We start from the raw sequence: 57,671 nt of genomic DNA, 5'->3' as shown, positions 1-57,671 counted from the left end.
AAGGAGTAACTATTAAAGAGATAAGTCCGAGGCTGGATGTTATTAATGACATATTTGGTGTTTCTCCTGAAAAATGCTGTGAAACACTTCCAAAAATATCATATGAGCCAAAAGCACCTGTAGTTTTTGTTGGTGGAACTTCTCAAGAGTGTGGTAAAAGAACCACTACTCGATTATTGGGTAAAGAAGCAAATAATAGGGGATTAACTTCTCTTGTAATATCAACTGATGAAATGGGGTTAGAAGAGCCATCTGATTTAAATTTTAGAGCTGGAAGTTTATCTGCAATGGATATTCCTTCTTCAATTCTTGGTTCAATCAAATATTTAGAAGATAAGAAAAAACCAGATATAATATTTGTTGAAGGTCAATCTAGCTTAACTGAAAAAGGAAATCCTCATCCAAGAGGTTTATCAGCAGCTATTTTAATAGGTGCATCACCAGACGCTACAATAGTTTGCCACAGGCCTAATCATCCTTATCGTGAGCCAAGAGGTGTTAATGAGGAAATAACTGCAATTGAAGCCATAGAGCCAACAAAGGTTGTAGGTCTTTCAATTAATTTGAGAAATGTAGATAAAGATGTTGAAGTTGGAGATTTTGAGTCTGAGTTCAATTTACCTGCTGCTGATGTTTATAATGAGGGTGCTTCAAAATTATTAGATTCTATTTTAAAATATTTAAAGGAAAATAAATTTAAAGGAGAATAATGAATGAGTTTTATTGATACTTTAAAAAGAAGTCTTGGTTTTGATGAAGAAACAAAAGAGCCTGTAACTAGTGATTATGCTGAGGATATTCTAGAAAATGATTTTTACATTGCTCCAGAACAACCGTTTTATGAAATTATTTTAATAAGACCAAGAACCGTAGATGATATGGATTATGTATTTGATCAAGTTGTGGAAGAAAACAATCCAGTTATTGTTGATTTAGCTTTTCTTGAAAATGAAGGTCCAGACCCATTTCAAATGGCAGGGGAAAAAATTAAAATTCTTAGAAAAGAGTATAAAGCAGAGGCAATTTCTCTCTGTAAAGGGCCTGATAAAAACATGATTATTTTAACTCCTTCAAGGATTAAAATAATTAAAAAAGAATAAATATCCTATTTTCTTATTAATTTACTTTTATTTTAATTAATATGGTTATTGGTTAATATTATTATTTTTATTATTATTTTTATTATTAGTTCTACTATCTTTTTTATTATTACTTCTATTATTATTCATTATTTTTATTATATTCTTTATTATTATTTTTATTAAAATAATAATTAAAATTAATTAGATTGTTATATATAACCATATTTTTTTTAAATATTGATCTTTTAAATTTTATAAATTGAATACTTTTTCAGCATTCTTAAAAGATACCTTATCAATATCTTTACTATCAAATCCTAATTTTTTAAGAGTTCTAATAGTTTTAGGTACAGATATTGGATCAGAGGGCATATTACTAATATCACTATTTAAAAGAAAGTTATCAAATCCATATTCCTTTAAAATAGCAACTGCTTCATCAACTTCCATTTTTTGGGGTTGAACAGTAAGACCTAATGTAAAATCTTCTTTAATAACTTCATCAATAACATCTAAGTTGATATGATCTATAATAACTAGATTAGGGTCTATTGTTTCCAATACCATTTTTTTTATTTCTTTTAAAACCTCTAATTTATTTTTTCTAGGTGTATGTATAATAACATTAGTATCTGTTTCATCTGCTATTTTTAGCTGTTTTTTGAATATATTTTTTTCTTCATTACTTAAATCTTCAAGACCAATTTCACCAATTGCTACTATAGATTTTTTTTCAATATATCCATTTAGCTTGTCATAAACAATTTTTGGTGATTTAATAATATTTGAAGGATGTATTCCTAATGCTACTTTGAGGTCAATACCATACTTTTTAGCTCTTTCTGTGTCGTAGTTCAATATTCTTTCTAAATGATTTAAAAGAACTATTTCACTCATTAGCTCGTATGGATAAAAAGCACAAGTAATTGCAGTATCTATTCCACTAATAAACATTTTTTCAAAATCTTCACTACTTCTTGCATCGGCGTGGATGTGAGTATCTATCAATTTCATTTCCCCTTGTTTTTATTCCATGTTTATAATAATTAGACTTGTAGTTTATATAGACTTATAATTTATAATGATATTTAATATGTTATAATATGTTTTAACTATGACTTATACTTTTGTTTGGTCTTTTAATTGCTATGATTATATTTTTGAATCAATTAGTATTAATTTTCAATATTTTTTAAAAATATATATTTTTTAGATATTATTTTGACTAAATTCATATAAATTTTATATTAATTATAATTAGCTATAATTAATTTTAATAGATTTTAGCTAATTTTTAATTGATTATTTATTAATTCTTTATTAATTTTAGTTAATCTTTAGCTAATCTTAGCTAATTTTTAATTAATTTTTAGTTATTTTTCATTTTTTATCTTATTATTTTTTTATTCATCTTCTATTTATCTTCTGATTATTTTCTAATTATTTTCTAATTATTTTTTAATTATTTTTATATAATAATTAAAATAATTTGTATTAAAGTATTACTTTTTTTTCATACTTTTTCATACTTTTTTATTTTTTGAATATTGTTTTTATTAGCCATATTTAATTATTTTATATTTTTTTTATTACTTTTTTAATGAAATTTTTTAAATACACAATTTTATTATATTTTCTATTGTTATTTTTTGTATCTTTATTTTTATATTTTAGATATCTAATCATTAAAATTTATTTAAAATTAAATATAATTTATTTTAAAATAGTTATATCTTATAAAATAGCTTAATTTATTTTATTTATTAGTTTTTACAATTTTAAAATCTTTTTTACAATTAGGCTTATTTTATTTTTTCATTTAAAATTTAATACTTTTTATCAATATTTTAAAGTAAAGTTTATATATCAAAAATATCAAATAAATAAATACAAATTTATTACAGTAATACTTATTGTTAATAAATTTTATATTATGAAAATGGAATACTAAGAATGAAATATTAAAAATGAAGTGCTAAAAATATAAAAATAGTTATAAAGTATTATTGCATTTATCATATATTTTAAAAATATTATTGGATTAATTTATTAGATTTGATCCTATTGATATGCTTAATCTCATTGGTTATGATTGATTTAAAAGTTATAATCTTTAAATGATGCTTATAATCTTTATAATTTAAACAATCTAAAATTGATTAGAAAAGGGGGAATCATTGGGCATTGAAAAGGTAGGTACCTGTTGGATAATCTAAAACTAGGCTTAGGGATAAAATGAATAGTAAAAATATTGATTATTTAAATATGTATGAAAACGTTAAAGATGAGCTTAAATTTTTAACTAGCTCTAAAATTCGGATAAAATTATTAGAATGCTTATCTGAAATACCAGTTCCTATGAAAATTTTGTGTGAAAATACTAATTTAAATTATAGTGCTATATCAAATAATATACACAGATTAAAAGATAATGGATATGTTGATTCAGATGATGGTAAATTTTGCTTAAATAATATAGCTATAATGAAACTTTTGAACTTTTATGATTTTAGTGAAACTGTAAGGATTATTAGATCCTATATTGATTTATGGATAGATCATGATATCAGCTGTATTTTATTAGATGGTTTAATAGATTTAAATTCTTTAAAAACTGGATACTTAATTGAATCTATTCCTACTGATATTTATAGACCACATAATATATTTAAAAATATTCTAAAAGATTCTAATAATATAAAATCTATTTTTCCATTTGTACATCCTGAATATCCAATAATATTTCAAGATTTGATAAAAAATGGGGTTAATATTGAAGTTCTTTGTGGAAAAGCAATCACATTAAACTTCATCGAATCAATGGATCTTAAAACATTGAAAAATGGGTCAAAAAATCAGAATTTTAAAATTAAATCTTCAAAAAGTGATATTAAAATATTTTTAACAGTTGCCGATGAATTTATGGCATTTGGTCTTTTTAAAGAAGATGGAACATATGATCAAAATAGGTTATTAATATCTGATGATTTAGATGCGGTTAAATGGGCTAATGGATTGTTTGACTATTATAATTCTATAGGAAATAGCCTTTATATATAATTTTTAAAATATTAAAGATTTTAAATATTTTAAACATAAATTTTTAGATTTTTTAATTTTTTAGCATTTGCTAAATCATTTATCTATAATAAGATTACTATAAAAAGTTTAGGTGAATAATATGGAATATAATAAAAAATCATCGATTAGTAACAACTTTAACTTGATGAATAAAGATGATATAAACAATGAAAATAAACTAAAAAATATAAGCAGTATCAAAAATGGAAATGATTTTAAATTATTTGATTTAGATAAAGATAATTATAAAATTACAGATATTGTCTCAAATAGTGTAAATGATGTAAAAAGTAATGAGATATTTATCAACATAAAGCATATTTTAACATCTACACTAAGGACAAGGCTATTGATCTGTCTTTTTTCAGGAAAAAAAGATTTAAAATCACTTAGAAACGATTTAGGAAAACCTTCAACTTCAATATTGCATGGAATAAAAGAACTTGATAAATTAAATCTAATAAAAAAAGAGAAGAAAAATTATGGTCTATCTTCTAATGGAACTATGCTGGCAATGAATATTATTAAATTAATCCAAAATATCTATTCGATTAACAATAATTCTCATTTTTGGGATTCTCATTGTATAAAAGATATACCTTATGAATCATTAAAAAAAATTCATTTAATTCAAAATGCTAAGTCAATAAGATCTTCTGAAAATGATTTAGCTAAAACTTCTAAAGAATATATAAGTTTAGTTTCAAAATCAAAGGATATTAAGGTTTTACTGCCTATATTTTCATCAATTCATTTAGATGCTTTATTAAAAAGTTTAAATGATGGTTCAAATTTAGAATTAATTGCTAGTAAAAATATTCTTGAGTTTATAAGAGATAATGGTTATGGGGAAAAGTTTTCATCATTTGTAAAAGATAATAACATGAATAATAATAAAAATAATAAGAATAATTCTCTTAAGATATGGGAATTGTCAAAAGAATTTAAATTATTTTTAAGTTCAGGCAATAATTTTTTATCATTAGGATTATTTTCTGATGATGGATATTATGATGATTCTATCATGCTATTGGATAACACGAAAGAAGGAATAAATTGGGGGCTTGAAGTATTTGAATATTATAAAGAATATTCAAAACAAATTAATATTTTAAAATATTTTAATATTAAGAATAATATTTAAAATAAGTTAAATAATAAAATAAACTAAAATAATAAAATAAGCTAAAATAATAAAATAAGCTAAAATAAAGAATTTAGAATAATTAAAAATAGAATATCTAAAATAAAATTGAAATAAAGTCTCTAAAATAAGTTGAAATAACTATCTGACATAATTTAAAAAAATAAAATTTGTAGAAAAGTAAGTTTTGGGATTTAAATTAATCTAATTAATTGAAATAATTCCCAACAACTTTTTTTAAATTTTTTATACTTACTCTTTCTTGTTCTTCAGTATCTCTATCTCTAATTGTCACAGAATTATCTTCAAGACTATCATAGTCAATAGTAATAGCAATTGGAACTCCTATTTCATCTGCTCTAGCGTATCTTTTACCAATTGTTCCAGAAGTATCATAATCAACCATGAATCCAGAATTTCTAAGATTAGTTGTAATTTCAGTAGCTAAGCTATTTAATTCGCTTTTATTCATTAATGGAAAAACACCTACTTGTATTGGAGCAATTGAATTAGCTAATTTGAAATATTCTTTATCTTCCTCAGTTTCTGCTGTATGGAATGAGTGTAAAAGTACTGAGTATAATATCCGATCAATACCAAATGAAGGTTCAATTACATGAGGTATGATCTTTTTTCCCTTAATTTCTTCTTCAACATCTTCAAAAGTAACATGTTCATTTTTTATTTCAAAAGCTTCTCCATCAATTAAGGCTTCATAGATTCCATCTTTTTTGATTGATGTTTTAATTTTTTCAACCATTACACTATCTATATTTTCTAGGAATGACTTCACTTTTGGAGCATTTTGCTTAAATGAAGGACCAAATTTAGCCATATTTGGCTTTGCTATTGTTTTAGATATTATTTTAGGTTCTTCGTATTGGATAAAAATGTTTAATTCTTCATTACTATGTTTGGAATGGGATTTTAAATCATAATCTCCTCTATCAGCTATTCCTATAATTTCAACCCATCCATATCTATCTGTTTTAACTTCAACATCCCAACAATCAATTGCATAATGAGCCATTTCATTTGGAAGATGTTGTCTGAATCTTAATACTTCATCAGGAATTCCAAGCTCTTTTAAAAACTTTTTAGCTAAATATATTTGATAAATTAAAATTTCATTAGCTACGATACCATTTTCAAGTGCTTCTTTAGCAGATATTGTTATTGGATCTTTTCCTTCGATCTGTGTTTTTTGGGAGTTTAGAACTAGTTTTTCATCAGCTATTGTGTTGAATTTAGGGTGTGTTTTATTTTCAGGGTCAACAAATATTTCTGCTTCTGCTTGTGTAAATTCTCTAAGTCTTATTACTCCTTGTCTAGGTGAAATTTCATTCCTATAAGCTTTTCCTAGTTGTACTGTTCCGAAAGGTAGTTTATTTTTGAAGAATCTTGAAAGTCTTTTGAAAAGTATAAATATTCCTTGAGCGGTTTCTGGACGCATATATCCAGTTTTATTTCCTTTAGCTCCAATATTAGTTTTAAACATAAGGTTATAGTTCCAAATTTCACTTAATTTATCTCCACAGTTTGGACAATTGACATTATGTTTTTTAACAATTTTATCTAACTCTTCATTAGTCATACCTTCTACTTCAAGGTTAGTTACTTCTTCTATTATATGATCTGCTCTAAAAACATCTTTACAACCATCACATTGTGCCATAGGGTCTGTAAAATTATCAACATGTCCTGATGCTTTTAAAACTTCTTCAGGAGTTACTGCTGGGCTTTCTATTTCATAGAATCCTTCTCCAGCTATATATTGTTTTCTCCATAGTTGCATAATATTATTTTTTAAAATAGCTCCAAGAGGTCCATAATCAGTAAATCCAGAAACTCCTGAATAAATTTCAAAGGACGGCCATAGAAAACCTCTTTTTGTACTGATATTTATCATTTTTTCATGATTCATTAATATTACTCCAATTTAATCGAAAAATTTTATATATACTTTTAGATACATCTTTTGGTATGCTTTAGATATCTTTAGATATATTTTTAGATTTGTTAATTAATTTATTATTAGATTTATTTTTAAATCTATTTTAAGTTTATTTTTTAGATTTGTTAATTAATCTATTATTAGATTTATTTTTAAGGTTATTACTCAATTTATTAAATCTTTCTAAGTTCATAATCTTGCTTTATTCGACTACTTTCTGGACGAGTCTGTCCCATATATTTGCTGTCTCTTTCAGGATGTCCATATGGTTTTTCTGCACTAGAGGTCATAGTTTCAAAAACTATCTGACAAGCTCGTTGTCCTGGATATAGGGCAACTGGCATCTTACCAATGTTTGAAATTTCTAGTGTGATTTTACCTTCAAAACCAGGATCTATATATCCTGCAGTTACATGCATGGTTATCCCAAGTCTTCCCATTGAAGAACGCCCTTCGACTCTAGCCACTAAATTATCTGGTATTTTAACAGTTTCATATGTTGTAGCTAATGCAAATTCATTTGGATGTATAATGAATGATTCTCCTTCTTTTATATGCATGGAATCCATGTATGAATCAAGGTCTTCAGGATCTTTTGGATCAATAAATGGCTTTTTAATAATTTTAAATCCTTTGAATTCATTTCCAATTCTTAAATCAACTGATGATGGTTGAATTTGTTTTTCAAAGTCTTCTAGAGGGTCTATGCTTATTTTTCCTTCTTTTAGATATTTTTTTATGTCTTTGTCACTTAAAATTGCCATTCATTAGTCTCCAATCCAGTAGTTTTTAATTCTTTTATATAAAATTTATTTATTATAATGATTATTAGTATTTTTGTTTTATATTAATCAATTTATGATGATGCTCGTGTATGATGATTTTTGTGATAATTATTTATATTTTTAATTTTTTTATTATAATTTTTATTATTATTTTTATTATTAAATTTTTTATTATTACTCTATTATTTTTTATTATTATTCTTATTATTATCTTTTTTATTATTACTTTTATTATTTTTTTTATTATTTCTACTATTTCTTTTTATTATTTTTATATTATTGAAATTTTCATATTTTTAGATATATTAACAACATTAATAAAATTAATAATATTAACAACATTGATAATATTAATAATATTAATAGATATACTTAAAATATGGATTATAGCTAAAATATTAATTATATTTAAAAAGGAATATTGATAATATATACTTATATATAAGATTTATAGATAAAAAAATTTAATTTTAGAATATTAATCTACTATTATAAAATTTAATAATGTAAATTATTCAAATTTCATTAATATTCTTCTTAAAATTCCTTTTAGAGTATGTGCTTCTCTTCCTGTGATAAATGCTCTATTGATTATATTTTTAAATGATTTTATTCCTGTTTTTTCTTTATGTTCTGGGATATTTAATTTTTTTATTATATCTTCCATATCTTTTAGAAGATATTCTTTTTCAATTCTTGTTGCTTCTTCTAATCCTTCTACTGGAAATTCATTTCTATTTTTAAATAATTCATAAAAAATAATGGCTGCTGCATGAGATATATTCATAATTGGATAGCTATGCTCTGTTGGAATGCTGACTATAATATCACACGTTTCTATTTCTTCATTATAAAGTCCATTACCTTCTCTTCCAAAAATTAAAGCGATTTTTTTGTTTAAATTTATAGATTTCCCTAATTCTTCTGGTTTTATTGGAATACGTGATAGATTATAGCTTCCTCCTGGTGTGCCTGTAGATCCAACTATAAAATCTATTTCTTTCTTTTTTAAAAAATCATCAAGATTAGGGTATGTGTTTGCAACGGCATTTTCTACAATATATTTTGCATGCATAGCTTGATAATAAGCATCTTCTTTTAGATTACAAGGATTTATTAGTATTAAGTTTTCCAATCCAAAATTTGCCATGGCCCTTGCTAAAAATCCAACATTTCCTGAAGATTCACACTCTACAAAAACAACAAATATATTATCTTTAAATCTATTATAGTTTTTTGAAAATCTAATTTCTTCTGCAGTTGAAAGTTTTTTACCTCTTTTTTTTGCAGTTGATTTTGCTTTAGAATTACTCTTTTCTTTTTCTTCATCTAAGACAGTAGTATCCTCTTTAATAACTACTATTTCTTCTGAGATTGTGTCTCCTACTTGATCACCTCCTCAATCTTATTTGTCATCATATGACATTTTTAGAAGTTCTAATATGTTCATAACTTTAATATTGTCTAAACCTTCTTTATTTAATGCATCTTGGATATTGTATTGACAAAATGGACATATACTAATTACTGCATCAACATCAAGTTCTTCAACCATTTCTGCTTTTTTCTTACCTAATCCAAATGCTATTTCTGGTTTTGCAGCTCTAACTCCACCACCAGCTCCACAACATTGGTCTGGTTTTTCCATTTCTATAAATTCAACACCTTTAATCTTATTAAGTATTTCTCTAGGTTCTTCTTTTATCCCTTGACCTCTATTGAGGTGACATGGATCATGATATGTGACTTTGAGATTCAAATCTTTCATTTGTTTTGTATCAAGATTTTTAGCTAAAAATTCACTTATGTCCATTACATTTAGATTTACTCCATATTTAGGATAATCATTCTTTAATGTAGCTCCACAACCAGCACACATTGTAATTATAGTATCATAATCAGATAATGCATCTTTATTTTTTAAAACAAGGTTTTCTACAATTTCAGTTTGCCCAGTTCTTAGCATTGGAGATCCACAACAAATTTGATCTTCGGGAACATCAACTTCAATTCCATTTTTCTTTAAAACATCGATAAGGGCAAAACCAACATTTTGAAGTCTATAATCGATCATACATCCTGTAAAAACAGCTATTTTTCCTTTTTTACTTTCATTTTCATTTTCACTATTTGGGGATACTTTTTCTTTTTCTGTTTTGTTTTGTTCTTTAGAAACTGTTTTAATGAAACTTTCATCTAATTCTTCAACAGATCTTCCAGTTTTTGAAATAAGTTCTTTAACTTCTTTATGTGCTTCAAGAGGTCCTAAATCTTTCATATTTGCTATAGCTCTTAATTTTTCTATAGCGTCTCCAAAACTATTAATTTCTTTTGGACATATTTCTCCACATTTACCACAACTAGTACAATAGTATAATCCTTCATCAATACTTTCTTTTGTTCTTTCTCCAATGTCTCTAGGATCAAAATCAAATTTTGATATATATCTCATGAAATAAGGTCCTGCAAATTCTTTTGTTTCTTTTATTACAGGGCACACTGAAAGACAGGAATAGCATTCAATACAACTTCTAACTTTTTTAGTGTCCATACATTCTTCATTTTCAATAATTGAAGGACATCCACAGCCATCTAGTTTTATATTATTTGTTTCAGAGGATTTTTTTAGATCTTTGAATTCCTTATTTTTGTTTTCATCAATTTCTTTATTTTCATTAATTTCATTAATTTCATTTTCATTAACTTCATTATCATTAATTTCATTATTTTCTATGTAGTTATTATCTTTATTATATTCATTACTTTCATTATTCTCATTGTTTTTATCTTTATCATCTGTTTCTAAGAATAACTCCATATTAGCTACTTTTTCTTCAATCTTAGTTTTGTCTACAATTAAATCTTTTATCACTGGAAAGTCTAAAGGTTCTATTTTTGATTTATCTTTTATTTCAGATTTGCATGCAAGAACTACTTCTCCATTCATTTTTAAAGCACAAGAACCACATTGCCCTGCTCTGCATGAACTTCTGAAACTTAAATTATCATTATAATTTTCATTTATGGCGATTAATGCATCTAGTATCTTCATCTTATATTTTTTCTCGATTTTATATTTTTTAAAGTAAGGCTCTTTATCTTTTTCCCTATCAAACCTTAATACTTCAATTTCAATCATTTTATCTCCAGATTCCCCTATTTATTATTTTTATAATATTTATTATTATTTATATGGTTATCTTTATTACTTTTATTATTTTTATTATTATATTTATTACTTCTATTATTATTTGTATTATTATATTTATTATTTTTATTATTATTTTTAATTATAATTTTAAATGCCATTATAATCCATATTTATCTTTTTAATTTTTACTTTTTAATTCAAAAAGTATATTTATTAATTAATCTAAAAATAGTTTTATGTTATAATTTTTATTATAGTTTCATATTATAAATTATAGTTTTATATTATAAAATTTTATATTATAATTAACCTTTATACTATAATTTTATGCTTTGCTATGATTTTATATTATAATTATGCTTTACTATATTTTATGTTTATTATTATAGTATGTTTATTATATTACTTATAATTATTGATTAACTTATGGATTAGCTTAATACTTGTTTTATAATAGTATTATGTCTTTTACCACTTAAATTATTTTGTTTATACTGTTTATATTATTTATGGTGTGTAATAATGGATTTGAATCAATTAGTGAATGGTAAATCTGGAGATAAAGAATTTCTGTTAGGTAATGAAGCAGCTGTTAGGGGTGCTATTGAAGCTGGTGTTTCAGTTGCTGCAACATATCCTGGGACTCCTTCTTCTGAAATTGGGAATATTCTTTCTATTCTTGCAAAGGATGCAGGATTGTTTTTTGAATTTTCTATCAATGAAAAAGTAGCAATGGAAGTTGCAGCTAGTAGTGCTGCTAGTGGACTAAAATCTTTCACATTTATGAAACATGTTGGCTTAAATGTAGCATCAGATTCATTTTTAACTGCAGTTTATACTGGAACTCCTGGGGGGATGGTTGTTTTATCTGCTGATGATCCTTCTATGTTTTCTTCTCAAAATGAACAAGATAATCGTCATTATGCTAGGTTAGCTAATTGTCCTGTTTTAGAACCTTCAAACCCTCAAGAAGTTAAAGATATGATGAAATATGGCTATGAACTATCAAAAGAGTTTAGTATTCCAGTAATTTTACGTACTACTACCCGAATTTCTCATATGAGGGGTGTTGTAGAATTGGGTGATGTTGAAATTATTAATAATAAAACAGATGATTTTAATAATATTAATTTTGCCAAAAACGTTCATTGGGAAAAAGGTTTTTTTAAAAAGGATCCAAAACAGTTTGTTCCAGTTCCAGAGAATTCTATGGTAATGCATGAAAAACTTGTAGCTAAGATGGAAGATATTGAAGAATTAGCTAATAATTCCGATTTAAACTTTATTTTTAATTCATTTGAAAATATTAATTCTGAAAATGTTAAACCTAAGTCTAAATATGGAATAATATCTAGTGGTAGTGCTTTTAATTATGCTTATGATGTTGTTGTTGAGGATAATCTAGCTAATTTAGGCTTTAATATTTTAAAATTAGGTTTTACTTATCCATTCCCAAAAGATTTAGTTTTAGATTTTATTGAAGGATTGGATGGTATCTTTGTAGTTGAAGAAGTTGATCCAATAATGGAAAAAGAAGTTTTAGCTATTATTGGTGAGGTTGGAATTGATATTCCTGTTTTTGGAAAATTAGATGGTAATTTTCCACTTATTCATGAATTTAATTCTGATATTGTTAGAGATTCTATAAATAAAGTCATTGATTCATCTTTTAATACTATAAATACTATTAATACTATTAATACTATTAATAATGGCAATAATATTAATAATACTAATAAGGGCAGTAATAGTAATAACATTAATAATAATATTAATAATAGTAATAATAGTAGTAATGATTTAAACATTAATAAAAGGTTAAAAGATATAAAAGATAATTTACCTTCTAGACCTCCTACATTATGTCCTGGTTGTTCTCATAGAGCTACTTACTTTGGTGTTAGACGTGCAGCTGAAGAATTAAATATTTCAAATGAAAATCTTATTTTTTCTTCAGATATTGGTTGTTATACTCTTGGTGTAAGTCCTCCTTATGAAACTACTGATTATTTATTGTCTATGGGGTCTAGTATTGGTGATGCATGTGGATTCTCAGTTGCTACAAATCAACATATTGTTAGTTTTATTGGAGATTCTACTTTTTTCCATGGTGGAATACCTCCTCTTATAAATGGGGTTCATAATAAACATAAATTTGTAGTAACCATTCTTGATAATCGTACAACTGCCATGACTGGAGGTCAACCTAATCCTGGACTTCCCGTTGATGGAATGGGAAATCAAGCTCCAGAAATTTCAATTGAAGAAATCGCCAAAGCTTGTGGTTGTGAATTTGTAGAAACTATTAATCCTATGAATTTAAGTAAAACTATTGATACTTATAAAAGGGCACTTGAATATGATGGAGTATCTGTTATAATTGCTAAACACCCTTGTACTCTTATTAAAGGATTAAAAAGAAAAAGACCTATGGTTATAAAAGAAAATAAATGTAATAACTGTCAAAATTGTGTAACTACTTTAGCATGTCCTGCTATTTCTATTGTTGATGGTAAAGTGGAAATCGATGATCTTCTTTGTAAAGGATGTACTGTTTGTGTACAGATGTGTGATGAAAAAGCTATTGGTGTTAAAAAAGATATCTAATTATCTATATTAATATTTACCTATAGATTAAATTTTATCTGGAGGAAAATAATGCTTAATAAAGAAAATTCTTATAATGTTTATATTTGTGGAGTTGGTGGTCAGGGAATAATTAAAACTTCAGTTATTATTGGTGAAGCAGCTATGAATGAAGGTTATGATGTTGTAATGAGTGAAATTCATGGAATGTCCCAAAGAGGAGGTGTAGTATCTACTGAATTGAGAATTGGTGGATATAAAAGCTCTATAATTGAAAAATTTAAATCTGATATAATTTTAGCTTTTGAACCATCTGAGGCTGTAAGGGCTCTTGATAAGGCAAATAAAAATACTAAAATCATATTTAACACATCTCCAATAATTCCATCCACTTTAAACCAATTTAATCAGGTTTATCCAAGTGTCAATAGTATTACTGAGAGTCTAAATGAAAATTATGACTCGGTATATCCTGTTGAGGGAGAAAAATTAGCTATTGAATCTGGAAGTATATTATCTCTGAATATGGTTCTTCTTGGTGCAGCTATAGCTAATGATACTTTTCCTCTTTCAAAAAAATCAATTATAGAATCTATGAAAAATAATTTAAACATTAAATTCCATAATATGAATTTAAATGCTATTGAAAAAGGTTATAATATAGTTAAAAGTAGCTAGTTTAAAGTATTTATTATTTTTATTATTAAAATAAATTTTATATAGATTTATATAAGATAAATAGGATAAATATTATAAAAATAGGAATATATTTAAAATATTATTAGTAATTTAATTATATAGGGGATTATATGAGTTACGAGATTAAAAACGCAATTATTCAAAGAGATGCTCTTGATGAAAGCTTTGAATTAATTGATCCAAATGGACTTTTTAAAGAAAAAGATATTTTAATTGCTATTGATAGTGATACATTAATAACAATCCAATTATTAATAAAATCAATTTTAAGAAATGATTTTAAGAAATGGAATGAAATTAATGAATTAACTGATGGAGAATCTATTGCTAATTTATTTGTTAAATTAGGATATAAAAGAGAAGAAGTTGCTGAACTTTTGAAAAGTCTTGAATAATAATGTTTAAATTAATTAAGCTAAATAAATTTAGCTTAAAGTTTTTAGATTTTAACTTAATTGTTTAAACTTATCTAAATTAGTTTTATGTCTTCAGCAGTTAGTATGTTGGCTTTTTTTTCTTTTAAAACTTTTATTCCTTCGTCAATATTTTCTAATCTTACTACAACAATAGCTTCATCACTTTTTTTACTAACAAATGCATAGATATATTCTACATTTATATTTTCATCATCGAGATGTCCTAAAATAGTGTTCAAACCATTTGGTTTATCTGGAATTTCTATTATAATAACTTCATTTTCTTTTACAACAAAATTATTTTTTTCTAAGACTTTTTTTGCTTTTTCATTTTCTGATACTATTAGTCTTAGTATTCCAAATTTAGTTGTGTCTGCTATGGAAAGAGCCCTAATGTTTATATTCTCTTTTGCTAAAACATCCATAGCTTTTTTTAATCTACCTTCTTTGTTTTCAATAAATACAGATATTTGCTTGTTTTTCATGGAAATCCCTTTTTATAATTATTTTCCTCAATTTTATCAATGCTTAATTAATAAATGACATGAATAATAGATTATAGGCCATATTATTCTAATTTAAACCTATAATATTCTTTATTCAAAATTTCTTTCATCTATTACCCTTACAGCTTTTCCTTCACTTCTTGGAAGAGATTCTGGCTCAACTAAAGTGACATTAGCACGTAATCCTATTTCTTTTTGAATGATTTTAGATATATTGTCTTCTATAGACTCCATTATTCTCATTTCATCAGAAAATAGTTCTTTAGAAGTTTCTACTCTAACTTCGAGTTCATCTAAATGTCCGGGTCTTGTAACTACGATTTGATAGTTTGGTGTAAGCCCCTCTATTTTTAATAGTGCTCTTTCAATTTGTGATGGGAATACTATTACTCCTCTTATTTTAAGCATATCATCACTTCTACCAGTAATTCTAGACATTCTAGCTAGAGTTCTACCACAATCACATTTTTCATGTGTAATTGAGGTTATATCTTTGGTACGGAATCTTATAACTGGCATTCCTTCTCTTGTAAGTGTTGTTAATACTAACTCACCTTTTTTTCCATCTTCTAAAGGTTGCATTGTTTCAGAATCAATAATCTCTGGATAGAAATGGTCATCAGATATATGTAGTCCTGTTTTTTCTGGGCATTCCTGAGCTACTCCAGGTCCAATAACTTCAGTTAAGCCGTAAATATTAAGAGCAATGATTCCTAACCTTTTTTCAAGTTCTTCTCTCATTTCTTCAGTCCACATTTCTGCTCCAAATATTCCTGACTTTAAACTAATTTCGTCTGGAGTTAATCCTTCTTTTTCAAGAACTTCAGCTAAGTAAAGTGCATATGATGGAGTACATGTAAGAATCGTACTTTCAAAGTCTTTCATCACTTCAATTTGTCGTTTTGTGTTTCCTGCAGAAATAGGGATAACTGTTGCTCCTACTTTATGTCCTCCATAATGGATTCCAAGTCCTCCAGTAAAGAGTCCATACCCATAACAATTTTGAATTCGATCTCCACGTGTTCCAAGTCCCATGGTTATTGCTCTTGCACTAACTTCTGACCAAATTTCCAGATCTTTTTCAGTATATCCAGAAACAGTTGGTTTACCTGTTGTTCCAGAAGTTGTGTGGATTTCTATAATTTCTTCTTCTGGAACTGCAAACATTCCAAAAGGATAAGCATCTCGAAGGTCTGATTTTGTTGTAAAAGGTAATTTATTTATATCTTCAAGTGTTTTAATATCTTCAGGTTTTATCCCTGCTTTATCAAATTTATCTTTATAGAATGGAACATTTTCATAAGCTTTTTTAACTGTTTCTTTTAACCTTTTAAGTTGTAGTTCTCTTTTTTCTTTTAGGTCCATACATTCTAATTTTTCATCCCAAGCCATACTTATCCCTATGTGTATATATAATTAGTTTATATTAATTATATATTAGTTTATAGTATACATATATTAATTTATATCATTTATATATTAGTTTAATTATTAATATATTAATTTATATAGTATATTAAATTTATATTTTTATTAATAAATTATTCATGTTTTTAATATTTTTATTAATATTTTTAATATTTTTATTTATATTTTTTAATATTATATTTCTTATATTATTTTTACTAATATTTATTTTACATAGTATTATTTTTCATATTTAATAATACTTCATATTTAATAATACTATTTTTATAAATAGTGTTTTTATTAATATTATTTTTATTAATATTATGTTTTTTATATTATTTTTCATAATATTATTTTAATGCTTATCTTTCTAATATTTAAATAGGTTAATATTTTTTCTTCAATAGATTAATATTCTTTCTTCTTTATTTTTTATTTTTTTAAAAATTATTTAATGAAGTTACTTAATGCATTTACTATTATTTATTACATTTATTATAACTATTGAATATTAATTTTATAATCAGAAATTCATGTATAAAAGCTTATATAATACTAAAGTACAAAAAGAAATTTTGTAGATATATAGATTAAATTTAAACTTTTAAAGTCAGTTTCTTAGTTTTAAAATTATTTTTTAAATTTAGTTTATATTTGTAATATGGATTATAGTTATAATAGTGATTATATTATTAATGGTAGTCATAGTAATGACTCTTATATTGTTTGTAGTTTTATTAATTAGTATGTATTCTTTGTAGTTTTATATTAGTGGTTATAATATTGATTGTAGCCTATTAACAGTTATAATACTTTTGAGGTTTTTTTCATGAATTTAATAATTTTATCTATAGTTTTCTTAGTTTATTTTTTTGTGGTAGGCTATGTTGGATATATAGCTTGGAAAAGCACAAAATCTTCTGATGAATTTATGGTTGCTGGGCGAAAAACACATCCTTATATAATGGCATTGAGTTATGGTGCTACTTTTATAAGTACTGCCGCTATTGTAGGATTTGGAGGTATTGCAGGCCAATTTGGTATGAGTTTACTTTGGTTAGTATTCTTAAATATTTTTATTGGGGTTTTCATTGCATTTGTATTTATGGGTAAAAGAACTCGAAAAATGGGCCATAATCTTGGTTCTTTAACATTTCCTGAGTTTCTTTCCCGTCGTTTTGATAGTAGATTTATTCAATACTTTAGTGGTGGAATAATATTCTTTGGAATGCCTATTTATGCATCTGTTGTTCTTATTGGTGCTGCAAGATTTATGGAAACTTCTCTTTCAATTAGTTTCACTTTATCTCTTTTAATTTTATCAATCTTTGTTGCTTTCTATGTTATCTTTGGAGGAATAAGGGGAGTAATGTATACTGAAGCTGTTCAAGGAACAATAATGTTTTTTGGAATGATTTTTTTACTTATATTTACTTATTGGATTCTTGGTGGAGTTACAGAATCTCAAACAGCCCTTACAAACCTTGCACCTCACTTTCCAGCATCGGCTCAAGCTTTAGGTGGAACAGGATGGACAACTTTCCCAACTTTGGGAAGTCCTTTTTGGTGGACACTTGTTTCCACAATTATTATGGGTGTTGGTATCGGTGTACTTGCCCAACCACAACTTATTGTCAGATTTATGACTGTTAAATCTGATAAAGAACTTAATAGGGCGGTTTTAATGGGAGGACTATTTATAGCAGTTATAACTGGTTCTGCTTATATAGTTGGTTCTTTATCGAATGTTTATTTCTTTAATACGCTGGGTCAAATATCTGTGGACGTTGTTGGGGGAAATGTTGATAAGATTATTCCAACCTTCATTAATTTTGCTCTCCCAGAATGGTTTGTATATATATTTTTATTAACATTACTTGCAGCAGCCATGTCTACTTTAAGTTCTCAATATCATGCTCAAGGAACTTCTTTAGGAAGAGATATATATGAAACTTTGAAAAAGAAAAAAAATATTGAATCAATCTCATTAACTCGTATTGGGATTTTAATAGCTGTAGTTTTAGCATTTGTTCTTAGTTTAATATTGCCAGGAAGTGTAGTAGCTCAGGGAACTGCTCTTTTTTATGGGATATGTGCCGCAGCATTTTTAAGTGTTTATATATGTGCATTGTTTTGGAAAAGAACCACAAGAGAAGGAGCTATTGCAGGAATTGTTTCTGGTACAGTAACAAGTCTCTTTTGGTTAATATTTGTATATGGAAAAACAGCTGAAGGTCTAGGTATTTGTCAATTTTTAACAGGTCAACCAATGCTTATTTCAGCTATGCCATGGCCAGCAATTGATGCATTAATAGTGGCTGTACCAATATCATTTATATTTACTATAGTTGTAAGTTTACTTACAAAACCAATGGATCAAGAACAATTGGATAAATGTTATAAAGGTTTTAAATCAAATAAAAAAATTGAAGGAAAATAATTTTGTTAAATTAATTTTTTAATTATTATAACTAATTATTAAAATAAAATTAATTATTAAACAAATTGTTAAAATAAGTCAACTATTAATATAAACTGGTTGTAAGATGAATTGTTAAAATAAAGTTAATTATTAAAATAAGATTAATTATTAATATATGGTGTAAAAATGATTTTAGGAATACCTGATCCATGGGTTTTAAGTGGTTATTTACTTGTAATACTATCTACACTTTTATGTGTCGTTTATGGTATCATAAATTGGAATAAGGGTGATGATGAAAACTATTCTGAAGAATAGCTTTTTCATTATTTCTTAACTTATTATAACTTATTATTCTATTATAATTTTATAATTTAATTTCCACTAATTTATGTTACTTATGCTAAATATTAAATATTGTAATATACAAATATATTCATAGATTTAATTGATATTGTAAATTATTATATATTTTGAATAATAATTGAATAATAATTTTATTTAATTATATATCTAATTATTTAATTATATATTAGAATATTTTATATAGTAACTATTTTAGAGGAATAAACATGAAGATTATCGAAAATATCGTTGGGAAAGAAGTTGTTAATACTGACGCTGTATTAATAGGTAAAGTATCTGATGTTGAATTTAATGATGTTACAAAAGAAGTAGAATCTTTAATTTTAAAAAAAGGCGGAATATCAGAAACTTTGAACATTTCTAAAAGTGAAGATATAATTCCTTATGATATGATAAGCAAAATTGGAGATAAAATCCTTCTAAAAGATGCTTTTGATTAACAATATATAAAAATTTTAAATATATAAAATTTTAGTATAATAGATAAATTTTAAGCTTAAATAGATGTTAATTTTGCATAAATTAAAAATTCTATATGAATTAAAAAGTATATTTAATATTATATCTATCTAATATTTATTTAGTATCTATTATTTATTTAGTATTTATTATTCTAATTTAGTAATCTATTTATTTAGATATTTACGTGTTTTATATACCTATATATTTCTTTTATTGGTTCTCTAATTTTAATATTGATGTTTTCGTAATTTTAAGCATGTTTATGTTTTATAAATTATTGTAAATTAACTTTAGACTAATTTTAGACTAATTTTAGGTTAATTTTAGGTTAATTTTAGATTATTTGTAGATTATATATAGCTTGTTTATATTATTTGTAGACTTTTAATTTAGCTATAGATTTTTAGATTTAAGAATTTAATTTCATTTTATAATTTTTCGGTGGTTTGATGGCTTCAAAAGAATATTTAATTAGTATTTTAAAAGATAATAATGTTTTTAAAACAGGAGATTTTGTACTTTCCTCTGGAAAGAAAAGTAATTATTATATTGATATGAAAAAAGCTATAACAGAACCTAATATTTTGAAAACTATAGCTGAACTCATAGATCAAGCTATTAGTAGTGAAAAGATTGATAAAGTTGCAGGACCTGCTTTGGGAGCGGTTCCAATTGCTACAGCACTTTCATTAAAGTCTGAAATTCCTCTTTTGATGATAAGGAAAGAAAAAAAGGGTTATGGGACTTCAAAACTTATTGAAGGAGAATTAAATGATGGTGATAATGTGGTTGTAGTTGAAGATGTGACAACAACAGGAGGTTCTCTACTTAAAGCTATAAAAGCTATTCAAGAAAATGGTGGAATTGTAAAAAAAGCTTTTGTTGTTGTTGATAGGGAAGAAGGAGCTATTTCTTCATTAAACGATGAAGGAATCTTAATTGAACCTTTGATATCAGTTAATGAATTTTTTTAGGTTTTTTATAAATTTTTTATATATTCTTTATATATTTTTTATATATTTTTTTATAATTTATGTGTTAAATTTTATTTTTATTTTGGGTATTAAATTTTATTTTTATTCATTTAAATGCTTTTTTAAGTGTCCTAATTCATCAATAATTAATGATATTCCTAATTTCACTGCATTTGGAGATCCTGGCATTGAAAATATAATAGTTTTCCCATAAGTTCCTGCAACTGCTCGTGATAACATAGCTCCTGAACCTAATTTTTCATAGCTTTTTAATCTGAATATCTCTCCAAAACCATTTATTTTTTTTTCAAAAAGAGGTTTTACAGTTTCAATTGTTATATCTCTACTTCCAATCCCTGTACCTCCAGTTGTAAGTATAACATCAATATTTTCAGCTTTCATCTTTTCAATTATTTTTAACAATTGTTTTTTTTCATCAGGGATTATTTCATAGGATTTTACAGTATATTTTTTCTTTAATTCTTCAACTATTATTTCTCCTGAGAGGTCAGTATTTACACCGTTTTGTTTATCCTTATATTTTGTATCACTGAGGGTTATAACCCCACAATTCACTTTAATTGGTGATTTCTTTTTATGTTCTTCCATTGTTTCACTTTTCATTTTATAGCTCTCCTTTTTAGATATGGTTTATAAGATTGTTTTATTCATTTATTTTAGGTTTTTTCAATGAATATTTTTTAAAATCATTTTTCAACTGATTTTAATAATAAGATTGTTATATTAATACTTAATTGTTACATTATTCTATTAATCAACTGTTATATTATTGATAGTTATATTAATAATATATTAATGCCTTTTTAATATAAACTTAATATTAGTTATTTTAATTCAATAATCTATTTTTAGATAAACTATTGAGCTAAACATTTACTCAATATCTTAAGTATTATATTTAATACTATTTTTATTGGTATTATTACATTTGTTAAATATTGATATTACAATTACTAAATATTATAATTATTAAAATATTATAATTGTTGAGTATTACGGTTATTGACTATGCATTTATTGAGTATTATTTGAGTATTATTATTACACATATTAAGTAGTAATATTATACTTATTATATATTAATAGTACATTTAGGTATTAAATAGACATTTAATATTAGTAATTATTAAATATTATCAGTTTATTTAATATTATTATTATAATTTTATTCAATATTATCATTAATAACAAATAATGTGTTATTGTCATGTATTTAATGAAAATCTTTTTATTTAATAAAAAAGTTTTTATTATTAATTATTTTTTATAACACATTCATTAAATAGAGTTTAAGCTATTTTAAAAAAAGAACAATATAGTGAGGAGGGTAGGGACCAAAATTGGATTGGAGGCGGATTCAATGCCAATTTTTGTTATGATAATAAGAGTTAAGATAAGACCCTACCCTTCAAGTTATTATTATATATTTACTCACATATAAATGTTATGTAAAGTATCAAAAATTGTTCATATTTCTTTTTTTCTATTTTTATTTAATATTATATCTTTATTTTAGCTTTAAGCTTTTATAATTAGTTTAATTATAATATTTAATATTTATATTCATTCGATAATGTTCAAATATTAAAATAGATATATTAATTATTCTAATGTTTATAATGTCTATTATAATATTCTCTAAAGCTATAACTAATTATGGTTTCTACTTATTTTTATTAGAGTATTATATTTATTTTTTTAATTAATAATAAAAACTTTGTTCTTAATAATTTTAAATTTAAATTATAATACTAATTTAATTAAGTTTATTTATTTTTAGTAACATAATGATACTATGGATAAAATGGATAAAAATATTTATTATATTTTAGATGCTTCTGCTTTTATTGGAGGTTTTGAATTAAAAAATTCTTTAAACTTTACTATATCTGAAATAAGTGAGGAAGTTAAAGATTTAAAGTCTAAAATGATTTTTGATCAAGCTATAGATGATAATATTCTATTTATTGTTGAGCCTGATGATTTAAGTATCAATGAGCTCAATAATGTTATTTCTTCTTCTGGAGATACTTTAAGACTTTCAAATGTAGATAAAAAACTTTTAGCATTAGCTATTGATTTTTCAAATCAAGGAAAACAAATAAAAGTTGTTACAGATGATTATTCTATTCAAAATGTTCTTAAAATTATGAATATCCCTTATAGGAGTGTATTAACTGAAGGAATTAAAGGAATATATAATTGGAAGAAAATTTGTCAAGGATGTAGGAAAGAATATCCTGATAATTATGATGATGAAGTTTGTGAGATTTGTGGATCAAAGATCTTTAAAAAAAGGATAAAACTAGATTAGATTAATTATATATTGATTTAGTTATAATCATCTATTTATTTATAATTATCTCTTGATTTAATTATAGTAATATATTGATTTAGTTATAATTGGGATTTGGCATGATTTATGAATCTTTTTATAAATTGTGGACTATTGTAAATTGTGATTTTTTATTAATTATAAATTTGGTTATAAAATGAAGATTGGAATTGTTGTACATGGACCTAATATGATCGATTCTGGGTATGCTTTAAAAATCATAGAGATTTTAAAAGATTTTGGTAGTGTATATTGTAGATTAGGTGGTACGATGGGTCGAACTGCTGTTATTGATGCCTCTCTTGAAAATTTGATTGATATTTCAGCTAAAAGGCTTCCTAGTGAATCTGTAAGATTATTTTTAGAGGAAGGTATGGATGTAATATTTCTTCTTAATTATGGTAAGTCTTCAGTTACAGGACATACTTTTGGGTATAAAGTTTTCAATAAATCATTTTTTAATAATGATTCCATTAATGAAAATAGACTTTCAAAGATACCATTTATTCAAATCGAAAGACCTGGAGAAAACGATGGATCTATAATTTCTTGGAATAGTTCAGATGAAGGTATATATTCTGATTTAGATGAAAATTTATTTTTAGACTCAAATAAAGATATATTTTTAGATTCAAATAAATATATATCTTTAAATTCAAAGAATATATCTTTAGACTCAAATGAAAATTTATCTTCAGATTTATCTTTAAAATTGTCTAAGTTATTAAATTTAAATGTTTTAAATCCTAGATTAGTTATAGATAACTATTTTAAAAGAGAATTAATTAAAAAAGAATTAGAAAATGATTTGGAAACTAGTGATTTAGGAGAAAAGGTTAGATATATTCATGGAGTTAGTCCTAATGAGAATATATTTGTCAATGGTATTGTAGTTGGTAAATCTAATTCTGAAAATCTGTCATTAATATCTAAAGATGGTCAAATAGTTGATATTATTGGTGGTGAAATCAAAAAACATGGTATCGAAAAATTAGGGGTCGTTGATATTAATAAGGCTGTGGTTAAAACAGGACTTCTTAGAAAAACAAATCCAAATCCTAGAATATTGAAAGATTTTAAAGGTTCTTCATCTAATGAAGTTGAAAATAATCATGTCAAAGTAGCTTTTTTAGATCATGCTGCTGAAGATATCTATAAACTAAAAAATATTGATCTTGTTGTTACTATTGGAGATGATACTACTCTTGTTGCCTCTGATATTTTATATAGGTTTAATGTTCCAGTTATTGGTATCACTGATGGTGATATTGATAAAGTAGTTGAAAATGGTTATATTGCTAATGGGTCTAGTGTTATTGAATTGGAACATGGTTTGGATGATATTGTTGGTAAATCCATTTTTAAAGAAGTTTTTAATTCAAAAAATTGTATTAATCTAGATATTGGTTCAATAGAAAATGTGGATAATGTTTCTATAAATAGATTAAAAACTTATAAAATTAAAGAATTTAAAAAAGAATTAATTAAAATAGTAAATAATATTACTTCGGAATATATAATTAAAGAATAAATATTTCTTGTATTTATTATTTATATTAGTAATAACTATATTAATATGTAATAATACTAGTAATAATTAATATTATAAGAATTAATATTACTAATAATGATTAATCATATGATTGTATTTATTGATTCAAAGTAATGAGGTGTGGTTTTGGAGTTAGCAGATCTTGTAAAATCTCTTCAAGATTTTGAGGGAGTTTCTAGAAAAAAATCTATAGAAAGCATAACTAACAAATTAAAAGAAGTTTATAATGTTTCTGGTGAAACTTTACTTGATTTTGGAGATGATGCATCAGCTATCGATCTTGGAGATGGAAATATAGTCTTATTTGCTGCTGATGGAATTTGGGGAAAGCTAATGGATGCAGATCCTTACTGGGCGGGTTATTGTTCTGTATTGGTTAATGTTAATGATATTGCAGCTATGGGAGCTAAACCAATAGCAATGGTTAATATACTTTCTATTAATAATGAAAATATAGCTAATGGTCTTATAGATGGAATTAAAGATGGTTGTAAAAAGTTCAATGTCCCAATGGTTGGTGGACATTTACATCCTGATACTGAGTATAATGCTCTTGATGTAGCAATTGTTGGAATAGCTAAGAAAGATAAAATCATAACTAGCTTTGGAGCAAATGTTGGAGATAAGATTATTGTTGCTATTGATTTAGATGGAAGACAACACCCTAGTTTTAATCTTAATTGGGATACGACCTATTTTAAGGATGAGAAACTTGTACAGGATCAGCTAATAGCTATGAAGGAAATTGCTGAAAAAGATTTGGTTACTGGTGGAAAAGATATAAGTAATCCTGGAACTCTTGGAACATTGGAAATGTTACTTGAATCCTCTGGTGTTGGTGGAAGAGTTGAGCTGAATAAAATTCCCAGAAATGAAGATGTTAACTGGGAAGAATGGTTAAAATCATATCCTGGAGCAGGTTTTGTTTTAACTGCTAAGGAAAAAAATACTGAAGAATTGATAAATTTGTTAGATGAGGTTTCTATCACTGCTTCTATTGTTGGGGAAGTAATTAGTGAGAAAAAGCTTTATTTATCGAGTGAAACTGAGGAAATGGTTCTTTTTGACCAGGATAAAAATCCAGTTCTTAAGATTAATTAATTTTATATGTGTCGAGTGGTTTTATGCTAGTAAAAATTAATGGAGAGGATCTAGATCTTCCTAATGGGTCTACTATAAGAGAAGCAATAGATTTTTCAAATGTTCCTTACGATGATGGAAGTATAATTTGCCTTATCAAAGGTAAAAAAGAATTTGAAAAAAACATTAATAAATATAAACTTAAAACTCCAAAAGGAAGCATAATAATTGAGATGGACGATAGTAAAGAAGCAGAAAAACTTGTTGAGGTTTGGAAAAAACAATATAAGGATTTTGAAGATTCTTCTATTAGATGGACTTCCTCAAATGAAGTAGCTGTTGGGCCTATTATAACAGACTTAGAACCAAGTATGGATGAAAATAAATATAAAGAAGGGGATGTTATATTAAGTTTATCAGGATTTAGTAATGAATCAACACATATAATTTTAGCTAAAGAAGATCATTCTGCTGTTTATGGTGTTCCAAACTATAATAAAGGAGTGTTCGCTAGAATTGTTGGTGGTAAAAGAACTTTAAGGCTTTTAGACTCTAATGATAATGTTATTTCTATTGAACCTCTTATTGAAAGAAGTAGTATTACTGATAGTGCATCTATTTCTGATTTAAACACTATTTTGGAGGAAGGCAACCAATTATTTACTTATGTTTCTCTTAAACCTAATGATAATTCTCCTGAATCTTGTGAACATTTATTTTCTTTGATTGAATCAGGTAATATATCTGTTGATTATGAATCAAATTCTTTTGTTGGTTTTTATTCTCTTCAAGGTTTAGGAAAACCTTCTGAAGATATAACTATGAGAAAGAGGGGTACTGTTACTATAAGAAATGCTGGTAAGGGTATTGGTAAAGTTTTTGTTTATAGGGAGGATAGAGTTAAATCTCCTCATCATACTAATGTTGCTTCGGTAGAAAAAGGGATGGAATTATTAGATATAGCTAATTACAAAGATAAAATCACGATTAGATCTAATCCTGAAAGAATAATGACGTTATCTATGACTCAAAAGGAAGCAGAGGATTATTTAAAATCTATTGGTGTAACTCATGAAAGAGTTGGTGTTTTAGATGATGATGCATTGATAGTGGAACAAGAACCAAAATTTTCTATTGAAATAATAAAAGAAGGTAAGGTTAAAACAAAAGGTATTAATAAAGATGATTTAGCTTTAATAGAAATCTATGATGGTGAAGACGAAGCTCCAAGATCATCATGGTACTTTAAAAAGATTACAGGACTAGTTGAAAAACCAATTGGTATTTTAAAAGTGCATTTTGCATTTCCTGGTATGAAAATATCAATATTTGAAGGTGATGCTAAAGAAGCAAAAGGCTTAGTTCCTGAAAATGTTCCGAGTGCTTGTATTGAAGCAGGAAGAATTGGTATTACTAATATGTCTAAAAAGAATGTTGGTTTAATAGGAGTTAGATTTGAGAGTAATGATGAGTTTGGTCCAACTGCAGAACCATTTAATGCAACAAATATTGTTGGAAAGATAACAACTGATTTAAAACCTCTTGAAAATTTGAAAGAAGGAGAATATCTTTATATTAAGAGAATTAATTAAATCGGAATGGATATTATGGTTGAAAATGTATGTATTAACCCAGATCTTGGCAGGGAAGATAAAGATCCTGAAGTTGTTACAAGAATGATTATTTTAGGTCCTAAAGCTAATGTTAGTGAAAGTGAGATTGTAAATCAGATGCATCTATTAGGTTTACCTCTTACTATTAAACAAACTTGCTATGGTGCTATGGTTAGTGGAAAAGAAAAAGATGTTATAACTGCTATTAAAGAGGTTCGAAAAATGGATCCCTACAATATTTTTACAAAAGATAGGGGATTTCCTCCTGGAGATCCAAGAAGATGTCGAGGCCATAGAAAAGGTCCTAGAGAAGGATTTCATCAGATGGAAAAAGAGTTTAAACTTTTAGGCTTTGTTTCGGATGCTTTAAAAAATCCAAAAGAAGTTTCTCTTGAAGAAGAAACTTGTGTTCCTTTAGAAGAATTTGAAAAAATTATGAAAGAATGTTTAGAGGAAGAAAAACTCGATAAAGATGATATTAAAGATAAAAAACGCTCTGAAAATAAAAAATAATAACTAAAACCTAAATTAGATAATTGTAATTAGATAAAAGATATAATTAGATAAAAAGATAAGTAGATAAAAGATATAACTAACTAAAAGCTAATTATAATTAAATAAATTTTATACAAATATACTTTATAAAAATAACAAATTTTAGAAATAATTTATTATAGAAATAAAAAACTTTATAAAAATAATTATTAATATATTAAAATGTGATAAAATGGTAAAGGTAGCTATATTCCCACCAAATTCATTAATTTTAGCAGATTTAATTGAGAGAAAAGGACATGAAGTTCTAGCTCTCCAAAAAGCTGTTAGAAAAAAAGTTAAAGATCCTGATATTGATTCTCCTCCTATGAATCTTACTGAAGAGGATCCGATTAAGGGATTAAAATATGCAGCTATTGAGGTTCCATCTGGTGTGCGTGGAAGAATGTCTCTTATTGGACCTTTAATTGAGGAAGCTGAAGCAGCTATCATTGTTGAAGATGCTCCATTTGGATTTGGGTGTATTGGCTGTGCAAGAACAAATGAATTATCTATATTCAACCTTAGAAAAAGAGGAGTTCCAACTCTTGAGTTAAAATACCCTAAAAATAAGGATGAAACTACTGATATGGTTAATAAAATAAATACATTTCTAGATTCTCTTCCAAAATCTTTAGAATCTTCAGAATCTTCAAAAACTTCAGAAAACTCAGAAACATTAGAAGATTCAGATATATCGGATATTTCATCAAATAAAGAGCTAAAGGAGGATGAATAATGGTTAAAATAGCTTTAATTTCTTGTGGTACAGAATATAGTGGTATTCAAAAAGAGATAGAAAAGGCAGCTACTACATTTGGCTCAGAGATTGTTATTCCTGAAATTGATCTTGATTATATTGATGAAGCATATAAAAAGTTTGGTTTTTCTGCTGAAAGTTCTAGTTTAAAACTCATGATTGCAAGAGCTATGTCAATCGTTGAGGGGAAAAGTAAAGCTGATGCTGTTTTTATAGCTACTTGTTTTAGATGTGCAGAAGGGGCATTAGTCAGAAATGAAGTAAGGAGATTTATTCAGGCAAATACTAGGATTCCTGTTGTAACATACTCATTTACTGAAAGAACAAAAGCAGATGAATTATTTATCCGTATGGAAGCATTAACAACATCTGTTGCAAGAAGAAGTATTTTAGCTCGTGAAAAACAAGAAGGATTAACTTTGGGTGTTGATTCTGGTTCTACTACTACAAAAGTTGTTTTAATGGAGAATAATAAAGTTATTGGAACTGGTTGGACTCCTACTAAAGATATTATGGAATCTGTGTATAGTGCTGCTGATGAAGCTTTTGAAGGTACTGGTTATACTCTTGATGATGTTGAAGGTATTGGAACTACTGGTTATGGTCGTCTCACAATTGGAAAAAATATGAAAGCTGAGCTGGTCCAGGAAGAATTGTCTGTAAATGCCAAAGGAGCAGTTTATCTTGCAGATCATCAAAAAGGGGATGCAACAGTATTAGATATTGGTGGAATGGATAATAAAGTTATTACTGTTAATGATGGAATTCCAGATAATTTTACTATGGGTGGTATTTGTGCAGGTGCTTCTGGAAGGTTTTTAGAGATGACTGCCCGTCGTTTAGATGTTGATATTACTGAACTTGGTCCCTTAGCTATGAAAGGCGATTATAGAAAAGCTATGTTAAATAGTTATTGTATTGTATTTGGTATTCAAGATTTAGTTACTACTCTTGCTGCTGGAGGTTCTAAAGCTGATGTTGCTGCAGCTGCATGCCGTTCTGTTTCTGAACAGGTGTATGAACAACAATTACAGGAAATTGATATTAGGGAACCTTTGATTCAAGTTGGGGGAACGTCTCTTATCTCTGGACTTGTTAAAGCTGTTAGTGAAACTCTTGGTGGTATTGATGTTATAGTTCCTGAGTATTCTCAACATATTGGTGCTGTCGGTTCTGCACTTTTAGTTTCTGGAATGGGTAAACGTCAAGAGAATAAATAGAATAATATTTAAATAATATTTAAATGATATCTAGATAATATTTACATAATATTTACATAATATTTACATAATATTTACATAATATTTACATAATATTTACATAATATTTAGATGATATTTGTATGATATGGATGATATTTCTATAATATTTATATGAATTCTTTAGGTGAATTTTATGCTTGTTGAGTCTACAGATGTAGAGGGTGCAAAGGTCTATGAGATGATAATAAAACAAATCTTTCAAGACCTTCAACTTTCTCCTTCTGTTAAAGATATGAGAGTTTTTGTTGATCCTAAGGAGGTTGTATTTATTTTAGCTATTAAAATGGATAAAACCTCTAATTTTACTATGTTAGGTGATGTGACTTCTATTGAATATGATAAAGAGTCAAATAAGACTATAATTAGAGTAAAAGATGAAAATTACCTTCCAAATATTTTAAAAAAATTATGGCTTGAAAAAGGAAGGGAAAATGTTCATCAACCAGACCGTTTTAGTTTTATTCTTGAAGGCAAAGAAGATAATTTGAATAATCTTGTTATTGATGACCCTTATGAAAATTTAAAAAAGAGAGTTTATGATGCAATATTCAGAATAATTCCAGAAGGATTTAGAATAATTAGGGATATTTCAAAAGATGATGTTATTGCTATTGTTTGTACTGATGAGTTAATTAAAGATGAATGGTTGGATAAGGGCTTAAAATATGTTGAAGAGTTAACATCTTCCTAAATATCAGTTATAATAAATCATTGTATAATACATTATATTTATAATAAATTATTTTATAAAATTTTCATTGAAAACTAGTTATAATATTTATTTTGTTCGTCTTAATTATAACAAAATTTAATAGGCAGTTACAACATATATATTAATAGTTTTAAATAAATATTATTTATATAATATATTTTTATTATAATTTAATTATTATAAAACTATTAAATTTATTAGAATTATTTAATTAAGAGAGATTTGTTAGAGTATTAAAAGATATTTTTTAGAGTTATTTAATTAAGAGAATTATTGAATATAGAATTAAACATAATAAAATGATAAAATTATATAATAAAATTAAATTAAGTAATTAAGTAAATTAAGAAATTAATTTAAGAATTATATAATAAAATTAGATATAAGATTTAATATATAGAATTTTATCATTATTAATCTGTTATAAGGTGACATTATGGAAGAACTTAAAGGTAGTCGTTTTGCTCATGTAACTAAGGCTCATCCTTGTTTTAATGAGAAAATGCATGATAAAGTAGGTAGGGCTCATGTCCCTATCGCTCCTAAATGTAATATTTATTGTAATTTTTGTACAAGAGACATCAACCAAGATGAAATTAGACCTGGTGTTGCTTCTTGTGTTATGGATACAGATGATGCAATAGAACATGTTGAAAATGTGACTAAAGAAGGACCAATAGCTGTGGTTGGTGTAGCTGGACCTGGAGATTCATTAGCTAATGAAGCTACATTTGAATTTTTTGAAAAATTAGGTAAAACTAATCCTGATTTAATTAAGTGTATGAGTACCAATGGCCTTTTACTTCCTGATTACGCCGAAAGAATAGCTGAACTAGGAGTTAATACAGTTACTGTTACTGTTAATGCTGTTGATCCTGAAATTGCTAAGGATATTTATACTTTTATTAACTACAATGGTAAAATCTACAAAGGAAAAGAAGCTGTTGAAATTCTGATTAAAAACCAGCTTGAAGGAATTGAAAAATTAAGTAATCTTGGAGTGATTATTAAGGTGAATAGTGTTTTAATTCCAGGATTAAATGATGAACACATCGTTGAAATAGCTAAAGAAGTTAAAAAACGAGGTGCTTCTCTTATGAATGTCCTTCCGCTTATTCCTTTAAATAAAATGAAAGATTATCCTCGTCCTACTTGTGCTGAGATTGAAAAAGTTAGGGATGAAGTTGAAGAAATTTTACCAGTTTTTAGAGCTTGTACTCAATGTAGAGCTGATGCTTATGGAATTCCTGGTAAAAAAAGTGAGGATAAACATTTAGGAATGACTCCTGCAAGTCATTATTAATATATTAAATTTTTTATTTATTTTTCATTTCTTATTTTTATTACTTTATTTTTTAGTTATTTATTTTTTCATTTATTATTTTTCTATATTTTATTTTCTATAAATGGTGCAGAACACCAACTTTATCTTCTTAGATTAATATCATTAATTTAATATATTATATTACTAATTTAAGAAGTATTATGATACAGATCATAATTTCAAGATTAACTATACAATATTTATTTAAAATATAAAAAATAAAAAATTTTTTAAATTTAAAAACAAATTTTAAATTATAAATAAATAGGGTTCTTCTTGATTCCATGAGTATCACCTCCTCAAAGCTTAGTGAGAAGGTTCATTGATTTTTATGTTATTAATGACTCTTCTCCCTAAATATAATCAATGTTTTTTAAAGTTAGTGATACTGCAATATAATATTATATTATTAAAGTATAAAAGTATTACTATATTAATATATATTATTATTGTAATAAAAATAGAAAAATATATTAATTATAAAAAATAATATAAAAATTGTGTTATTAATGACTCAGAGGTTTTAATGAATAACTATCTTTTATTCATATAAAGCCTCTATCCTTTTTAATTTGTTTTTTATATTAATATTATTAATTTTTTATTACTAATTTTATTATTATTTTTTTTTATTATTATAAATTCAACGAAAGATATATTTAATAAAAAATATAACTATTGTTATATTTAATAATTATTTTAAAAATAAATTGAATTTGATGTTATTTATGATAATGAAAAATAATAAAAAAGAAATAAAGAATGAAATAACCGATGAAATAAATAATAAAAAGCTAAGTTTCCAAACAAGAGCTATTCATATTGGAAATGATATTGATAAAGATACAAATGCTATTAAAAGACCTATAACTATGGCTAATAGCTATAAATTGCCTTATGATCCAAGTGTTTTAAATTGGAGTGGTGTTGATGATAATATTTACACAATAAATGGTGGTTCAAATCAAAAGTACTTAGAAAAAAGGATTGCTTCTCTTGAAAATGCTGAGGATTGTATTGTACTTTCAAGTGGAGTTGCAGCATTATCTGGTTTGTTTTTTTCTCTTTTAGAAACTGGTGATCATGTGATATTTTCAAATGTTACATATATTGCAGTCTATAGACTTTTAAATGAGCTATTTAATAAAAAATTTAAAGTTGAAACTACTATTATAGATACTAGCGATATTGCAAATGTTAAATCTGCAATAAAGGATAATACTAGATTAATTCATATTGAAACTCCTGGAAATCCAACATTATCTATTGTTGATATTTCCGAAATTGTTAAAATAGCTCATGAAAATGATATACTTGTTTCAGTTGATAATACTTTAGCTTCTCCTTATAATCAAAGACCTATTGAACTTGGTGCAGATTTTTCAATTGAAAGTCTTACTAAATATATTAATGGTCATGGAGATTCTATGGGAGGTTCAATATCTGGAAAAGCTAAATATTTGGATATAATAAGAAGAGACTCTCAAGTTAATCTTGGTGGAACAATAAGTCCTTTTAATGCATGGCTTATAATGAGAGGTGCTGTAACTCTTCCTTTGAGAATGGAACAGCATAATAAAAATGCTTTCAAATTAGCTAAATTTTTGGAAAGTTTATCTATTGTCACTTTTGTAGCTTATCCTGGATTAAATTCTCATAAAAATCATGATATTGCAGTTAAACAAATGGATTCTGGTTTTGGGGGTGTTTTATCTTTTGGATTAGATACAAGTCATGATAAACATAATGAGTTTGTTAGTAATTTAAATATAATTACATCAGCTGTTTCTCTTGGTCATGATGAAAGTTTAATTGTTTTTATTGGTGAAGATGATGAAAGACAATACTTATATCCAGAAGAGTTCAGTAATGGATTTTTTCGTTTTAGTGTTGGTTTAGAAGATTCGAATGATTTAATTAATGATATTAATCAAGCTTTAATCAAAACTGGTCTTTTATAGATTTTATTTTATTTTAGATTTTATTTTATTTGGATTGTTTTTTATTTGGGTTGTTTTTTATTTTTATTTCATAAAATTGTATAAATGAAAATTTTATTAGTAGTGTAAACTATAATAATATTTATTAATGTTAATTAGATTATTATTTGGTAGGTATCATTATGAAAACCATGGAATGGAAAGATAACAAATTAATACTCATAGATCAAACTAAATTACCTGATGATTTAACTTACTTTGAATGTAAAAATTATAAAGATGTTATATTAGCTATTAAAACAATGGTTGTTCGGGGAGCTCCTGCTATTGGTGTAGCTGCTGCTTTTGGAATGGTTCTTGGGGATATTGCAGGTGAAAATTTGGAAAAAGTAGCTAAAGAAATAAAAGCAGCGAGGCCAACAGCTATCAATCTTTTTTGGGCTGTTGATAGGGTACTTTCTAGTGATAATATTCTTGATGAAGCTTTAGAAATGTATAAAGAGGATATTGAAACTAATTTAGCTATTGGTAGGTATGGTGCTGAAGTTATATCTGATGGAGACACTATTTTGACTCATTGTAATGCTGGAGCTTTAGCTTGTGTTGATTATGGTACTGCTCTAGGTGTTGTTAGGTCTGCTTTTAATGAAGGCAAAGATATTAATGTTATTTGTGATGAAACTCGTCCTCTTGGTCAGGGAGCTCGTCTTAGTGTTTGGGAGATGCAACAAGAAGGTATTCCTGTAAAATTAATTCCTGATGTAGCTGCAGGTTATTTGATGCAACAAAATGAGATTAATAAGGTTGTTATTGGTGCAGATAGAGTAGCTCATGATGGTATAGCTAACAAAATTGGATCTTTAATGGTGGCGCTAGCTGCTAAACGTTTCCATGTTCCTTTTTATGTTGCAGCTCCTCTCAGTACCTTTGATCGTGAAATTTCAATTTACGATACAGAAATAGAAGAAAGGGGTCCTGAAGAGGTAACCCATTATGGAGGATGTCGTATCTGTCCAAAAGGAACTGAGGTTAGAAATCCTGCATTTGACATTGTTCCAAAAGATTTAATTACTGGTGTAATTACTGAAAAAGGAATAATTGATTTGGACAATTTTAAAGAGTTTTTTCAAAAATTAAAGTATTAATAAATTGCATTTTTGATAAAAAAACTATCTCATTTATAAAGGGCATTATATGAATGAAACAGAACAATTATTAAATAAGTTAAAAAAATTAGGAGAAAATGATCCAATTGAAGCTATGGATCTTTTTAAAATTCTAAAGGAGGGATCTAAGAATGTTTCTATCAATACAATTATGGGTATGAGTACATTTCTTAGAGATGACTTTAAACATATTCAAGATAAGTATAAAGACCATTATACTGAATCTATACTTTCTCAATTACTTAGAATAAATGAAATAAAAAAAGATAATAATGTTTATCATACTAAAATTGATAAAAATAAATTTAATAAAGCTATTTCTAATATTACTAAATTTTTAAATTATGATAATTTATATAAAGGGGAAGACAAGTTTAACTTAATTTCAATATTAGTCACATTATATTCTTCTTTTTTAATTGAAAAACCAATTCATCCTGTTGGAACCATCTTTCCTGGTGAAAATTTAAAAATAAGGAATGAAAATGGAGAATTTTTTTGTCCTGTTAAGAAAAAACAGATTAATAACCCAAATTCATTATGTGTTTTTTGTGTTTGTAAACAAGATCAATTTTAAAGAATTTTTTAAAGATTGAAATGTGATAATATTTTAAAAATATTAATATTTTAAAAGTTATAGTTATAGAAGAATATTTTAAAAGTTATAGTTATAGAAATGTTTTTTAGCTAAAAATATTTTTTTAATTAGAACTATCTTTCTTTTTAGTTAAAAATGATTCTATATTAAATGTATATATAAATGATAAAAAGAATATAAATATCTCTAATGTGAAAACAACAAGTCTTTCAGTTAATCCTAAAATATTCAAGCCTAATGCTACTGAAATTGGGTTTAAAACTCCAAATATGATTATTAGAATGGCTGCTATTATTGATATTTTCCCTAATTTTATAAATTTCTCTTTTTTTATAAAACCAATTCCTATAAAGAACAAAAATAAAATTGTAAGAAGTACTGTTATTCCAGTTATAATAATATGCATTATGTTTTGAAAGCTTAGTGCAGTTTTATCTGGAGACAAAGGGAATAGTGCATATCCTATAAGTGATATTATTGTCATAGCTAATAGGAATATAAATCCTAATTTAGTAATGTGGCTATATTTTCTATTAAATGATTCTGTCACGATTCCTATTGCAAATATAACTGCACATATGCCATATATTAATGTGAAAATTCCAATTAATTCTGAATTTGGTGATCCTATAGCTGTTAATGAGCTTATATCTGTTGTTATGGGATTATATTCTTTCCAAAGAGCTTGTCCTAAGAAAACATGAATAAAATAAAAAACTACACTTACCATTCCAAAAGCTTGTAGTACTTTTATTTTCATTATATTTTTTCTAGTTTTTTTTATATTTATTATTTTCTTTATAATAATATGAATAATAATATGAAACTTTTTAGATTTTTATGAAAACATTTAAATACAATTATTATTAATAATTATACTCATACTCCTATAGGTATTTTTTATAGGATTTTAGAATTTTAATTTAAAAAATTTTAATTTAAAATTTTAAATAGAATCGATATATTTGTAATATAAAAACCGATTTATTAAAAAAGTAATTTAACAACTAAATTAATAAATCTTAATAATTATTATTGTTATAAATATTATTATTTTTATAAGAAGTATTTTTGATATAAATAATTATTATTTGGTGATTAAAAATGAAAAAATGTATGGATTCTGATAACCTTCATCGAAGATTAAAGAAGATTATTGGGCAATTAAATGCTATTGATCGGATGATTGATGAAGATGTTCCTTGTGAAGATATTATAATGCAAATTAATGCTTCAAAATCTGCATTACACAAAGTTGGACAAATTGTTCTTGAAGGTCATCTTAATCATTGTGTTAAAGAAGGAATTGAAACTGGAGATTCTGAACAAACTATTAAAGATTTTACAAAAGCTATAGAATACTTCTCAAGACTTTAGTAATCTTCACATTTATCTATATATTTTTTTTATTTATTATCTATACCTATACCCCTATACCCATATATCTATATTTAGGAATATCAAATTATTTTCAATAAATAATTATTGGAGTTTTTTAAAATGGAAGATGAAATTAGCTTTATATATGAAGAAAAAAAATCAGTAATTTTTCTTATTGTTTCAGCTATAGCTTTGATATTAAGTTTTTTTAAAGTATTCACCATTGGTCCAATCGATTTATCTTGGATAGCGATTTTACTTTGTGGATTACCAATTATTAAAGATGCAATTGTTGGCTTAGTTACAGAGTTTGATATAAAAGCAGACCTTCTTGTTTCTATTGCACTTATAGCTTCTATTATCATCGGTGAAATATTTGCTGCAGGTGAAATAGCTTTTATCATGGCTATAGGTGGACTTTTAGAAGAATTTACTGTAGCTAGATCTAGAGCAGGAATTGAAAAATTAGTTCATTTAACACCAAGAACAGCTAGACGAGTTTCTAATAAAAATGGAGTTACCAATGAAGAAATTATTGATGCTAAAAAAGTTGAAATTGGTGACTTGATTCAAGTTTTACCTGGGGAAACTGTTCCTGTTGATGGGGAACTTATTAATGGAGAAACTTCAATTGATCAATCGATTATGACTGGAGAACCAGTTCCAATAGATAAAATTAAGGGGGATGAAGTTTTCAGTGGAACTGTAAATCAGTTTGGTTCTTTTGTTATGAAAGCAACTAAAATTGGAAAAGATAGTTCTCTTCAAAGAATGATTGACTTAGTTGAATCAGCTGATGCTGATAAATCTAAAATTGTCAGACTTACTGATAAATGGGCCACTTGGATTGTAGTGATTGCACTTTCAGCTGCAATTGGCACTTATTTCCTCACAGGTGAGATAATCAGGTCTGTTACAGTCTTGGTTGTATTTTGTCCATGTGCTCTTGTTTTAGCTACTCCTACAGCAATTGTGGCAGCTATTGGAAATTTAACTAGATATGGAGTATTAATTAAAGAAGGAGATGCTCTTGAACGTTTATCAAAAATTAAAAATATTCTTTTTGATAAAACTGGAACTTTGACTTATGGTAAACCTGAAGTTCTTGATCTTATTGAATATAAATCCAATGAATCACTTGATTATAATATAAATGATTCAATTGATGATGATATAAATAATCAATATGAACTCAGTGAACCATCTAATGAACCATCTAATCAAGATGTGGATAATAAATTTAAATTCAATGATTCAAATAATGAAAATATGGATAATAATTCTCTAATAAAAATATTAGCTTCATTAGAAAATAAATCTGAACATCCTCTGGGAAAAGCTATTGTTAATTATTATAAGAATTTAAATAATTATAGTAATTATAATAATTATAGTAATTATAATAATGATTCAAAAGACTCTGGTAATAATGGTACAATCTTTTTAAATGTAGATAATTTTGAAATGATTATTGGAAAAGGTGTTAAAGGATTAGTTAATGGTGAAGAAGTTTTAGCTGGAAATGAAGAACTTTTAATTTCTAAATCAGATGTTGAAATTGATCAATTATGGGTAAAAAACAATCTTCTATCATTTATTGATAATGGAGCTACTATTATTTATATTGCTATTAATAATAACCTTAGAGGAGCATTAATTTTAGGAGATTCTTTAAGAGAAGATGCAAAAGAAACTATTAATCATATTAAAGAACTTGATTTAAATCCTGTTCTTCTAACTGGAGACACTGAAAAACCAGCTAAACATATGGCAGATCAAGTAGGAATTGATCAATTGTATTATGATTCTCTTCCTGAAACAAAAATGAAAGTCATAGATGGTTATCAAGATATAAAAAATGAATTTGTGGCTATGGTTGGAGATGGTGTAAATGATGCACCTTCACTTAAAAAAGCCCATGTTGGAATAGCTATGGGAGGAATTGGCAGTGATATCGCAGTTGATGCAGCTGATATAGCACTTGTTGGGGATGATATTAAGTCAATACCCCATCTTTTAGGAATTTCAAAAAAAGTAATGCAAACAATTAATATTAATATAATAATATCTCTTAGCTTAAATTTTGTAGCTATAATCTTAGCAATGTTAGGTATTTTAGATCCTATTACTGGTGCATTGGTTCATAATGTTGGTTCTGTATTGGTTGTTATATATTCGTCACTTCTATTAAAATGGAAATCTAGTGGAATATCATAGTATCGTAAGATTTCATAGGTTATTGGGGAATATACGTATAATATCCATTGGATATATTCTATAGGATGTATATAGGTAATATTATAATACATATATTACAGTAAATTATATTATAGTAAATTATATTACATTATATTATAGTACATTATAGTATATTATTGTATTTGAGCATCAACAACAATATGCCACTCTTTTGGACTACTTGATTTCACTTTACGAGTATTTAAAATCTTGAAATTTTTATTTTGCTTTTTAGCTATTTTTTCTATTCTTTTAATAGCTGATTCATACCCATCAGAAAACTCGTAATAATGAATAATCCCTTCATTATTAACAAGTGTCATAGCTAACTCTAAAAAGTCTTTTGCAGTTCCTGGTAAGTTCATTATAATTCTATCAAATCTTATATTTTCTTTTATAAATTTTTCTTCAGCTATTTTGTTTACATCTCCTAAAATAGGGCGTATTTTTCCTTTGAGTTTATTAATTTCTATATTATTTTCCATGTATTTTATAGCTTCTTTATTTATATCGGTTGCATAAATATCTACTTCATGTTTCTTTGCTATTAGAATTGGAAATGGCCCAATTCCTGCAAACATATCTAAAATAATTTCTCCATCTTTCACTTGTTTAGCTAACCTTTTTCTTTCAGTAGCTAATCGCGGTGAAAAATAAACTTTTTTAACATCTAACTTAAGCCTAACTCCATGTTCTTTATGTATTGTTTCGTAAATATCTTCTCCAGCTATGAGTTCTAATTTTCGTGTTCTTGTTACTCCTTCAACTGCACTTTTTTTCATAAAAACAGATTTTCGTCCTGTAAATGCAAGTGCTGCATCTCCAATGACATTCTTCTGATTTTCTAAATCTTCAGGTATTTCAAGAATAACTGTATCTCCTATTATATCAAAAGAAGTTTTTAAGTCTTCAATCTCTTTTTCTGTTAGCTTCCCTTTAAGATGTTCAGTAAGACTTCTAGGTTTCTTTTTGACTTCTTTTAAATTTTTATCAACTATCTCAAAATGGATTTTTTCTTTTGTACTTTTTTTTAATTCTTTTTCAATATTTTCTTTAAGTTTAACATTTGATATTTTTTTATTTATTGGAATGTAACCAAAGTTACCCTCAGTAAGAATCTTGTAGTTTCTTGATATGATTTCTGTTTCCATTAATATTTCACGAACTTCTTCTATATGTTTCAATGGAACTTTAATTGTTAACATAATATCACTTATTTAAATAAAGAAAGGTTAGATTATTTTAATAGTAATGTTAATTGTTTTAATATTTTATATTATATCTTTGTATATTTAATTGGTTATTTCATTTTGAAAATCTTGTATATAATTTATTATTTTTATTTTATTTAATTTTAATTTTATAAATAACAAAAAATAGGCTTTATTTTATTTTTAAATAATTTTTTAAATAATTTATTAGATAGTTTATTAGATATTTATCGGGTATTTTATTAGATATCTTATTAGATATCCTTTTAAATCTCATTTTAGATATTTTATTAGAATCTTATTAAATATCTTTTGTCTATTTTGATATATTTAAAAATCATATTTTGAGAAATAATAAATTTTAAAAAATAATAAATAATATGTAGTTTAGAATGATAAATATTATGTAGTTTTAGAAATTAACATATAATTATTTTAACCTATAAAATCCAATATATAAAAGGTAGAAACATTTGATGGGGAATTTAGAAAAACAAATGAGGGATAAATATAATGAAACTAAATGAATATCAGTTGAAACTAATAAATAAACAATTAATGAGACTAAAAAAAGCTAACTACAAAAAAGATTTTTATAGAGATAAGTTTAAATATAGTAGATTAATTAAAACTCAGGAAGACTTTGAAAAATTACCATTTACTGATAAAAATGATTTGAGGGAAGCTTACCCTCTTGGATTACAAACAGTTCCTGATGAAGAAGTTGTTAGGATTCATTCGTCATCTGGAACAACTGGAACTCCTGTAATAATTCCTTATACTGCTCAAGATGTTGAAGATTGGACTGTTATGTTTAAAAGATGTTATGAGATGGCTGGAGTTACTGATAAGGATATAATACATATTACTCCAGGTTATGGTTTGTGGACTGCAGGTATTGGGTTTCAAAGTGGGGCTGAAAGATTAGGGGCAATGACTATACCTATGGGTCCTGGAAACACAGATAAACAGCTAAAAATGATGATAGATTTAAAATCTACTGTTCTTTGTGCAACTTCTTCTTATGCACTTCTTTTAGCTGAAGAAATATCTAAAAGAGATCTTAATGATCAAATCCATCTTAAAAAAGGGATCATTGGTTCTGAAAGATGGGGAGAAAAAATGCGTAAGCGCATAGCTAATGAATTAGGAGTTGAACTTTATGATATTTATGGTTTGACTGAAATATATGGTCCTGGGATTGGAATTAGCTGTGAATACAAGTCAGGAATGCACTTATGGGATGATTATCTCTACTTTGAAATTATTGACCCAAAAACAGGGGAAGTTCTCCCTGATGGAGAAGTGGGTGAATTAGTAATAACTACTTTAAAAAAAGAAGGAGCTCCACTTATAAGATACCGTACTCATGATTTAACTCGTATTATTCCTGATGTTTGTGAATGTGGTAGTAAATATCCAAGAATAGATATTTTAATTGGAAGAACTGATGATATGGTTAAAGTGAAGGGAGTAAATATTTTTCCTAGTCAAATTGATAATGTTTTAGCTAAAATTGATGGTGCTTCTAGTGAATATCAATTTATGATTGATCATTTAAATGAAAGAGATATCTGTACATTGTTTGTTGAGGTTAAAACTAATTTTAATAAATATGAATTAGAAAGAGAAATTCAAGAACAATTTAAAAATGATATAGGGATTAAAATTCAGGTAAAACCAGTAAATATTGGAGATCTCCCTCGAAACGAAAAAAAATCAACTAGAATATTTGATAATAGATATTGATTTTTATATATTCATTGTATTTTATTTAGAGTATTAGATATTAAATTTTATACTTAGATCAAAATTGAAAATTTTTAAAATAGGATTTTAAACCTTTGGAATTGAATTTAACGATAAATTAACCGTTTTGAAATGTTATAAAGTAAAATTTTTTAAGTCTAGAATTGTAATTCTAATTTTTCATATTTTTATTTTTAAATTTTTCTTGTTTTATATTTTATATTTTATATTTTGATTGGTTTTGTTTTTTGGGGATGATCTGTATATTCTAATTCCTGTGTATTCTGTTGTTATTTTTTTATTAAATAGGGTTTTATTTTTTTAATATTTATTTTACTTTTTATTTTTCTTTTATTTTTAGTTTAGAGGAAGGGGGGGGGGGCAGCTATTGTTTTTTGATTTTAGGTAGTTATATTTATATAGGGGTATTTTTATATTATTATATTGTAACATAGTGAGTGTTCATTTTCATTTTGTTACTATTTTTATTATATCTGATTGATTAGATCAGGAGGTGAAAAAAAAGATGATGAAAAATAAAATTATGAAAAGTATTTTGTTTAGGGATAGGTGTTTTATTTCATTTGTAATGGTTTTAGCTTTCTTGTTATTGTTTTGTCTGTCTAGTGTTAGTGCAGCTGAATATAATTTCACTAGTGATAATACTACTAGTGATTTTCAGGGTGTTATTGATAATGATACTGATGATGAATTAGTGATTAATCTGGCTGATGGTAATTATACTTTTGATCGGATTAATGTGTCTCGTAATGCTACTATAATTGGTAAAAATCGTAATGTTAATATCTCTGGATCAGGAGGTGTTTTGTTTAATATCACTGCATCTCATGTTAGACTTATTAATTTAACTATCACTGGTTATACTAGTGCTATTGTTGGTAATAGTAGTGATTTAACGGTTACTGGTAATAATATTACTACTAGTGGTATTAGTATTAATATTAGTAGTAGTGGTGATAATTTAACGAATATAATTATTGAGGATAATGTTATTGTTTCTTCTGTTAGTAATATTTATTATGGTGCTGTTTTTGTTAATGGTAATGGTATGGCTATTTCTTTTGTTTCTTTTATTAATAATAGTATACGTGGTAATGGTACTAGTAATTCTAATGGTGTTCGTATTAATTCTAAGGGTATTAATAATTTGACTTTTGATGGAAACAACATCACAGGAACATACGATGGTGTTTATCTGGATGCATCCAGCAGCAACAACACCAATATAACCTTTGCCAACAACAACATCACAGGAACATACAATGGTGTTTATCTGGCTGCATACAGCAGCAACAACACCAATATAACCTTTGCCAACAACAACATCACAGGAACAGACTATGGTGTTGCTCTGGCTGCATACAGCGATAACAACACAACCATATAAACAAGACTACACAACAACATCACAGGAACATCACTAGGTGTTTATCTGGATGCATACAATAGTAATAACTCACAATTTACATTCGACCACAACAATATCACAGGAACAATACGCGATGGTGTTTATCTGGAGGCATACAATAGTAATAACTCACAATTTACATTCGACCACAACAATATCACAGGAATGAATTATGGTGGTGTTTATCTGAGGGCATACAATAGTAATAACTCACAATTTACATTCGACCACAACAACATCACAGGAACATCAAGCTGTGGTGTTTATCTGGAGGCATACAATAGTAGCAATACCAATATATCCTTTGCCAACAATAACATCACAGGAACAGACTATGGTGTTTATCTGTATGCATACATGAGTAACAATACCAATGTATCTTTCATTGGTAACAATATCTTAGGAGCACGTGGTGTTACTCTGTATGCAGACAGCAGCAACAACACCAATATAACCTTCGCCAACAACAACATCACAGGAACATCATACTATGGTGTTTTTCTGAGGGTATACAGCAGCAACAACACCAATATAACCTTCGCCAACAACAACATTACTGGTGTTAGTTATGGTGTGAATTTTTATTCTAATAATGGTAATATTAGTAGTGTTATGTTTTTGAATAATACTATAAATGCTACTGGTGGTAGTGGTTTTTATTTTGTTAATGGTGGTAGTGGTGCTATTAATGTGACTGATTTTATTATCAAGGGTAATAATATCTTTGCTACTAATGCTGGTTTGAATTTCAGTGGTCTTAAGGTTGGTTCTCTTGTTAATGTTACTGTTGAGTATAATAGGATTATTGCTCCTGTTGGTGTGAATATTACTGGTTTTTATAATGGTAGTAGTTTTGATTTTAATTGGTGGGGTGTTAATGATATAACTGGTAAAACTTTAGGTGTTGATACGGTTAATCATTTTATTTTGAATGTTACTAATCTTAATAGTTTGGATAATCTTCATCCTGGCGATGATGTTAGTTTTGCGTTTTTAGTGCTGAATACTACTCTTGTTAATGATGGTGTTGAGTATTTGCCTTATTTTGTGGTGAATGGTACTTATAACAATCAGACTTTTTATGTTAATAATTCTAGTAATTTTACTGGTAATTGGACTGTGTCTAACGTTGGAGATAATGTTTTTGTTGCGACTTTGGATAGTCAGGATGTGGATTTCAGATTTTCTGAAAGTAAGTTGGATACTAATTCTACTATAATTGTTAATCATTCTAGTGTTAATATTGGTGAGAATGTTACTTTTTCTGGTCAGTTAGCTAATTATACTGGTATTAGTAGTGTTAATGTTAATATTGATGGAAACACTCAATCAGTTAATATTAATAGTACTGGTGGTTGGAATCTTAATTATACTACTATTCGTATAGGAAACATTACTGTAACTGTTAGTTATCTTGGTAATGATAATTATAATGGTTTTACTAATAATACAAGTTTTGAAGTGTTTAAAAACAGTACTAATTCTACCATCAGTGTGGATAATGTTCATGTTGGTTCTGATGCTTTTATTAGTGGTCAGCTTGTGGGTTATGTTGGTGATGGCTCTGAATATTTAATTGTTAGTGTTGATGGTAATGATTTTAATGTTACTATTGGTGCTGGTGGTGGTTGGAATTTAACTTATTTAACTAATCGCACAGGAAACATTACTGTAACTGTTAGTTATCTTGGTAATGATAATTATACTGGCTTTACTAATACTACTATTTTTAATGTTGATAAATTAGCTACTAATTCTACTATTAATATTCCTAGAACTGTTAAGATTAATCAAACAGTTTCAATTTCTGGTCTTTTAACTGATCAGAATGATAATCCTATAGCTAATGCTAATTTAGAGCTAATTATTAATGGTGAAACAGATTCATATAATATCACAACTAATTCAGATGGTGTTTGGAATCTTGTTTACACTCCAAATCACTCAGGAATCTTTGATTTATCTTTAAATTATGAAGGTGATGACCGTTACAATGGATTCAGTGAGAATGAAAGTTTTAATGTTGATAAATTAGCTACTAATTCCAGTATTAATATTCCAAGTGATGTTAAAGTGGGTGAAACTATAACTATTAGTGGTGAAGCTTTTGATGAGAATAATAATCCATTAGCTGATGTTAGTATTACTGTTACAGTAGATGGTAATGTTTATACTTTAAGAACTGATTCTGATGGTTTTTGGAGTTTAAAATATAAAACAACTCACACAGGAAAAACTGATGTTAAAGTGGTTTTTAATGGAAACAGTAATTATTTTGGCTTCATTAATAATTTAAACTTTAATGTAAAAAAGAATAACAATACCAACAATACTAACCATACTAACCGTACTAATCATACTAATAACACTAACTATGCTAATGTTATTGGTAATTCAGGTTTTGCTTCTATGAAAAAAACAGGAGTTCCAGTAATATTTGTTGTTTTAGTGTTGATAGGTGTTTTTATAGTTAGTTTAAGAAGGAAACCAGATTAGACATACTTAAATTTTTACATTGTTTAAGAAGGATTTATCTTTTTTCCTTCCATTTTTTTATTTTTAAAGATAATTATAGAATTATGATTATATTTATTAAAAATTTTATTTTAAACATTTTTATAAACTAGTTATATATGTTTTAATTTTAAAATGTAGGGTGAAATTTTTCATGATTTAAAACTTTTAATAAGTAGAAAATTTCAGGTTTGATGCTATATATTATTTTTAATTTTCTCTATTTTATTATTTAAATTTGTAAATTATTGTTTTTATAGAATAGACGTAATAATACCACTTATACATATTAATATTATTATAATATAAACGATTTTTCCAATAATTTCATTAACTTCATTAGTTTCATTATTTTTATTATTTTCATCAGCTTCCTTACTTTTATTATTATTTTTATTAATTTTATTATCTTCATTGAAGTATATATTTTTCTTTTTTTTATCTTTTTCCATTTATATTTCCTTCATTTATATTTCTAAATATCTTATAATTTTTATAATCTTTTATTTCGTTAAAAATCATAAAAAACCATAAATTTAATCATTTGTATTCAATTATTTACATCTAATTTAAGTGTATAAAGTGAATATTCACTTTTTTTATTTTATTTATATTGGTCTTTATATTTATAAGTATATGCTTTATATGGAATATTTTGGAAATATATAATTTTCATAGAAATAGAATTAATTATAAAATAATTCATAATTTAGTTAAATTGTTTTAGTATTTAGTAAAAAATCAAGAATTTTAATTTTAATATTTATTAATATTAATAATATCAATATTAATAGTATTTCAACATAAATAATCATATTAAATATTAAATCTAAATACTAACTTTAAAATAATTAATATAATGAACATAAATTTATTATTAATAGTAAATATCTAAAAATAGTAAATATTTAATAAATAATTCTAAAAATAGAAAAAATAGCTTATTATTAATGTTTAAAAATATATAATTTTAATATCTATTTATTTAATAGTTAATATATAATAAATAATATATAGTACATAGTGTATAATATTTAATATATAATATTAGTATTTAATATTTAATTTCTATTTATTTACTTATTTATCTATTGATATCTCTATGTAGGTTTTATATCTATTTGAATATCTTAGATTGTAGGAGATTATAATTTAATGATTACTAGAACTTTATCAAATGAATTAAATATCAAAGAATGGCAAACTGAAGCTACTATAAAACTTATAGATGAAGGAAATACAATACCATTTATAGCTAGATATCGTAAAGAAGCTACTGGTTCTCTTGACGATGAAATACTAAGAAAATTTGGAGAAAGATTAATATACTTAAGAAATCTTCAGGAAAAAAAAGAAAAGGTTCTTAAATCAATAGAAGAGCAAGGAAAACTAACCGATGATTTAAGAGAATCTATAAAAAAAGCAGATACTTTAGTGGAAGTAGAAGATATCTACCGTCCATTTAAACCTAAGAAAAGAACTAGGGCTACAATAGCTAGAGAAAAAGGTCTTGAAAGTTTAGCTAATATAATTTTAGAGCAAAAAACAGAAGTTTCAATTCATGAAATAGCTAAAAAGTATTTATCAGAAGAAAAAGAAGTTTTTACAATTGAAGAAGCTATTCAAGGAGCAAAAGATATAATAGCCGAGATTATTTCTGATAATGCTGATTTTAGAAAATCTATTAGGGAAATTACATTTAAAACTGGTGATCTATCAATTGAAGCTAAAGATAAAGAAAAATCTTCTGAATATGAAATGTACTATGAATATAATGAAAAAATAAATAATATAGCTATTCATAGGATTTTAGCTATTAATCGTGGAGAAAAAGAAAAATTATTAAAAGTTAAAATCAATGCTCCAGTTGATGATATTATAGAGTATTTAAATAGACGTATGCTTATTGATCACTCTAAGGATAATTTTGAAAAACTAAAACCTGAGTATAATGAATATACTAAAGAACTAATTGAAGAGAGTGTACTTGATTCATATAAAAGACTTATAGCACCATCAATTGAAAGGGAGATTAGAACTTCTTTAACAGAAACAGCTGAAGAAAAATCCATCTTAGTATTTTCAAAAAACCTTGAACAGTTACTTATGCAAGGACCAATTCAAAATAAAGTTGTATTAGGATGGGATCCAGCATTCAGAACAGGATGTAAATTATCTGTAGTAGATGGATTTGGGAAAGTATTAACTACTGATATAATATATCCAACTAAACCTCAAAATAAAGTTGCTGAGTCTAAAAAGAGAGTTTTAGAGCTTATTCGTGAATATGATGTTGATATAATCGCTTTAGGAAATGGGACTGCATCAAGAGAATCTGAAGAGATAATTATAGATATAATAAAAGGAACCGATGTTCAATATGTAATTGTAAATGAAGCAGGAGCATCAGTTTATTCAGCAAGTAAATTAGCTACAGAAGAATTTCCAGATTTTAATGTCGGAGAGCGTAGTGCAGTTTCAATAGCAAGACGTTTACAAGATCCCCTTGCAGAGCTAGTAAAAATTGATCCTAAATCTATTGGAGTAGGACAATATCAACATGATATGAATCAGAAAAAATTGGGAGAATCATTAAAAAGTGTAGTGGAAAAAGCAGTTAATAATGTAGGAGTAGATTTAAATACTGCATCGATTGCTCTTCTTCAATATGTTTCAGGAATAAGCTCTAGTATAGCTAAAAATATAATTAAGTATCGTGAAGAGGAAGGAGCTTTTAAAAATAGAAAAGAGCTCCTTAAAGTATCTAAACTAGGTCCAAAGGCATTTGAACAATCTGCAGGATTTTTAAAGGTCTATGGATCAAAAAATCTACTTGATATTACAACAGTTCACCCAGAATCATATAAAGCCACTGAAAAGTTAATTAAGAATTTAGGATATAATTTAAATGATTTTAAAGCTACTCATGAAGACCTTAAAAAGATTCACTTTGAAAAGTTAAATAATCTAACCAGCAATGATTTTAAGGATCTAGCTAATGAATTTGATATTGGTAAAGTAACACTCATTGATATAATAAATGAACTTAAAAAGCCAGGAAGAGATCCAAGAGACAACATGCCTCAACCTATACTTAGAAAAGATGCTCTTGAAATAGAAGACCTTGAAGAAGGAATGGTTCTCGAGGGAACAATAAGAAATGTGGTGGATTTTGGTGCTTTTGTAGATATTGGAGTTCATCAAGATGGCTTAGTACATATATCACAATTAGTTGAAAATAAATTTGTTAATCACCCCCTCGATATTGTAAGTGTTGGAGATATAGTTGAAGTAAAAGTAATAGATGTCGATGTTGAAAGAAGAAGAATTCAGCTAAGTATGATAATTTAAGGTGAATTTTAGTTAATAATAACTTTTAGCAACTGATTATGGAATGATTAAGGACAAGATATTCAAGATTTAGGAGAACTTTTTATGTTATACTTTGTAGGATTAGGATTATTCGATGAAAAAGATATTTCAATTAAAGGATTAAAAGCTTTAAAATCAGTAGAAATAGTTTATGCAGAGTTTTTCACCTCTCATCTTTTTGGATCCAGCTTTAAAGCTATTGAAGAACTTATAGGAAAAGAAATAAAAGTATTAAATCGTCATGAAGTAGAAGAAGAAAATGTTTTTATGAAAGAAGCTATTAAAGGTCGAGATGTAGCTTTAATAACAGGTGGAGATCCTTTAATAGCTACCACCCATACAGATTTTTTAGTAGAAGCTAAAAAAAAGGGAATTGAAACAGAAGTAATTCATGGATCATCTATTTTATCATCAGCTCCTGGAATTTCTGGACTGCAGGCTTATAAATTTGGAAAAGTTACAACAATCCCATTTCCAGATGAAAACTTTTTCCCACAATCTCCTTATATGGCAATAGCTAATAACTTAGTAAATGATGCTCATACTCTTGTTTTACTTGATATTCAAGCACACAACGATAGATATATGACTGTAAATCAAGGACTTGAATATTTAATGAAAGTTAAAGATGATTTAATTTCCAATGGTAAATATAATGAAGCTATTATTGATGAAGATACCTTAGCTATAGGAATAGCTAGAGTAGGCTCAAAAGATGTTGTTGTTAGAGCAGATAAAATTGGTGAATTGATTGATTTTGATTTTGGAGGACCATTGCATTGTATAGCTATTCCATCTAAGCTACATATAGTTGAAGCAGAGTATTTGGTAGAAGTATGTGGGGCTCCTCGTGAGATTTTAGATGAAATTTAGTTTTAAGATGTGTTTTATTATATAAGATTACATATTCATAAATTCTATATCACTTAATAATATTTATAAATAAATTCTATATTTTTGTCATATCATAATTTTGAAATTCAAAAAATTAGTATATCCAATTGAGATGAGTATTATAATAACTATTTTTAAGCATATTTATATAAAAAAATGCGATTTGCTCAAAATCATATAGAAAAAAATATAAGCTAAACAAAATAGACGAAAATATATGATAAAAGGGTGATATGATGGGCAATGAAACAACCAGTATTTTTTGTTCTAAATGTGGGATAAAAATTAAAAATAGAGAAAATAAATTCTGTTCCTATTGTGGAAATGAATTGAATATTTCAAAAGAAAAAGTAGCTGAAGAAAAGAACATCAATGATGATAAAGATATGTATCAAAACAATGTTGTAGTTAGATATGACAAAAATCCTTCTGTAGCAGCAATTTTGACATTCTTTCTTTTTTGTTTGGGGCAATTTTATAATGGACAAATACTGAAAGGTATAATATTTGTGGTAATATTAATCATTTTAATATATATCAACATAATTTTGGCTCTGTTATTCCTTATTTATGCAACATATGATGCATATAAAAATGCAAAATACATAAAAAAGAATCATGGAAATTATTTTTATAATGAGGGGATATAATGGGAATTAAAGAACTAAGGGAAAAATTCCATGATCAAGATAAAAATTTTAGTTCACATTTCCATAGTAATGATCAAAATGGGGTTAAGAAACCTTCATGGGGAAAAATTATTATTGCATGGCTTATAACGATTATAGTTATGTCAATTATTGTTGGTGCTATTTCTAGTGCAATATTTTATGAACCAGAAACAAATTTATATTTGAATTCAGTTGATGCTACTATTGGTGCTAATGAAACAGATTATATAATTAGTGGAAATACTGACATAAATTCGACAGTGCACTTGTCTTCTAATGAACTTAATTTAAATAATGTTTCTGTTGATGTAGATCCTAATGGTAATTTTAAATATAAGATTAATATACCTCAAAATGTTACAGAGGTTAATATTGCTGTAAGTTCTATAGTCACTGGAAAATTAGAAAATAGTAATAATGTCTATATAGACAGACCAACTACTTACGTATCTTTAGATAATGTAAATTTCACAGATAATGATACTTATTTGACAGTTTCTGGTAAAACTGATCCTAATGCTAATATAACTATTTTATCATCTGATTTAAACATTGAAAATATAAGATTAACTGCAGATAATAATTGATTATTTAAATATCAATTGTCTATTCCAAATGATAAAAATGATTTTGAAATAAAAGCAGAATCTCAAGTTCTTGGTAAAAAGATAGGCATTGATTCATTATCAATTGTTAGAATATTAACCCCGGAACCAGAACCAACAGTTGAAACAAACACTTCAACCTATGCATCAGATAATTCAGATACATCAGCTGGAGGAGAAGTAATAATAACAAAATATGGGGAAAAATATCACAACCATGTACATGGTAATATGAAACATATTGAGTATGTATCATTATCATATGCTAAACAACATTATGAACCATGTAAAATATGTTATTAATACCCTATTTAATATTCATATATTGAAATATAATAATTTAGAAGCATGAATAATCAAATTTATTATTATTTTGAATAAACTTTATTAAGTATTAAATGTAGACTTTAAAGTGATTTTTATGGATAAAGATATAATTAATAAAATCATTGAATTTAGAGATGAAAGAAACTGGAAACAATTTCACACTCCTGAAAATTTGGTTAAATCTATATCTATTGAATCAGCTGAATTACTCGAGTGTTTTCAATGGAATAATGATTTTAATGAAAAAAAAGTTACTGAAGAACTTGCAGATATATTAATCTATTGTATTTATCTCGCTGATGTATTAGATATTAATATTGATGATATTATTAATTATAAAATTGATTTAAATAATGAAAAATATCCTCTTGATAACTCTAAAGGAAATTCTAAAAAATATAATAAATTATAATAAGGTTTGTATTATGATTATCTATGACTCAACTAAAGAAGGATTCATGAAAGATGTTGAATCTGGAGAAATTGCAGATAGAATTTCAGACAGATGTCAAACACGTTTTGGAAAGCCAAGTCCGTCTGAATATAGGTCTTGGGAAAATTCAATGGAATATATGTATAAAGTATTGAATTATAATAACCTTCCAAATAATACTGGAGTAGCAATTGAATATAACATTCCTTTAACTTCTAAAAGAATAGATTTTATTTTAAGTGGTTGTAGTAGTAATCATAAAGCTGCTGTCATAATAGAATTAAAGCAATGGGAAAAAATTGAAAAAGTATCTGAAAAAGATGGCATCGTAAAAACTTATCTTGGAAGAGGAGTAAGAGAAACTACTCACCCATCTTACCAAGCATTGTCATATAAACATTTGATAGAAGACTTTATTGAATCAGTAGAAACAGAAAATATTGGTTTATATCCATGTGCATTTTTACATAATTATAAACTCACTCCTAATGATCCAATTAATGATACTGATGTGTATGGAGAATATGTTAAATATGCTCCAATATTTGGAAAAACAGATGTAGAAAAATTAAGATCATTTATTAGTCAATATATAAAATATGGAGATAATAGAGATATAATTTATCATATTCAAAATGGTAAAATTCGGCCTTCAAAGAGACTACAAGATACTTTATTAAATATGTTAAAAGGAAATAAAGAATTTATGATGATTGATGAACAAAAAATTGTTTATGAATCTGCTAAAAATATGGCTTTATCATCTGTAAAAGACAATAATAAAAAAGTTTTAGTTGTAAAAGGAGGTCCAGGAACTGGAAAATCTGTAGTAGCTATTAATCTATTAGTTGAGTTTATTAATAATAAAATGGTTTCCCAATACGTTACAAAAAATTCAGCTCCTCGAGATGTTTTCTTTAAAAAACTTAAAGGAGAATATACTCAAGAATATGTTAAAAATTTATTTAAATCATCTGGAACCTATATGAATTCTGAAAAAGATACTTTTGATTCTTTAGTTGTAGATGAAGCCCATAGATTAAATGAAAAAAGTGGATTCTATGGAAATCAAGGCGAACATCAAATTAAAGAGATAATAAACGCTTCTAAATGTTCAATTTTCTTTATTGATGAATATCAAAGAGTAACAATGAAAGACATTGGTGATATTCAAACAATAAAACATTTTGCAAAAGAATTTAATGCAGAATATAAAGAAATGAAACTAGAATCACAATTCAGATGTAATGGATCAGATGGTTATCTTTCTTGGTTAAATAATGTATTGGAAATCGAAAAAACAGCTAATTTTGATTGGGAAGATAATTTTGATTATGAATTTAAAGTAGTAGATAGTCCTTTAGAATTAAAAAAGATAATATATAACAAAAACAAACGAAACAATAAATCAAGACTTCTTGCAGGATATTGTTGGAATTGGGATGGTAAAGGTAAAAATGATCCAGATGTTCATGATATATCAATTCCGGAAGAAAACTTTGAAATGAGTTGGAATTTGAATAATGAGCTGTGGGCAATAGGGGAAACATCTGTTGATCAAGTGGGATGTATTCATACATCTCAAGGTCTTGAATTTGATTATGTTGGAGTAATCATAGGAGAAGACATGAGATATGAAGATGGGGAAATAATAACTGATTTTTTTAAAAGAGCTAGAACAGATCAATCTTTAAAAGGGATCAAGACATTATATAAAAAAGAACCAGAAAAGGCTGTTAAAATAGCTGATGAAATTATAAAAAATACTTATAGGACATTAATGACACGAGGAATGAAAGGCTGTTATATTTATTGTGTTGATGAAAATTTACAGGAGTATTTTAATAATAAGTTAGTTTAAATTCTTTAAAAAATCTTTTTAACGATTTATATTAGTAAAACAAAAAAAAAATAAAAATCTAGCTTATCATAATGGGTTGTAAAAAATTCTGAGTAATTATATAAATCAAATATATTAATCATTTCATCATATACTATGGTGTGTGAAAAATTTTAGATTTAAAAGAAAATACTATTTATTTTGTTAATGAAAAAGGTAAAAAACCAATACCTATAAATAAAATTTATTCTGTTTATGCATATTGTCAAATAACAATATCTTCTCAAGTAATCAGCCTTTTTGCTAAATCAGGAATCCCAATCCATTTTTTTAACTATTATGGTTTTTATAATGGCAGTTTTTATCCTCGAGAAACGCTTTTATCAGGAGATTTGGTTGTTAAACAGGCTGAAATATATTTAGATAGTGAAAAAAGAATTGAATTAGCTAAACTTTTTATTGAAGGGTCTGCAAAAAATATAATGAAAGTTTTAGCTTATTACAAAATAGAAAATTCAATAAATGAAACTTTGTATAGTTTAAATTCATGTAAGTTGATAACTGAAATTATGAATGTTGAAGGAAGAATCCGGGCAGAATATTATGAAAAATTTGATGAAATACTTCCAGAAGAATTTAAAATGGAAGGTAGAAGTAGACAACCTCCTAAAAACATGATTAATTCATTAATAAGTTTTGGAAATTCATTGATGTATTCAACAACATTAACCGAGATTTATAACACTCAACTAAATCCAACAATTTCTTTTCTTCATGAACCTTCTGAGAGAAGATTCTCTTTATCCCTAGATTTAAGCGAAATATTCAAACCTATTTTTGTAGATAGATTGATTTTTTATTTAGTGAATAAGAATATGATATCTGAAGAAGATTTTGATCAAGATTTAAATTGTTGTCTTTTGAATGATAAAGGAAGGGTTAAATTTGTCCAAGAGTATAATAAAAGGCTTGAAAAAACTATTAAACATCGTGATCTAAATAAAAAAGTTTCTTATCGTAGATTAATAAGATTAGAATCATATAAACTTGTTAAACATATTTTAGGAAATAAAAAATACAATCCTTTTGTAATATGGTGGTAATTTATTATACAATAAAAAGTGATATTATGTATTTAATTATTGTTTATGATATTAAAGTTGAAAGAGTTAATAAGGTTAAAAGTTTTCTCAGACAATATTTATACTGGATTCAAAATTCTGTTTTTGAAGGGGAAGCTACTAAAAGTGAATATAATCTTATTGCATCTGGATTAAATGATATAATAAATATTAATGAAGATTCAATAATTATTTATAAATTAAGATTGGAAGAAGCAATGCAAAGAGAAATATTGGGTATTGAGAAATCTCCCATTGAAGGGATTCTCTGAATTAGTCTTTTATAATTTATTATCGATTCATTCTGAATTAATTTTTATATTTTATTGATATTTCATGCTTCGTTTTTGCTGATTTTTTTAGTATTATTTTAAGATATAATTTTATTACTATAATTTTTATTAATCAAAAGAATAAATTTGATTACTTTTTCATATTTTACCAGATTATTATATCTTGAAATTTGTTTTTATCAATTTATTCATATTATTCTACTCCAACATTTAATATTTTTTAGTCGTTAAAGCATTTAAAATATTAACTCTATTCTTGATAGAAAAATATAAATGTTTCATACGAGAAATTAGAATCACTTATAGGGAATTTAGAAAAATTTTTTGCCCTATTAAAATCAGACTATATTAGGATTGAAATTATGAAACTGGAATAGTTATAAACAAAATGAATATTAAAATCAGACTATATTAGGATTGAAATTATAATAGATGGAACATACAGGATTGCTCCTGATTAAAATCAGACTATATTAGGATTGAAATATAGTAACCCGACCTGTCAATTTTACTATAAACAATAATTAAAATCAGACTATATTAGGATTGAAATACAAGATATTTAAAACAATTACATCAATCAGCAGATATTAAAATCAGACTATATTAGGATTGAAATACTTCTACTTCTCCTAACTGACTTAGTTTACTCCCATTAAAATCAGACTATATTAGGATTGAAATTTTAATGCATCTTTTACTCTATGTCCCATGTTAATAATTAAAATCAGACTATATTAGGATTGAAATTGCTCAATATCTTCAAGCTTAAAATTAGTATTTTATTAAAATCAGACTATATTAGGATTGAAATTTAATACAATTTTATAATATTATCACATATTTAAATTAAAATCAGACTATATTAGGATTGAAATGAACCAACGCAAAATGGTTTAACAGAAGATTTTCCATTAAAATCAGACTATATTAGGATTGAAATTCTTTATTATAAGCTCGATCATGGTTGTAATCTTTATTAAAATCAGACTATATTAGGATTGAAATGAATTTCCACATCTAAAACTAGAAGATAAATCAGGATTAAAATCAGACTATATTAGGATTGAAATTTATTAAGGTTATTACTAACCATATTAAAGTGTTTAATTAAAATCAGACTATATTAGGATTGAAATGCAGGTTCATTAACAAGTATTGGGAAAGTGGACTGAATTAAAATCAGACTATAGGATTGAAATCTTGAAATATGTTATTTTGTAGGAAGTATGAATTATAATTAAAATCAGACTATATTAGGATTGAAATCTAATCGTGTTGATTGTATTTTCTGTGTCAACTCCTGATTAAAATCAGACTATATTAGGATTGAAATAGCTTTAGCAAACTGAGTAGTTGCGCTTTTACTTTATTAAAATCAGACTATATTAGGATTGAAATCTAATCGTGTTGATTGTATTTTCTGTGTCAACTCCTGATTAAAATCAGACTATATTAGGATTGAAATAGCTTTAGCAAACTGAGTAGTTGCGCTTTTACTTTATTAAAATCAGACTATATTAGGATTGAAATACAATCATGTCTTTTGTTACATAGCCTTTATCAGATTAAAATCAGACTATATTAGGATTGAAATACTGAATTTAAAGTTCTTCGTGAAATATATAAATCAGATTAAAATCAGACTATATTAGGATT

The 57,671-nt window shown here is 25.9% G+C and carries 48 protein-coding genes and 2 CRISPR repeat arrays (2 of these 50 only partly in view); of the genes, 37 read left to right on the top strand and 11 right to left on the bottom strand.

Annotation, left to right across the window (positions count from 1 at the left end; genetic code table 11):
* On the top strand, nt 1–710 hold the 3' portion of the coding sequence (locus tag MarbSA_RS03775) for an N-acetyltransferase DgcN family protein (protein ID WP_221061888.1). 358 nt of this gene lie to the left of the window's left edge; the window shows 710 of its 1,068 coding nt (coding positions 359–1,068); the start codon falls outside the window, past its left edge; it ends in the stop codon at nt 708–710.
* 3 nt (nt 711–713) lie between these two features.
* Nucleotides 714–1,100, top strand: a complete 387-nt coding sequence (locus tag MarbSA_RS03770; RefSeq protein ID WP_221061887.1) for a cell division protein SepF — start codon at nt 714–716, stop codon at nt 1,098–1,100.
* A gap of 234 nt (nt 1,101–1,334) precedes the next feature.
* Here the strand turns inward: MarbSA_RS03770 and MarbSA_RS03765 are convergent, their stop codons facing one another.
* Nucleotides 1,335–2,090: a TatD family hydrolase gene (locus MarbSA_RS03765; RefSeq protein ID WP_221061886.1), complete on the bottom strand. Its 756-nt coding sequence runs from the start codon at nt 2,088–2,090 to the stop codon at nt 1,335–1,337.
* A gap of 1,227 nt (nt 2,091–3,317) precedes the next feature.
* Between MarbSA_RS03765 and MarbSA_RS03760 the strand changes: the two genes are divergently transcribed.
* Together MarbSA_RS03760 and MarbSA_RS03755 are read left to right on the top strand one after the other, a co-directional pair.
* Nucleotides 3,318–4,142 carry a helix-turn-helix transcriptional regulator gene (locus MarbSA_RS03760; RefSeq protein WP_221061885.1) on the top strand — a complete coding sequence of 275 codons (825 nt, stop codon included), beginning with the start codon at nt 3,318–3,320 and terminating at the stop codon, nt 4,140–4,142.
* Between the two features lie 121 nt (nt 4,143–4,263).
* Nucleotides 4,264–5,307 carry a helix-turn-helix transcriptional regulator gene (locus MarbSA_RS03755; protein ID WP_221061884.1) on the top strand — a complete coding sequence of 348 codons (1,044 nt, stop codon included), beginning with the start codon at nt 4,264–4,266 and terminating at the stop codon, nt 5,305–5,307.
* A gap of 208 nt (nt 5,308–5,515) precedes the next feature.
* On the opposite strand, the gene glyS is transcribed toward MarbSA_RS03755, so the two are convergent.
* From glyS to tfrB, 4 genes are all read right to left on the bottom strand, one after another.
* Nucleotides 5,516–7,231 (bottom strand): glycine--tRNA ligase, encoded by a 1,716-nt coding sequence (glyS, locus tag MarbSA_RS03750; protein ID WP_054835323.1) that lies wholly within the window; start codon nt 7,229–7,231, stop codon nt 5,516–5,518.
* Between the two features lie 203 nt (nt 7,232–7,434).
* A complete protein-coding gene (gene dcd, locus MarbSA_RS03745; RefSeq protein WP_054835322.1) occupies nt 7,435–8,025 on the bottom strand; it encodes a dCTP deaminase in 591 nt (196 codons plus the stop codon).
* A 532-nt stretch (nt 8,026–8,557) separates the two neighbouring features.
* Nucleotides 8,558–9,409 (bottom strand): TrmJ/YjtD family RNA methyltransferase, encoded by an 852-nt coding sequence (locus MarbSA_RS03740; RefSeq protein WP_432420122.1) that lies wholly within the window; start codon nt 9,407–9,409, stop codon nt 8,558–8,560.
* 42 nt (nt 9,410–9,451) lie between these two features.
* Complete coding sequence (gene tfrB, locus MarbSA_RS03735) at nt 9,452–11,185, bottom strand: fumarate reductase (CoM/CoB) subunit TfrB (RefSeq protein ID WP_221061883.1); 1,734 nt, start codon at nt 11,183–11,185, stop codon at nt 9,452–9,454.
* A 534-nt stretch (nt 11,186–11,719) separates the two neighbouring features.
* Here tfrB and MarbSA_RS03730 point away from each other — a divergent pair.
* From MarbSA_RS03730 to MarbSA_RS03720, 3 genes are all read left to right on the top strand, one after another.
* The gene (locus tag MarbSA_RS03730; RefSeq protein WP_221061882.1) at nt 11,720–13,804 is read left to right on the top strand and encodes a thiamine pyrophosphate-dependent enzyme; all 2,085 of its coding nucleotides are present in this window, start codon (nt 11,720–11,722) and stop codon (nt 13,802–13,804) included.
* A gap of 51 nt (nt 13,805–13,855) precedes the next feature.
* On the top strand, nt 13,856–14,461 hold the full coding sequence (locus tag MarbSA_RS03725; protein ID WP_054835293.1) for an indolepyruvate oxidoreductase subunit beta: 606 nt from the start codon (nt 13,856–13,858) through the stop codon (nt 14,459–14,461).
* Nucleotides 14,462–14,592: 131 nt separating this feature from the next.
* Complete coding sequence (locus tag MarbSA_RS03720; protein WP_042701748.1) at nt 14,593–14,877, top strand: hypothetical protein; 285 nt, start codon at nt 14,593–14,595, stop codon at nt 14,875–14,877.
* 74 nt (nt 14,878–14,951) lie between these two features.
* Here the strand turns inward: MarbSA_RS03720 and MarbSA_RS03715 are convergent, their stop codons facing one another.
* Both MarbSA_RS03715 and MarbSA_RS03710 read right to left on the bottom strand, forming a co-directional pair.
* On the bottom strand, nt 14,952–15,383 hold the full coding sequence (locus tag MarbSA_RS03715) for an ACT domain-containing protein (RefSeq protein WP_221061881.1): 432 nt from the start codon (nt 15,381–15,383) through the stop codon (nt 14,952–14,954).
* A gap of 111 nt (nt 15,384–15,494) precedes the next feature.
* On the bottom strand, nt 15,495–16,796 hold the full coding sequence (locus tag MarbSA_RS03710; protein ID WP_042701742.1) for a phenylacetate--CoA ligase family protein: 1,302 nt from the start codon (nt 16,794–16,796) through the stop codon (nt 15,495–15,497).
* A gap of 847 nt (nt 16,797–17,643) precedes the next feature.
* On the opposite strand from MarbSA_RS03710, the gene MarbSA_RS03705 reads away from it, so the two are divergent.
* The 4 genes from MarbSA_RS03705 (at nt 17,644) to pyrE (ending at nt 21,038) form a co-directional block, all read left to right on the top strand.
* Nucleotides 17,644–19,254: a sodium:solute symporter family protein gene (locus MarbSA_RS03705; RefSeq protein ID WP_221061880.1), complete on the top strand. Its 1,611-nt coding sequence runs from the start codon at nt 17,644–17,646 to the stop codon at nt 19,252–19,254.
* Nucleotides 19,255–19,422: 168 nt separating this feature from the next.
* On the top strand, nt 19,423–19,554 hold the full coding sequence (locus tag MarbSA_RS10410) for a symporter small accessory protein (RefSeq protein WP_263641191.1): 132 nt from the start codon (nt 19,423–19,425) through the stop codon (nt 19,552–19,554).
* Nucleotides 19,555–19,808: 254 nt separating this feature from the next.
* Nucleotides 19,809–20,042, top strand: a complete 234-nt coding sequence (locus MarbSA_RS03700) for a PRC-barrel domain-containing protein (protein ID WP_054835412.1) — start codon at nt 19,809–19,811, stop codon at nt 20,040–20,042.
* A gap of 471 nt (nt 20,043–20,513) precedes the next feature.
* Nucleotides 20,514–21,038 (top strand): orotate phosphoribosyltransferase, encoded by a 525-nt coding sequence (gene pyrE, locus MarbSA_RS03695; protein WP_054835411.1) that lies wholly within the window; start codon nt 20,514–20,516, stop codon nt 21,036–21,038.
* A 102-nt stretch (nt 21,039–21,140) separates the two neighbouring features.
* Here the strand turns inward: pyrE and MarbSA_RS03690 are convergent, their stop codons facing one another.
* Nucleotides 21,141–21,662 carry a MogA/MoaB family molybdenum cofactor biosynthesis protein gene (locus MarbSA_RS03690; protein ID WP_221061879.1) on the bottom strand — a complete coding sequence of 174 codons (522 nt, stop codon included), beginning with the start codon at nt 21,660–21,662 and terminating at the stop codon, nt 21,141–21,143.
* Between the two features lie 1,192 nt (nt 21,663–22,854).
* Here MarbSA_RS03690 and MarbSA_RS03685 point away from each other — a divergent pair.
* The 12 genes from MarbSA_RS03685 (at nt 22,855) to MarbSA_RS03630 (ending at nt 35,914) form a co-directional block, all read left to right on the top strand.
* A complete protein-coding gene (locus MarbSA_RS03685) occupies nt 22,855–23,373 on the top strand; it encodes a PIN domain-containing protein (RefSeq protein WP_394325790.1) in 519 nt (172 codons plus the stop codon).
* Nucleotides 23,374–23,551: 178 nt separating this feature from the next.
* Nucleotides 23,552–24,925, top strand: a complete 1,374-nt coding sequence (locus MarbSA_RS03680; protein WP_082398081.1) for a DUF2117 domain-containing protein — start codon at nt 23,552–23,554, stop codon at nt 24,923–24,925.
* A 147-nt stretch (nt 24,926–25,072) separates the two neighbouring features.
* Nucleotides 25,073–26,047, top strand: coding sequence for a methanogenesis marker 2 protein (locus tag MarbSA_RS03675; RefSeq protein WP_221061878.1), 975 nt, complete (start codon nt 25,073–25,075; stop codon nt 26,045–26,047).
* 23 nt (nt 26,048–26,070) lie between these two features.
* Entirely contained in the window at nt 26,071–27,618 is a 1,548-nt protein-coding gene (gene mmp3, locus MarbSA_RS03670; RefSeq protein ID WP_054835232.1) for a methyl-coenzyme M reductase-associated protein Mmp3, read from the top strand.
* A gap of 15 nt (nt 27,619–27,633) precedes the next feature.
* Entirely contained in the window at nt 27,634–28,152 is a 519-nt protein-coding gene (locus MarbSA_RS03665; protein WP_221061877.1) for a methanogenesis marker 6 protein, read from the top strand.
* A gap of 214 nt (nt 28,153–28,366) precedes the next feature.
* Entirely contained in the window at nt 28,367–28,912 is a 546-nt protein-coding gene (locus MarbSA_RS03660) for a methanogenesis marker 5 protein (protein WP_054835234.1), read from the top strand.
* Nucleotides 28,912–30,153, top strand: coding sequence for a methanogenesis marker 15 protein (locus MarbSA_RS03655; RefSeq protein ID WP_042701728.1), 1,242 nt, complete (start codon nt 28,912–28,914; stop codon nt 30,151–30,153). The genes MarbSA_RS03660 and MarbSA_RS03655 overlap by 1 nt, the downstream gene beginning before the upstream one ends.
* 175 nt (nt 30,154–30,328) lie before the next feature.
* The gene (locus MarbSA_RS03650) at nt 30,329–30,886 is read left to right on the top strand and encodes a methanogenesis marker 17 protein (protein ID WP_042701725.1); all 558 of its coding nucleotides are present in this window, start codon (nt 30,329–30,331) and stop codon (nt 30,884–30,886) included.
* A 457-nt stretch (nt 30,887–31,343) separates the two neighbouring features.
* A complete protein-coding gene (locus MarbSA_RS03645) occupies nt 31,344–32,210 on the top strand; it encodes a radical SAM protein (protein ID WP_221061876.1) in 867 nt (288 codons plus the stop codon).
* Nucleotides 32,211–32,959: 749 nt separating this feature from the next.
* Nucleotides 32,960–34,192, top strand: a complete 1,233-nt coding sequence (locus MarbSA_RS03640) for a trans-sulfuration enzyme family protein (protein ID WP_197272555.1) — start codon at nt 32,960–32,962, stop codon at nt 34,190–34,192.
* 161 nt (nt 34,193–34,353) lie between these two features.
* Nucleotides 34,354–35,316, top strand: coding sequence for an S-methyl-5-thioribose-1-phosphate isomerase (gene mtnA / locus MarbSA_RS03635; RefSeq protein ID WP_221061875.1), 963 nt, complete (start codon nt 34,354–34,356; stop codon nt 35,314–35,316).
* 49 nt (nt 35,317–35,365) lie between these two features.
* Nucleotides 35,366–35,914, top strand: a complete 549-nt coding sequence (locus tag MarbSA_RS03630; protein WP_221061874.1) for a DUF2115 family protein — start codon at nt 35,366–35,368, stop codon at nt 35,912–35,914.
* A 124-nt stretch (nt 35,915–36,038) separates the two neighbouring features.
* Here MarbSA_RS03630 and MarbSA_RS03625 read toward each other — a convergent pair whose 3' ends face one another.
* Entirely contained in the window at nt 36,039–36,695 is a 657-nt protein-coding gene (locus MarbSA_RS03625; protein ID WP_054835521.1) for a DUF998 domain-containing protein, read from the bottom strand.
* A 344-nt stretch (nt 36,696–37,039) separates the two neighbouring features.
* On the opposite strand from MarbSA_RS03625, the gene MarbSA_RS03620 reads away from it, so the two are divergent.
* Together MarbSA_RS03620 and MarbSA_RS03615 are read left to right on the top strand one after the other, a co-directional pair.
* The gene (locus MarbSA_RS03620; RefSeq protein ID WP_042701709.1) at nt 37,040–37,312 is read left to right on the top strand and encodes a metal-sensing transcriptional repressor; all 273 of its coding nucleotides are present in this window, start codon (nt 37,040–37,042) and stop codon (nt 37,310–37,312) included.
* 123 nt (nt 37,313–37,435) lie between these two features.
* Complete coding sequence (locus MarbSA_RS03615; protein ID WP_221061873.1) at nt 37,436–39,532, top strand: heavy metal translocating P-type ATPase; 2,097 nt, start codon at nt 37,436–37,438, stop codon at nt 39,530–39,532.
* A gap of 155 nt (nt 39,533–39,687) precedes the next feature.
* Here MarbSA_RS03615 and MarbSA_RS03610 read toward each other — a convergent pair whose 3' ends face one another.
* Complete coding sequence (locus tag MarbSA_RS03610; RefSeq protein ID WP_054835502.1) at nt 39,688–40,758, bottom strand: class I SAM-dependent methyltransferase; 1,071 nt, start codon at nt 40,756–40,758, stop codon at nt 39,688–39,690.
* A 519-nt stretch (nt 40,759–41,277) separates the two neighbouring features.
* Between MarbSA_RS03610 and MarbSA_RS03605 the strand changes: the two genes are divergently transcribed.
* From MarbSA_RS03605 to MarbSA_RS03595, 3 genes are all read left to right on the top strand, one after another.
* Complete coding sequence (locus MarbSA_RS03605; protein WP_221061872.1) at nt 41,278–42,513, top strand: phenylacetate--CoA ligase family protein; 1,236 nt, start codon at nt 41,278–41,280, stop codon at nt 42,511–42,513.
* A 529-nt stretch (nt 42,514–43,042) separates the two neighbouring features.
* Nucleotides 43,043–43,921, top strand: coding sequence for a right-handed parallel beta-helix repeat-containing protein (locus MarbSA_RS03600; RefSeq protein ID WP_221061871.1), 879 nt, complete (start codon nt 43,043–43,045; stop codon nt 43,919–43,921).
* A 186-nt stretch (nt 43,922–44,107) separates the two neighbouring features.
* A complete protein-coding gene (locus MarbSA_RS03595; RefSeq protein WP_221061870.1) occupies nt 44,108–46,438 on the top strand; it encodes a beta strand repeat-containing protein in 2,331 nt (776 codons plus the stop codon).
* A gap of 272 nt (nt 46,439–46,710) precedes the next feature.
* Here the strand turns inward: MarbSA_RS03595 and MarbSA_RS03590 are convergent, their stop codons facing one another.
* Nucleotides 46,711–46,908 (bottom strand): hypothetical protein, encoded by a 198-nt coding sequence (locus tag MarbSA_RS03590; protein WP_054835806.1) that lies wholly within the window; start codon nt 46,906–46,908, stop codon nt 46,711–46,713.
* Between the two features lie 703 nt (nt 46,909–47,611).
* Between MarbSA_RS03590 and MarbSA_RS03585 the strand changes: the two genes are divergently transcribed.
* From MarbSA_RS03585 to cas2, 9 genes are all read left to right on the top strand, one after another.
* Nucleotides 47,612–49,807 carry a Tex family protein gene (locus tag MarbSA_RS03585; protein WP_221061869.1) on the top strand — a complete coding sequence of 732 codons (2,196 nt, stop codon included), beginning with the start codon at nt 47,612–47,614 and terminating at the stop codon, nt 49,805–49,807.
* A gap of 84 nt (nt 49,808–49,891) precedes the next feature.
* On the top strand, nt 49,892–50,701 hold the full coding sequence (gene dph5 / locus MarbSA_RS03580) for a diphthine synthase (protein ID WP_221061868.1): 810 nt from the start codon (nt 49,892–49,894) through the stop codon (nt 50,699–50,701).
* A 257-nt stretch (nt 50,702–50,958) separates the two neighbouring features.
* Nucleotides 50,959–51,372: a zinc-ribbon domain-containing protein gene (locus tag MarbSA_RS03575; RefSeq protein WP_221061867.1), complete on the top strand. Its 414-nt coding sequence runs from the start codon at nt 50,959–50,961 to the stop codon at nt 51,370–51,372.
* Nucleotides 51,372–51,980, top strand: a complete 609-nt coding sequence (locus MarbSA_RS03570) for a hypothetical protein (RefSeq protein WP_221061866.1) — start codon at nt 51,372–51,374, stop codon at nt 51,978–51,980. Before MarbSA_RS03575 ends, MarbSA_RS03570 begins: the two co-directional genes overlap by 1 nt.
* 15 nt (nt 51,981–51,995) lie before the next feature.
* Nucleotides 51,996–52,301, top strand: coding sequence for a hypothetical protein (locus MarbSA_RS03565; RefSeq protein WP_221061865.1), 306 nt, complete (start codon nt 51,996–51,998; stop codon nt 52,299–52,301).
* Between the two features lie 118 nt (nt 52,302–52,419).
* Nucleotides 52,420–52,737, top strand: coding sequence for a nucleotide pyrophosphohydrolase (locus tag MarbSA_RS03560; protein WP_054834992.1), 318 nt, complete (start codon nt 52,420–52,422; stop codon nt 52,735–52,737).
* A 13-nt stretch (nt 52,738–52,750) separates the two neighbouring features.
* A complete protein-coding gene (locus MarbSA_RS03555; RefSeq protein ID WP_221061864.1) occupies nt 52,751–54,619 on the top strand; it encodes a DUF2075 domain-containing protein in 1,869 nt (622 codons plus the stop codon).
* A gap of 149 nt (nt 54,620–54,768) precedes the next feature.
* Nucleotides 54,769–55,701 (top strand): type I-B CRISPR-associated endonuclease Cas1b, encoded by a 933-nt coding sequence (gene cas1b, locus MarbSA_RS03550; RefSeq protein ID WP_221062048.1) that lies wholly within the window; start codon nt 54,769–54,771, stop codon nt 55,699–55,701.
* Nucleotides 55,702–55,727: 26 nt separating this feature from the next.
* A complete protein-coding gene (gene cas2, locus MarbSA_RS03545; RefSeq protein WP_221061863.1) occupies nt 55,728–55,991 on the top strand; it encodes a CRISPR-associated endonuclease Cas2 in 264 nt (87 codons plus the stop codon).
* A gap of 352 nt (nt 55,992–56,343) precedes the next feature.
* Nucleotides 56,344–57,151: a CRISPR direct-repeat array (repeat unit 30 nt; unit sequence ATTAAAATCAGACTATATTAGGATTGAAAT).
* A gap of 99 nt (nt 57,152–57,250) precedes the next feature.
* Nucleotides 57,251–57,671: direct repeats of the CRISPR family, unit length 30 nt; unit sequence ATTAAAATCAGACTATATTAGGATTGAAAT (it continues 337 nt past the right edge of the window).

Origin of the sequence: Methanobrevibacter arboriphilus (assembly GCF_019669925.1) — an archaeon.
Lineage (GTDB): Archaea > Methanobacteriota > Methanobacteria > Methanobacteriales > Methanobacteriaceae > Methanobinarius > Methanobinarius arboriphilus_A.
Note: the sequence above shows the minus strand (reverse complement) of the source record. Positions and strands in the feature narration are given on the sequence as shown.

Coding starts and splice junctions, on each gene's coding strand:
- MarbSA_RS03690 (WP_221061879.1), bottom strand. CDS start 21,662: ATGAAAAGTGAAACAATGGAAGAACATAAAAAGAAATCACCAATTAAA.
- MarbSA_RS03555 (WP_221061864.1), top strand. CDS start 52,751: ATGATTATCTATGACTCAACTAAAGAAGGATTCATGAAAGATGTTGAA.
- MarbSA_RS03610 (WP_054835502.1), bottom strand. CDS start 40,758: ATGTTAACAATTAAAGTTCCATTGAAACATATAGAAGAAGTTCGTGAA.
- MarbSA_RS03685 (WP_394325790.1), top strand. CDS start 22,855: ATGGATAAAATGGATAAAAATATTTATTATATTTTAGATGCTTCTGCT.
- MarbSA_RS03705 (WP_221061880.1), top strand. CDS start 17,644: ATGAATTTAATAATTTTATCTATAGTTTTCTTAGTTTATTTTTTTGTG.
- MarbSA_RS03710 (WP_042701742.1), bottom strand. CDS start 16,796: ATGGCTTGGGATGAAAAATTAGAATGTATGGACCTAAAAGAAAAAAGA.
- MarbSA_RS03620 (WP_042701709.1), top strand. CDS start 37,040: ATGAAAAAATGTATGGATTCTGATAACCTTCATCGAAGATTAAAGAAG.
- MarbSA_RS10410 (WP_263641191.1), top strand. CDS start 19,423: ATGATTTTAGGAATACCTGATCCATGGGTTTTAAGTGGTTATTTACTT.
- MarbSA_RS03645 (WP_221061876.1), top strand. CDS start 31,344: ATGGAAGAACTTAAAGGTAGTCGTTTTGCTCATGTAACTAAGGCTCAT.
- MarbSA_RS03760 (WP_221061885.1), top strand. CDS start 3,318: ATGAATAGTAAAAATATTGATTATTTAAATATGTATGAAAACGTTAAA.
- MarbSA_RS03655 (WP_042701728.1), top strand. CDS start 28,912: ATGGTTAAAATAGCTTTAATTTCTTGTGGTACAGAATATAGTGGTATT.
- MarbSA_RS03585 (WP_221061869.1), top strand. CDS start 47,612: ATGATTACTAGAACTTTATCAAATGAATTAAATATCAAAGAATGGCAA.
- MarbSA_RS03715 (WP_221061881.1), bottom strand. CDS start 15,383: ATGAAAAACAAGCAAATATCTGTATTTATTGAAAACAAAGAAGGTAGA.
- MarbSA_RS03590 (WP_054835806.1), bottom strand. CDS start 46,908: ATGGAAAAAGATAAAAAAAAGAAAAATATATACTTCAATGAAGATAAT.
- MarbSA_RS03575 (WP_221061867.1), top strand. CDS start 50,959: ATGGGCAATGAAACAACCAGTATTTTTTGTTCTAAATGTGGGATAAAA.
- MarbSA_RS03725 (WP_054835293.1), top strand. CDS start 13,856: ATGCTTAATAAAGAAAATTCTTATAATGTTTATATTTGTGGAGTTGGT.
- MarbSA_RS03625 (WP_054835521.1), bottom strand. CDS start 36,695: ATGAAAATAAAAGTACTACAAGCTTTTGGAATGGTAAGTGTAGTTTTT.
- MarbSA_RS03600 (WP_221061871.1), top strand. CDS start 43,043: ATGAAAAATAAAATTATGAAAAGTATTTTGTTTAGGGATAGGTGTTTT.
- MarbSA_RS03615 (WP_221061873.1), top strand. CDS start 37,436: ATGGAAGATGAAATTAGCTTTATATATGAAGAAAAAAAATCAGTAATT.
- MarbSA_RS03770 (WP_221061887.1), top strand. CDS start 714: ATGAGTTTTATTGATACTTTAAAAAGAAGTCTTGGTTTTGATGAAGAA.
- tfrB (WP_221061883.1), bottom strand. CDS start 11,185: ATGATTGAAATTGAAGTATTAAGGTTTGATAGGGAAAAAGATAAAGAG.
- glyS (WP_054835323.1), bottom strand. CDS start 7,231: ATGAATCATGAAAAAATGATAAATATCAGTACAAAAAGAGGTTTTCTA.
- MarbSA_RS03560 (WP_054834992.1), top strand. CDS start 52,420: ATGGATAAAGATATAATTAATAAAATCATTGAATTTAGAGATGAAAGA.
- MarbSA_RS03755 (WP_221061884.1), top strand. CDS start 4,264: ATGGAATATAATAAAAAATCATCGATTAGTAACAACTTTAACTTGATG.
- MarbSA_RS03640 (WP_197272555.1), top strand. CDS start 32,960: ATGATAATGAAAAATAATAAAAAAGAAATAAAGAATGAAATAACCGAT.
- MarbSA_RS03630 (WP_221061874.1), top strand. CDS start 35,366: ATGAATGAAACAGAACAATTATTAAATAAGTTAAAAAAATTAGGAGAA.
- pyrE (WP_054835411.1), top strand. CDS start 20,514: ATGGCTTCAAAAGAATATTTAATTAGTATTTTAAAAGATAATAATGTT.
- dph5 (WP_221061868.1), top strand. CDS start 49,892: ATGTTATACTTTGTAGGATTAGGATTATTCGATGAAAAAGATATTTCA.
- MarbSA_RS03700 (WP_054835412.1), top strand. CDS start 19,809: ATGAAGATTATCGAAAATATCGTTGGGAAAGAAGTTGTTAATACTGAC.
- MarbSA_RS03720 (WP_042701748.1), top strand. CDS start 14,593: ATGAGTTACGAGATTAAAAACGCAATTATTCAAAGAGATGCTCTTGAT.
- MarbSA_RS03665 (WP_221061877.1), top strand. CDS start 27,634: ATGGTTGAAAATGTATGTATTAACCCAGATCTTGGCAGGGAAGATAAA.
- MarbSA_RS03595 (WP_221061870.1), top strand. CDS start 44,108: ATGAATTATGGTGGTGTTTATCTGAGGGCATACAATAGTAATAACTCA.
- MarbSA_RS03730 (WP_221061882.1), top strand. CDS start 11,720: ATGGATTTGAATCAATTAGTGAATGGTAAATCTGGAGATAAAGAATTT.
- MarbSA_RS03660 (WP_054835234.1), top strand. CDS start 28,367: ATGGTAAAGGTAGCTATATTCCCACCAAATTCATTAATTTTAGCAGAT.
- mmp3 (WP_054835232.1), top strand. CDS start 26,071: ATGCTAGTAAAAATTAATGGAGAGGATCTAGATCTTCCTAATGGGTCT.
- MarbSA_RS03680 (WP_082398081.1), top strand. CDS start 23,552: ATGAAGATTGGAATTGTTGTACATGGACCTAATATGATCGATTCTGGG.
- cas2 (WP_221061863.1), top strand. CDS start 55,728: ATGTATTTAATTATTGTTTATGATATTAAAGTTGAAAGAGTTAATAAG.
- MarbSA_RS03650 (WP_042701725.1), top strand. CDS start 30,329: ATGCTTGTTGAGTCTACAGATGTAGAGGGTGCAAAGGTCTATGAGATG.
- mtnA (WP_221061875.1), top strand. CDS start 34,354: ATGAAAACCATGGAATGGAAAGATAACAAATTAATACTCATAGATCAA.
- MarbSA_RS03570 (WP_221061866.1), top strand. CDS start 51,372: ATGGGAATTAAAGAACTAAGGGAAAAATTCCATGATCAAGATAAAAAT.
- dcd (WP_054835322.1), bottom strand. CDS start 8,025: ATGGCAATTTTAAGTGACAAAGACATAAAAAAATATCTAAAAGAAGGA.
- MarbSA_RS03605 (WP_221061872.1), top strand. CDS start 41,278: ATGAAACTAAATGAATATCAGTTGAAACTAATAAATAAACAATTAATG.